This window comes from Neobacillus sp. SRL179 (assembly GCF_984799095.1).
This window is the reverse complement of record NZ_OZ481792.1, coordinates 149,687-207,357: the sequence shown is the minus strand read 5'-3', so window position 1 is coordinate 207,357 and position 57,671 is coordinate 149,687. Positions and strand designations below refer to the sequence as shown.

The following is a 57,671-nucleotide window of genomic DNA, read 5'->3' as shown; positions in this document are numbered from 1 at the left end:
CTGTAGTGGTTAAATCTTCATATGTATCAGTAAACGATGATAAATAACAATTTAAATAAAAGGAGGCCGCCATTGATTCAATTGAATTAAGCTGCTCCTTAGCATCCTCTAAACTTCCCAAAACACAATAGTTTTCGTTTCCAAGTATATTTAAATTTGTTTGAAGCTGTTGGATTAGGTGTTGAATTCCATCTGATAAATTTTGTTTCATTGGTGAAAAATCGCAATTTTGACTGTCCATAATGTTTCCCTCCAACTACTTTTTATCCTATTAACACAATTGAATTAATAATTCCACACTAATTCCATGACGATTGACAATTTCCGCTATGCTGTCTCTAGGGGAGGTTTACCGAAAGAAAAAAATAGGAATATAAATAATAAAATAATCTTGTTCATAAATTTCTTCCTTTAATATTGTTTATTACTAGTATTACTTAGTAATTGAATTTATATATAAAGGAAAATTAAGGGAAATTACCATTTTCAGAAAACAAAAAGGAACCTTCCTCAAGCAATTTGAGGAAGGTTTCTTTTTAGATATTATCAATCGATAGATTAAATACGTGTATCAATGAAGCCGCAGAAGGCATCAACAGGACTAACACCATTAAATTCAGAGCGTCCCATTAATTTTTCTACTAATAATTCTAATGTCTGCTTTTTGCTATCATAGGCATTAATGTACGTTTTCACTTGTGGTACATCTGCCAAGTGATATGGATATTGAACAGATACAAAAATAGTCGGCACCTCATGGATATAGAATGGAATATCTGGAGTACCTTTACTTGCCGGCCAAACAATTCTCTGTACTGTGCCAGGGTTAACATTGGCGATATTGATGATCAAATCATAGTGATCGGTTAATTCAGTAATAGGTCTCTTTTGGGCATATACATTGGCAATTGCTGCGAATCTTTCTTCCTCTGGAAGTTTCATAATTTTCTCTTCTGTTGATTCCCACACCGTTACTTCGAATCCTTGTGCTTCCAGCAATTCCTTCATCATATCCACAGCCTTTTCTTTACTGCCGATTAATGCACCAAATCCACCTTGGACACCCTTAACATCAACCAATAAAACACGTTTGTATTTTTCAGGTGTTACTGGCCAGATATCTTGTTTGTCTTTAACTAAGGTAATAGCTCTATCAGCAACTTCTTTGAATAATGCTTTGTTCTCTGGAAGGCCGATTTTTGCCATTGCTTCTTCTTTTGGTGGTAAAATTTCTGTTTTTACTTTTTTATGAAGACCTAATTTAGCTTTTAATCCTAAAATACGTTCTAAAGCTTCTTGGAGGCGTTCTTCCGTAATAATACCTTCTTTATAACCATCCATCATAAAGCCGAAGTCTTCATCTGGATCGTTAAAGAATAAGAATAAGTCACAACCAGCAGCAATGGCTGTAGGAAGTAGTTGACTTCTCTTCATGGCACCTGTTAAACCTAGCATGTGGCTGGCATCGGTTACTACAACGCCATTAAAACCTAGTTTGCCACGTAATAAATCTGTTGTGATTTCCTTTGAAAGAGTAGCGGGTAGAAGTTCTTCATCTTTTACATCAGGATTAAAGAATCTTTGGTAGGCAGGCAGATGAATATGACCAGCCATAATGGATGGTAATCCTGCATCAATTAATCCTTTGTATACTTTTCCATATGTTTTGTCCCACTCTTCAGTAGATAAGCTGTTCACACTGAAGGATAAATGTTGATCTCTCTCATCAACGCCGTCTCCAGGCCAGTGTTTTGCTGCAGGAGCAATACCGCTTTCTTGAATGCCTTTCATATAGGCAAGACTTAACTCAAGTACTAAATCTGGATTAGATCCGAAAGACCGGCTAGAAATAATAGGATTACGCCAATTGTAATTAATATCAACGATCGGAGCAAAACTCCAATTACAGCCAATGGCTGCAGCCTCTACACCAGAAACCCGGCCCATTTCATAGGCATATTTTGCATCATTGGTTGCCCCAATTTTTACTTCTACTCCTACTTCTGTTCCGTCCGTACATGCGCCGTTTCCACCCGCTTCTGTATTAGCCGCAATCAACAACGGTATTTTGCTGTTTTCTTGAAGAATTTTGTTTTGCTCATAAACTTCTTCCGCTTTACCGGGATTATAACGAACACCCGCGATATGATAATCATTTAAGACACCCGTTAAATACTCTTCAGTACGGCTGGAACCCATATTTATAAATAATTGCCCTATTTTTTCTTCAATGGTCATTGAGCAGATTGTCTCGTTCACCCATTTTATGTCTTCATCGTTTAAGTTGTAAGGTTTACCTTTCAAATCTACTTTTGTCACTGTTTGTACACTCCTTTGTTAATGTTTCATTCGAAACATACTATCTAAAATGTCAAATGTCTCAAAGTTAAGCCGCTCCTAGAAATAGCTTTCCCAAAACTAAAGCAAGTGGCCTATAAATGTAAGCCCTTTATTATCATAACTCAATTTAACCAAACTTGTATACTAGAATACCAATATTTTTTGAACAAATGTTACAAATAGTTGAATTTAGGAGAAGAAAAAGGCCGAACCGTCTTCAGGATCCGGCCAGTATTATATTTTTTTCAATATGAAAACCAAATACATTCGCAATAGTATTTATTTTACTTGGTTTCTAAAAAGTAAAATTGATATAATCACAAATGAAGCTTATTCTTTTAAAAAGTTAATTGGAATTTAGGGGCCAATAATCTGTTATATTTTCACGAAAAAAGGGGAACGGAAGATATGGAAATAATTAAAAGCAGCTCTATGATCCAATCCTTACAGATTGCGATTGGAATCTTAGAAGTCTTTTCTGCACAAAAGAGACCACTGAAGTTTCCTGAAATTCAAGAACTGACGGATATTTCAAAAAGTAACCTTTATAAATATTTAAATACGTTTGTTCAATCTGGAATGCTTTATCGGGATAAAGAGACGGGAACGTACATACTTGGGAGTAAACTGATTCAATTTGGCATGGTTGCCTTAGACCAGGAAAATATACTTGGGCGGATTACTCCGTTTTTAGACGCTATTAGCAAAAAGTCGGCCTGCTCGGTTACTTTTTCGATTTGGACCGAAAATGGACCGATGGTGATTAAATTGTTTAATAACAATTCTGGATTTAATATAGGGGTTCAGGTTGGTACGATCTTACCGGCCACTTCTTCAGCAGGAAAAATTTTTCTCTCTTTTAAAGAGGATTATTTACTAGAAGAATGGAGGGAAAGAGAACTAAAATTATTGAATCCAGAAAAAATCCAGGAATTAGAAAAAGAGTTGGATAGGATTCGTGAAAGAGAAATTACTTTTACCATTGAACCGATTGTTGCTTCTGTTTCCTCCATCTCTTTTCCGGTATTTAATTATCAAAAGCAGCTGGTGGGTGCAGTCGCAGTGATTGGATTTAATGAACAAATCCCGTTAAGTGAAGATGAGGAGCTCAGTCAATATATTCTATATATGAGCAGGGAGATTTCTAATAGTTTGGGGTATCAGCAAAACTAAATAGGAAATTTTATAATGGCGGCCGATAATCAATTGGCCTTTTTTGCATTGTCATTTATATTACATGGAAGATCATATAAAACAACTAGATCCATCACTTGGAAACTAGGGAGAGTTTTCAAAAAAATAAAATTCATTGAACTTCAAAAGGTTTGCTCGCTATTTCACGTATTTTTAATTTTCTAAAAATAATTGCATTTTTACTTTTTTAGAATTATAATCACATTATTCAAACTAATTACATAAATAGTGTAACAAACTCACTAATAGTGGAAAACAAGAAATTTATTTACACCATAGACACTGTGTATTTAGTAATGAAAATGCTTTTATTCTATTTTACAGGGTCAAAGAATTTATTTTTAAAAGGGAGATGAGACAAAATGAATAAGATTAATGTAACTAATTTCTTTGATAGTCAAAAATTTAACCGCTTTCATCTAGGTTTATTATTGTCATGTATCTTTATTATTGTTGTCGATGGTTACGATATGTTTATGCTTGGGGCAATTATGCCTTCATTGATGGAAGATTGGGGAATGGATCCCGTCACTGGAGGAAAGCTAGGTAGCTATGCTTTATTTGGAATGATGATTGGTGCCTTGGTATTTGGTCCTCTTGCCGATCGAATTGGTCGAAAAAAAGTCATTATCATTTGTACAGTCATGTTTTCTGTATTTACTTTTACATCAGGTTTTTCTAATGGACCAGATTCGTTTGGAATCCAACGTTTTATTGCCGGAATTGGTTTGGGCGGCGTTATGCCAAATCTAATTGCCTTAGTGACTGAATATGCACCCAAAAAATTAAAGAGCACGCTAGTGGCCGTTATGTTTAGTGGACATGCTTTCGGTGGGATTGTTGCTGCATTAGGTGCCCTAGCCTTACTTCCTAACTTTGGGTGGAAAGCAGTTGTTTTTCTAGCTGCTTTTCCCTTATTAATCCTTCCAATTCTTATCAGGGCAATGCCTGAATCCTATAGTTATTTAATTAAAGTAAACAAGAAAGAGGAATTAGTTAAAACGTTGAATAAAGTAAAAAATGATGGTAAATTCACCACGAATGACGAATATGTCATCCATGTGGCAGATGATAATGATACTTCATTGAGAAAGTTATTTACCGATAACCGTGGACGTAGTACTATCATGTTTTGGCTTGCTGCCTTTATGAGTTTAATTGTTATGTATGGTTTAAGTACATGGTTACCAAAAATCATGCAAAATGCTGGATATCCTATAGGTTCAAGTCTATTATTCTTAGTCACTCTTAATTTAGGCGGAGTTACAGGAGCTATTTTTGGCGGAAAACTTGCTGATAAGTTTGGGTCACGCAAAGTTCTTTTATTCTTCTTTCTGTTTGGATTTTTATCTTTATCAGCCTTAAGCTTAAGACCAAATATGATTCTATTATATGTATTGCTCTTTATTGCAGGAGCGACCACCACTGGAACTCAAATCAACACCAATGCCTATGTTTCACAATTTTATCCATCCGGAATTCGTTCCACAGGTGTTGGCTGGGAATTAGGAATTGGAAGAATTGGCGGTATACTTGGACCTACACTTGGAGGGATCCTATTAAGCTCACAACTTCCCTTCCATATTAACTTCCTATCTTTTGCAATTCCAAGTATTTTTGGAGCAATCGCTATTTTATTAGTACAAGAAAAATATGGCCAAATTAAAAAAGCTCAAATTAAGAGCAGTGAGCCTATTTTAAAAACACAAGAGGCATAAGAATTTTTGGACATCAATAAAAAAGCCGATACTACTTTTATAGTATCGGCTTTCCTTTTTCTATAACTTTATTGTAGGTGAACTAAATCTGTTGTGTGACAAAAAAGTCGGGAACTGGAATGGAACTATTCTGGGCTATATTGAAATTCCAAAATAAAAGACCACATTTTAGTGGTCTTTTGCACTTACAAAACTATTGCTGGGTAAATACAAAGGTCTCTTTCAGATCTCTTTTAATTCCGTTTTCTTTCCAAGTGACGACAATTTCCAATTCTTTTGCTTTTACCGCCAATGGAAAAACAGCAAAAACAAACTCTTGTCCCTTTTGTTCAATTCTAACCGATTGCTTATTTTCACTAAATAGTGCAAATTTCGTCTTGGAATTCGGTTCATCCCGAAATGCCTGGACGGTTACGGAGTCCACTTTTTTCCCAATGTTTTTGACTTTAAAGCTATAAGTATCATACACACCTTTTTTTGGTCTAAAAGAAGTTTTATCAAGTTGTTTTAGCATAGATATTGACATATAAAAAAGAAAAACTCGCCACATATGTTTGTGGCGAGTTCTCTCGTATTTTGCCCAGATCCTTATTCAACTAAAGCCCTCTTTAGTTTAAGTGTAAACCTTCACAAAGTTAAAGAAAGCAGAATTCCACGTATGAGAATCAGCTTTTTTCTATAAATGAATTTCAAATTATAATTTATTGTACCATTCATCATCAACAGGTTGTAACCATTCAGTTTCCCCTGGTGTCATTGCTAAGTGTACAAACCAACTGTCTTTTGTGGCACCGTGCCAATGTTTTACATTCGGCGGAATATTCACAACATCTCCCGTTTTAAGTAGTTGAGCAGGTTTTCCTTCTTCCTGATACCAACCCTCACCACCTGTAACTAACAAAACTTGCCCAACTTTGTGTGAGTGCCAGCTATTGCGGGCTCCTGGAGCAAAGGTTACATTCCCGATTGGAGCATTAAGTGGTGTAGGCTCCGTAAATACCATTTGTAAGTAAGCATCACCGATAAAATTCGCTTCAACTTTTTGTCCTAAAGGAAAGATTGTGCTATTTTTTAATTGTTCATTTTTCATTTTTTAATTTCTGCCTTTCTTTTAATGTAAAAAGGTTTTTAATCCTGTTTTGTAACATACTTCATCCACAGACCACCATCATCCAGTTTTTCTATGTCCTTTAAAAAGAAATTTACTGGTTGAGTTTTATTTAAATAAGAACTTGTTTCAAATAGTGTCATAGAGTTAGATGCAGCATCTGCAATTGGGACTAGAATCAGGCTCAATTCATCAATTAATCCTTCATTCAAAAAGGAACCATTTAAATTGCCCCCACCTTCTAACATCAACTTATCGATGGAAAATAGCTTTTTTAGCTTTTCCACTACTAGACTAAAGTTTAATCGTTCTTTTCCGCCGAAAATATAAGAAATGCCTATCTTTTTCAGATGAGCTAAGTATGCATCGGATACTTGTTCTGTAAGGACTTCTACTATGTGGTCCTCCGTTCTGTACTCATTCCATGGTTCTATTGAATTTTCAGTCCATCCTAATTTTCCAGACGGGTCTAATGCTATTACATAAGTTTTAGCATCTTTGTTTGCTACGTAATCAATTCTAGGGATCGTCTCAATGTTTTCTTGTGCTAAATCTAATTTATGTCCGAAAGTAAAGTGTTCCTCCATGGTAACCCTGCCACACATCCATGCTTTACAATCGTATTGTCCATGAATTTTTTCGTATTCGTCTGTAAAATATGCTGCTCGTTCCACTTTCAAATAATCTCCAAGGATTTTCCCATCCAATGAAGTTAGCATGTGACAGATTATATATGGTCTTTCCAATGTCATTACCCCTTCTTCAGCTTTCCAACTAGTGATGGTTAAAAGCTCACACCATATTAAAAGGTTGATTGAAATTTACCTCATTATTCTGGGGACTTAAATGCCTGATTTCTATTTGAGACAGCATTTTGAGATTCCTTTCATTATTCTGCTGGTTTTAGTGGTCCGTAAAAAAAGGAAGCCGTCGCTCCACCGTCAATAAGGAAATCAGACCCTGTGATGAAAGCTCCCTGCGGCATCATCAGCAGCTCAGCGACGTTTGCAACCTCATCAGCTGTTCCTGGTCGTCGGGCAGGGCACTTTGCAAACATATTCTTATAGAATTCTCCCCTTGGACCATTGAATTCGTCTATAGCCAATGGCGTTACGATAATCCCTGGAGAAATGGAATTGATACGAGCGTCTTTTTCTCCCCAGCGTATAGATTCAAACATAACACGCTTTACATTGCACCGTTTCGCCATTTGGTAAGCGTGCAACGTATCCCTGATATTTTCTGGCCGAAGGATTTCCAAACTAAGGAGTTCTTCACTTGGTGTCGTTGCTAGTTGTTCATCAATTTCAACTCCCAATTGAGGCATTCTATGTCCAGACTGACTGGATATTGTTACACCAACGCCTCCAGGAGCTATGACTTTTCCTACTTCCTCCAGCAATACTGCTGTTCCGTACAAATCCACCTTCAAAATAGTTTCAATAGGTGCCTGACTAGGTGACACGCCAGCTGCATTGATAAGAGCAGTAATTTCACCATACTTTTGACCTTCTGCAATCAAATTTAAAATAGATTCTCTGGAAGAAATGTCGGTTTCGACAGATACCACATCAAATCCTGCTTCATTCATAATTTTTGTAATAGCCTTGGCATTATCAAGGTTCTTATCACCAACAATAATTTTCTTACCAAAACCGATTCTTCTAGCTATCGCCATGCCAATCTGTCCAGCACCTGTCCAAAGTACAACCTCTTTCATTGTATTTCCTCCTTACCTTTATTCTTGGTTCCATATACTTTATAACAACAAGGGTAAAATTACCGTTCCTGTGATGTTGGGCGGATTATCATTTCGTTAATCGCTACATCAGCTGGCTGTTCAATAGCAAAAGCAATGGCACGGGCTATTGAATCAGCATCAATCGCACCTTCATAGATTTTATCGATACCTGGTTTCAGATCCATATCTGTAATTGAATTGGTTAATTCAGTTGCAACTGCTCCTGGTGAGATAATGGTGGAACGAATATTGTTTCCAGCCTCTTCTTTACGAAGACCTTCCGAAATAGCACGTACAGCGTGCTTCGTTCCAGCATAGACAGTACTACCAGCTCCTACAACGTGCCCTGCTACAGAAGAAACGTTAATAATATGACCTGATTTTTGTTCCCTCATCGTTGGAAGAACAGCAGCAATACCATAAAGTACGCCTTTGATATTTACATCTATCATCTTGTTCCAATCATCCACCTTTTTCTTATAAAGAAACGAATGTGGCATGACTCCTGCGTTGTTGACTAAAACATCTATTTTTCCAAACTCTTTAAGAGTTAACTCTGCCAGCTCTTCCATTTGTTCATGAGAAGTGACATCTGTTATCTTATAAATTGATTGACCACCACTATTTTGAATCTCTTCTTGCAATTTCTTTAAGCGGTCTTCACGGCGAGCTGCTAGAACCAACTTTGCACCTTTTGATGAAAGTTCTCTTGCGGCTGCTTCGCCAATACCACTTGAGGCACCTGTGATAACGACAACTTTACCTTGAATATTTGACATTCTTAGATACATCCTTTCTTTATTTCAATATGGATACCTTTATCATTCGGAAGGTAATTCAATTCGATTCTAGTAAGAAAATTAATATTGATTCATAATTGAACATCTGTCTATAATTATAAACAGATATAAAATGTATACAATTGTTAATTCACTTTAATCTGTTTAGTACTTAACAAATCAATAAAAATTGTTCATTATCTAAAAGGAAAGTTTGGTGAACCTTAAAATGCCTAAAGTAGATAGAAGAATAGCCAAAAGCCAAGAAGCCATAAAAAAAGCCTTGATTGAGCTAATGTCTGAAAAAAGTTTTGATGACATTACAATTCAGGACATTTCCGATTACGCAAATGTTAGCAGAGGAACCATCTATCTTCATTACGTGGATAAGTTTGATCTTCTGGATAAGCTCATAGAGGAACATATTAACGAAATGGGGGAAATCTGCGAAGCGACCTCCACAGCAGAATATACAGAAGCGAATCTGCCTTGGTTTGAATACCTTAAAAGTCATTATTTATTCTTTTCAACGATGTTAAAGAGTAAGGGAGCTCCTTCTTTCCGTAGTCAGTTCCATAAATTTTTAGTAGAGGAATTTAAGGACGAAGTCGATACATCACAAGGGAAAAACCATGGATTAAATGAAGATGTTCTTCTTCAATTTATTGTCACTTCATATGTTGGAATAGTGGAATGGTGGGTCAAGAATGGGATGCCTTATCCACCTCAAGTCATGGCAGAACAAGTGGGAATTTTGTTAGAAAGAAATCTATAATAATTTTTATATACAAAAAAAGGCTAGGAAATGTGAATATCTAGCCTTTTTCATTTACACCAGAGCAATTATCCTAATTCGTTTCTTCAGAAGTAGACACACTTTTACTGTTTTTAATTAGGAAGGCATTAAACAAGACAGCTAACAAGCTGGTTGTAAAAATAATTACCCCTAATGGTATGGCTGAGTATTCGCCCGCCATTCCTACTAGTGGAGAAGTGATGGAGCCTAATAAAAATGGCAGGATCCCTAACAGTGCCGAAGCACTCCCTGCAATATGCCCTTGCGACTCTATTGCTAACGTAAAGGAAATCGGCCCAATAATTCCTAATGATAAATTGAATAAGAAGAGTGAAATAACCAAAGCAAATAATGGTGCATGGAAAAATACGGCCATCAGCACTAGTACGCTGGCAATGAATGACAACGCCAACCCAATTAGAAAAATATTGCGGTCTGTTACCCGCCCCGCCAGTCGTTTTACTAACTGAGCTCCTAATATTAAACTAATTCCATTCAAAGCGAATAGAATAGAAAATATTTGAGGTGATACACCATAAATCTTTTGATAAATAAAAGGGCTGCCTGAAATATAAGCAAAACAGCCTGCGTATAAAATTCCAGATGCAAGAGCATACCCCATAAATTTTCCATTTTGAAGCAATGTTTTATAAATATTTAAAAGTGCCCTGCAATTACTTGAGACACGCTTCTCTACAGGCAAGGTTTCCTTCATTCTCCAAACTGTCATGATTGTTAAGTAAATTCCTATAATCCCTGTAAGGATAAAAACGCCGATCCAGGAGGTGAAAGAAATGACGGCACTTCCTGCTAGCGGTGAAAGTAATGGAGTAACACTAGTAATCGTGGTAAGAAGTGCAAAAAACTTAGTTAATTCAATTCCATTATATAAATCACTAACAATCGCACGAGTTATAACAAGCCCAGCTGAAGCCGAAAATCCTTGTATGAAACGTAAAGCAATAAAAACTTCCACATTGGGTGAAATGGCACAACCGACAGAGGAAACGAAAAAAAGAATCATAGAGATTAGTAACGGTTTACGTCTCCCATGGACATCACTTAAAGGACCTATTACAATCTGACCTAAACTTAATCCTAATAAAGCGGATGTTAAGCTCATTTGAACCATGGAGGCGTTAGTTCCAAAAAACTGCATAATTCGAGGAAATGCTGAAAGATACATATCAACAGTAAATGGCCCTAATGCACAAAAGACCGCAATCAAAAGGGCGAATCTAATAGGATTCCTATTAATCTTATTATCCATTAATCAACTACTCCTTTATCTATTTATTGTATAAATAATTTTTTATTTTAATAAGTAGCTCATGTAATAAGCTGCCATTTGAAAGGCAGCTTATTTTAATTTTTCTATTTAGAAAATGGTTTTTAGAATTAATTATTGATTTAATTCCCGTCTTTCATTCCACACAAAATTGGATGTTCTTTTAGCAATCAACCATTGCCCATTTTCATAAACGTATTGATCCTTATAAGAAACTGCCGAAGAATTATTTATTTTTTTTCCATTTTCGGAACTAATAAGGTCTACTCGACAATAGAGAGTTCCTTCCGCTTTATTCCCGTTAATCGACACCACATGTTGACCATTACTGTGATAAACTGTTTCAAAATTTGCAAGGAAACCTTCAAAAGCATTTCCTATTTCTTGGGTTCCCTTTAAACTTGAGGTTAACTCTCCGTTTACATAAGATTCTACAGTTGCATCTTTAGTAAAAAGTTCTGTTTGCTTCCAGACTTCTTTCACATCCGCCAATATTGAGAAATTATCAACAAGATCTCTTAGGGCTCTTACGTTCTCTAATTCATTAATTCTTTCTTCCAAGGTTTTTTGATTTTGTGTCATGTTTCTTCCTCCTTAATTATTAGGCATTTGCCTATCCTCATTAGTTTTGTTTTAAAGAATAATGTTTATTTACTTTTTGATTTTGAAGAGTTTACTGGATCCCAATTGTCTCGACGCTTCTGAAATTGCATTTCAACTCGCATGTTCCAAGTGTTTCTAAAACCATAAATTCTAGCATCAATTTTTAAATCACAAATAAGAATGGCTGTATTACCATCTATCGTGATTGTTGTTTCTTGAGGCATGGTTTTGAAGTACTTCATTTCTTCGCTTTCTATTTGTTCAAGCCATTCTTTCTTACTTTGTTGATAGCCATTCATGTGTACAAATTTATGGTTGTCATCAAAGATGTTATCTAAAGTTTCAGTATCTTTATTAACCATTGCATCATTTATCTGTTGATATACCGCAAGGATTTTTTGCTTATCTTTGCTCATCTTTGTAGTTGCAACCTCCTTTTCATCATTACAACAATTTCATTGCTGGCAGTACACTTCTGAGATCTATATAAAATCAACATTGATGTATTTATTCTCACCTGTGTATAATATAAAATGAAAATGGATAGCATTCAATTGCCAAATAATCATGTTTCGTGAATTAATGCACGAATTGGAGATAACTGTGTATTATTGGAGGACAAAAAGATGACAAAAGTGGATAGAAGAATCGCTAAATCTCAGGAAGCAATAAAAAATGCTCTTATTGAGCTGATGAATGAAAAACATTTCGACCAAATTACGCTACAAGAAATTTCCGACCGAGCCAATGTAAACAGAAGAACGATCTACCTTCATTACACGGATAAATTCGATCTGCTGGATAAACTTATCGAAGAACACATTAACAAATTGGAAGAACTGTTCGAAGAGTTATCTGAAGTAGACTTTATAACTAGTGGCCAAGCAATTTTTGAATACTTTCAAAAAAATTATTTATTTTTTTCAACAATGTTGGTCGGTGGGGGTTCCCATAATTTTCGAGCCCAATACATTGAGTTTTCTGTTGAACTGTTAAAGAGTGAAGTGAATACAGCAGAAGGCAAAAATAAAGGATTAAGTGATGAGATAATTGTTCGCTTTGTATCCGCTGCTTATGTAGAGGTAGTGGAATGGTGGCTCAAGAATGAAATGCCCTATCCTCCTCGTATCATGGCAGAACAAGTAGGGTTATTGATAAAGAGAATTATGTAATTTTCTCCTTCTGTCTTAGTAAAACCCCCGATTTTCTGTATATGGAAATCGGGGGTTGCTTGTTGTATAAGTACATTAATGTTCAAATTTAAAACTGCTAAGGTTTTTCACCATTTCAGGATTTCTATGTGAAAAGAACAAACTTTTTTTGGTATCTAACGTTTCAATCGTTTCCATATCCTCTTGGCTTAATTCAAAGTCGAAGATATTAAAGTTTTCAACGATTCTTTCCTTATGAACTGACTTCGGAATCACAACCACTTCTCTTTGGGTTAACCAACGTAAGACTACCTGAGCAACCGATTTATGATACTTTTCAGCAATTGATACCAAAACTTCATTCTGGAATAGGTTATTTCTTCCTTCAGCAAAAGGGCCCCAGGACTCTATCTGAACATTGTTCTCTTTCATAAATTGTGCACTTTCTACTTGTTGGCAGAAAGGATGTGTTTCAATTTGGTTCACTGCAGGAGTTACTTCATTATGAATACTTAAATCGATTAAACGGTCCATGTGGAAGTTACTAACTCCGATTGCCCTGATCTTCCCCTCACGATACAATTCCTCCATGGCACGCCATGAACCATAGACATCGCCATACGGCTGATGAATTAAATATAAATCCAAATAATCCAATTGCAGTTTTTCCAGTGATCTAGCGAATGCTTTCTTTGTGTTCTCATAACCAGCATCCTGAATCCACAGTTTTGTTGTAATAAACAATTCCTCTCTTGGCACGCCACTCCTTTTGATGGCTCTACCCACCGCTTCTTCATTTTGATAGGCCGAAGCAGTGTCGATTAGACGGTAACCCGCCATAAGGGCATCATAAACCGATTGTTCACATTCATTTGCATCATTAATCTGATAAACTCCAAAGCCAAGAATAGGCATCTCAACACCATTGTTTAATCTCACTTTTTGCATATGGAATCTCTCCTTTTTTATTTACTCACACTAATTAAGGTTTACTTACTCCCAGGCTTCGACGAACTTCTAATCCTGGCGTTACTGTCAATTTAACAATTAAGTCTGCAAGACTTTTACGAGAAACATCATGCCCTTTAAATGGTTCACCTTTTTGGGTTATTTCATAGTCAATTTCATCTTTATTGGTAAACCAGCCTGGTCTTAAAATGGTATAGTCAAGGTCTGAGGCTTCAACGGCCTCAGCTGATTTTCGATATGGGTCTAGTATAGTACTATACTTCTGTCCTGGGACTTCGTCATAAATTCCCATTGAACTAATCCAAATGAGACGTTTGATACCAGTCGCTTCCATTGCCTTCACAATGGTATTTGCCATTCGTTCAAGTTGTCCCTCTAGATTAGCATAGACCACATCCTGTCCAATCATGACTTCCTTTAACTTTTCAATGTCCAAAACATCGCCTTCGATTACTCGAACCCTATTTGAGTCTATATTCTTCAGTCTAGGTGAGTTACGGAGGTAAAGGGTTAACTGAACATCCGTCTCTCTAAGGAACACATCAATTGCCACACGAGCAACTGAGCCGTTTGCTCCAAGAATCAACACATTTGTCATTACCAAAAGCTCCTTTCATTCATTTCTACGGTTTCTATCAACCAACTGAATAAGCAGTGCCTTTCTAATAGATGGAATTCACTTCGGTTTAGTGATTTATCACCGTATAATAAATTCACATTAATGAATTAAATAACACCTGTATATTATTATAAACAGAAACAAAATGGCTACAATTGTTAAAATCCTTCGATTTGTATATTAGTGCTCAAATTGATTAAAATTGTGTAATACTTTAAAAAAGTTTTTACCCACATGGTGGGTAGTGTAGCCCCCTCATTACTATTACTTCTAACTGGACGATTAAAATAGAACTCTCTTACCATTAAAAAACCCCTACTTCCAGCATAAGGAATCAGGGTTTTTCCGTTTAAAAAAACATTTTTACTTTGAACTTAATGCACCAACTACAGGATGTGGAACATAAGGCTCTTCCAAATACGCAACTTCTTCAGTCGTTAATTTAACCGATAGAGCACCCATGGAATCTTCAAGGTGAGAAATTTTTGTAGCACCAATAATAGGGGCTGTGACTGGTTCTTTCTGCAATAACCAGGCAAGTGCGATTTGTGATCTTGGCACACCATGTTTTTCCGCCAATTCCGCAACTCGTTCCACGACTAAACGGTCATTATTTTCAGTTGCACCGTATTTAGATTTTTGAGTTGCATCCGTTTCAGAACGGAGAGTATCTTCTGACCAATCACGGGTTAATCTACCTGATGCAAGAGGGCTGTATGGAATTACGCCGATTTTTTCTTCCTTACATAACGGCAACATCTCCCGTTCCTCCTCACGGTATATGAGGTTAAGGTGATTTTGCATGGATACAAATCTTGTCCAACCATTTTTCTCAGCCACATGGTTCGCCTTCAAAAACTGCCATGCATACATGGCAGAAGCACCAATGTATCTTACCTTGCCAGCCTTCACTAGGTCATGGAGAGCTTCCATTGTTTCTTCGATTGGTGTGTTGTAATCCCAGCGATGAATCTGATACAGATCCACATAATCAGTCCCAAGACGTTTCAGACTCTTATCAATTTCTCTCATAATATTTTTTCGGGATAACCCTATACTGTTCGGGCCTTTACTGTTTAAATCTTTGCCCAATGGAAAATAAACCTTAGTTGCAATGACAATTTCATCCCGATTGGTAAAATATTTAAGGGCACGTCCGAGAAATTCTTCACTTGTTCCATCCGAGTATGTGTTCGCAGTATCAAAAAAATTGATACCTAACTCAAGAGCTTTTTTAATTACTGTACGACTGTTCTCTTCATCAATTACCCACGGATGCATCCAACGTTCCTTTTCTCCAAAACCCATACAGCCAAGGCAGAGTCTTGACACATCCAATCCCGTATTTCCGAGTTTTGTATATTCCATTTGCAAGTCCTCACTTTCCAAATGTTTTTAATCTTTCATTATTAGTATAAAAATATACCTGATACTTACAATTGTTAAATGATTAAAATTTGTTGAATAATGAACAATTCTATTAAAATTGTTCATTATTTTTATGAAGGTGACTTAGAAAATGGAGTGATGAACGAAAATTTAATTATAATGAAGTCTAAAAGTATAGGTATATTTATATTTCAATTAAAATCAATTTGTGAATGATTGTACTTAAATTAAACTGTACCGTTAGTTTAAGTGTATTGTTTCACAATCCTTCTCCAATATTTCAATATAAGTTTCATTACTTTTTAAAGTTCTTATCTCTTCTCTTTTTGAATTTTTTTCATGGAATCCCAATATAAAGACTCAACCCTGAAATTGGATTGAGTCTTAACTGACTTTTTTCAAAATTGTTAAAAGACATTCAAATCTAGTTCCCGACTTTGTTGTCATCCTACATTTAACCAACAACTATTCTCCAAATACATTCAAATATCAATAAATCAGAATGGGATTCTTATGTCCTTTATTATATCTTTTGTCCCAACCAAACTTAGCTTTAGCATAAATTATCCAAAATTTAATCACCTCTTAGAACTTTTTAATATTCCATAAACACCTGTTAACAAAAAAAGACCCAACCCTAGGATTGGATTGAGTCTTACTTGATCAATTATAAATGTTGAAAAATACTTTTCAAATCAGTTCCTGACTTTTTTGTCCAGTTCCCAACTTTTTTGTACGGTTCCCGACTTTTTTGTCTTTCAACAAAATCCATTAAAATTAATTGACTCCTATTCAACCGTAACCGACTTGGCAAGATTACGCGGTTTGTCGACGTCGCAATCGCGGTGTAAGGCTGCATAATATGACAGTAATTGTAATGGAATGACAGAGATAAGCGGTGTTAATAATTCATTTACTTCTGGAATGACGAAGCTGTCTTCGTCACGGTTTAAGCCTTCCATTGAAATGATACAAGGGTTTGCGCCACGAGCGACTACTTCCTTCACATTTCCACGGATACTTAAGTTAACACTTTCTTGCGTTGCGAGCGCGATGACAGGTGTACCTTCTTCGATTAAAGCGATTGTACCGTGCTTTAATTCCCCGCCGGCAAAACCTTCTGCTTGGATATAAGAGATCTCCTTTAGCTTCAAGGCACCCTCTAAGCCCACATAGAAGTCAATTCCACGGCCAATAAAGAAGGCATTGCGTGTGACGGAAAGAAATTCTCTCGCCATAATTTCAATGATCTCTTTGGAATCACAAAGAACCTCCATCGCATTAGCAACAATACCAAGATCTTTGACAAGATCAAAATCAACAGCTAGGTTGCGGCTCTTTGCGGCAACTTCCGCTAAAATAACAAGCACCGCCAATTGTGCTGTATATGCTTTTGTAGAAGCAACAGCAATTTCAGGTCCGGCATGTAAAAGAAGCGTAAAATCAGCTTCACGAGAAAGAGTAGAGCCTGGAACGTTTGTAATCGTTAAGGCTGGGTAACCCATTTCCTTTACATTCACAAGAACCGCACGGCTATCTGCGGTTTCACCACTTTGTGAAATAAAGATAAACATTGGTTTTTCAGAAAGAAGCGGCATATTGTAGCCAAATTCACTTGAGATATGAACCTCAACTGGGATTTTTGCCATTTTTTCAATAAACTGCTTTCCGACAAGACCAGCATGATAAGAAGTACCTGCAGCAATGATATACAAACGATCAGCTTCATTTAACGCAGCAATGATAGCAGGATCAATCGTTAATTCACCTTGCTCGTTCTGATAGGTTTGAATGATTCGGCGCATGACAAGCGGCTGCTCATCAATCTCTTTTAGCATATAATGTGGGTAGGTACCCTTTTCAATATCACTCAAGTCAAGTTCAGCCGTATATGGCGCACGGCTGATTACTTCACCACTTAAGTCTTGAATGGTGACTTCATTTTTCGTGACAAGCACAATTTCTTTGTCCATTAATTCCAAGTATTGATCAGTTACTTGCAGCATAGCCATCGCGTCGCTTGCGACTACATTAAAACCGTTTCCTATACCAACAAGTAATGGGCTTTTATTTTTTGCTACATAGATGGTGTCATTATCTTCTGCATCTAAAAGGGCAAGTGCATAAGAACCATGTAACAGCGTTAATGTTTTACGGAATGCTTCTAATACTTCTAATCCCTCGTTTACAAATAACTCAACCAATTGAACAATGACTTCCGTGTCTGTTTCACTTACGAACTGAACACCCGTTAAATATTCGTTCTTTAACAGATCATAGTTTTCAATTACACCGTTGTGTACAAGTGTAAAGCGGCCAGAAGCACTTTGGTGTGGATGGGAATTATGCTTACTTGGAACACCGTGTGTTGCCCAGCGAGTATGCCCAATTCCGATATTAGCCAAAACATTCCCATCTACGATATTGCGCAGATCCGCAATTCGGCCTTTTTCTTTAAAGACATGAATGCCATTCTCATTTTTAATCGCAATACCTGCTGAGTCATAGCCTCTATATTCAAGTTTTTCTAAACCTTTTAATAAAATTTCTTTCGAGTCACTATTTCCGATATATCCAACAATTCCACACATACTTTTGTTTCCTCCCTGATACAGGGGGCAAGAGTGCTTTTTGGGGCGTACTTGCCCCCTTATCTCTGTTTTTTTGAAGGTATCTGTCTATACCTGTTTAAACATTATTGTTAGTATGCGCATTTTCTCCTCTTTGTGCACAGAGTTACCCCAGTGTTTTAAAGGAGAAATTTTCGGTTGTGCGTCTCCAACCGGGAGGTATCCGCCGAACATTCGATAAACCTCCTCCTCGTCAACTAATCTAACCACAGAAGATTAGTTCAGGCGCTTTTAAAAAATATGCAGTTTTTACGATCCACCTTTCTCCTATTAATGGTAAAACATGCTTTGAAAAACAAAGCAAGTTAATACTACTATGACCTGACGATTTCGTCAACTATTATTAGGAATTAGTAGATTGTTTCCAATTGCAAGTACATCGTACATAATAAAATATGCATAAGGGACTTGTTCCGTTCCCTTATGCATATAAAGAAAAGCGCAAGCACCCTGGTCAGCGGCTTATGGCTTGAAGCTGGACATTTTTCAAAGTAGAATGCCCTATTCCTTTAATTCCATTTCTTCTTTTACTACAGTCACAATACGATCGACATAGGATGAACACAATTCCTCTGTTGCTGCCTCTGCCATAACACGGACAAGTGGTTCCGTTCCAGAAGGACGAACCAAGATTCTTCCGTTTCCTGCCATTTCCGTTTCTACTTCTTCGATCACTTCTTTTACCTTTTGATTATCCGTCACATGGTGTTTATCCGTTACGCGGACATTGACCAGTTTTTGCGGATATTTCTTCATTTCTCCTGCTAACTCGGATAATGGTTTTCCAGTCACCTTCATTATGTTGACTAATTGCAGCCCTGATAAAAGACCATCACCTGTTGTGTTATAGTCTAAGAAAATAATATGCCCAGATTGTTCGCCACCAAGATTAAAGCCATTCTTCTTCATCTCTTCCACTACGTAGCGATCCCCAACAGCCGTAGGTACACTATGGATTCCATGGCTTTCTAAGGCTTTATAAAAACCAAGGTTACTCATAACAGTCGAGACAATCGTACCATGCTTTAAGCGTCCCTGTTCCTTCATGTACTTCCCGCAGATATACATGATTTGGTCACCATCGACAATCGTTCCGTTTTCATCAATTGCAATCAGACGATCGCCATCTCCGTCAAAAGAAAGACCCACATCGGCCCCTTTTTCCTTTACAAGTGCAGCAAGAGCTTCTGGGTGAGTAGAGCCCACTCCGGCGTTAATATTTAATCCATTTGGTGATGCACCCATCATAGATAAATCTGCATCCAAATCAGCAAAAAGATGGTTTGCTAATGAAGAAGTAGCACCATGGGCACAGTCTAAAGCAATATGAATGCCTGAGAAGTCTTCATCCACTGTATTTTTTAAGTATTGGAGATACTTTTGACCACCTTCGAAATAATCCATGACAAGACCTAAGTCTTCACCTGTTGGCCGTGGCAATTGATCTTCTGGTAAATCAATTAACGATTCAATTTCTAGCTCTTGATCATCTGATAATTTAAAGCCATCAGGACCAAAGAATTTAATTCCGTTATCTGCTACTGGATTGTGAGAAGCGGAAATCATTACACCTGCTTGGGCGCCTAAGGCCTTCGTTAAATAAGCTACACCAGGAGTTGAAATGACACCCAAACGCATGACTTCTGCACCGATTGAAAGTAAGCCTGCCACGAGCGCTCCTTCAAGCATATGTCCCGATATACGTGTATCCCTTCCAATTATAACCTTGGGACGATCTTTATCCTTTGTTAGAACATACCCGCCAAATCGGCCCAATTTAAAGGCCATTTCCGGTGTTAATTCGCTATTTGCTACTCCACGTACCCCATCGGTACCGAAATATTTTCCCATTTTAAAAATCTCTCCTTCAACATGTATTGCTGGTTATTAGGCATTATTGGTTGTTATCGTCACTTTTGCAGTCGATTTATCAGGAGTCCATTTCACATTCTTTGGACCTTCTACCTGAATGTTGACATCATGGCTGCCCTCAGTTAAACCTGTCAAGTCTATAAACACAGAAAAGTCTTGAGGGGTTAATCCTGTCACTGCCTCACTTGGTCCATTCACCAATAAATTTAATGTGTGACTTGTGGGATCCGTAATTTCTGCCTTTAAGTTATCCGTTAATCCCTTTATATTCACAGGGACACCCGAGACTGTCTTCTCTTCTTGTTTGTTTACAACTATTGTTGCCTTGACTATTTGAGGGGTTACTTTCGTAATCCCATTCGAGATAATAACAGGCAGCGTAAGGGTTGTGTTTTCCGTGATTTTACTTAAATCTACTTCTACACGGACACTCTCTGTATTCTTAAGAATATCCTCATCCCCCGTAATCTTCGCTTCTTTTTCATCAATTTCTATTGATTCAATCGTCACTCCAGTGGGAGCTGTTCCTTTTCTCACAATATTAATTGGCACCGTCTTAGTGTTACTTTTCACTGGTATAGTTACTGTAACAATTTGCGGTTCAACCGCCACATTTAACTTATTTAAGTCTTTATCCAATACTTGTATGCGTGCTTCTCCTGAAGTGGTCTCTTTCAATTTATCCTTTTCTTCAAGCGTTGCCTTTACAAAGGCAATCTTGTCAATGTCACTCTTCGCACCTGTAATCTTAACTTTATTTGGTTTTACCACAGGTTGTCCCGCAGAATACCCGTCTTCAATCTGACTTGTATTAAATTCTGCTTCCACCTTAAACTCCTTGGTAATCTTTTCTTGGACCGTAACAGTTACAGTAGCAGGTTTCAAAGTGGCCTTTAATTTATCCGATAAATCCTTAACCTCTAATTTTACTTTCTGTTTTCCTACCCTGGCATCTGCCAAGTTTACAAATACTTCAAAGTTCCTTAATGCCTTAGCATTTTGAACATGTGTATTAGGCCCTTTTAACGTGATATCAACCGTTTCAGGAATTCCGGAAACGACAAGATTTTCCGTATCATAATAGGCTTTTACCGGAAAGTCCTTAATGGTCTCTGTTGTTTGCTTTCCAGGAACATTGACATCCGTTAGTTTTTGTGGAATGGAAGAATATAACAGCACGGCCAATAACAAGGCAAGAATTTTTATAAACCAGGGATTATCCATCAGTTTATCCATTATTTTTCCCCCTCCAGTTCCAACGAGCTGAAGATGCCTGTTTTGTGTTATGAACGATCAATTCACTCGTGAGTATCTCTTTTAATTCCTCTAATTTTAAATCGCGATGGAGTCCTCCATTTTTAGTTAGGGAGATTCCGCCTGTTTCTTCTGATACAACGACCGTTATACTATCTGTAACCTCACTAATTCCTAAGGCAGCTCGGTGCCTCGTACCAAGTTCCTTTGAAATAAACGGACTCTCAGATAAAGGAAGATAGCATGCTGCAGCTGCAACAATATTTTTTTGAATAATAACGGCACCATCATGAAGCGGGGTATTAGGAATAAAAATATTAATGAGCAATTCTGATGAAATAGTAGAATTTAACTGGATCCCAGTTTCTATATAATCGCCCATACCGGTTTCTCTTTCGATTGAGATTAATGCTCCAATTCGACGTTTTGCCATATAATCGGTGGCCTTAACAATCGCCTCAACAGTTTTTTCTTGATTGTCATCATCTTGACTGCTGCTTCTAGAAAAAAAGCGTCCTCTTCCTAATTGCTCAAGAGCCCTTCTAAGCTCTGGCTGAAAGATGATGATAACGGCAAGAAATCCCCAATTTATGGCCTGTTGCATCATCCAGCTTAATGTAGTTAAGCCGAGCCACCCACTGAGAACTCTGACAAGAAGAATTACGAGTATACCCTTCAATAACTGAACGGCTTTCGTACCTCTTATCAAATTAATCAGTTTGTAAATGACATACCATACGAGGGCAATATCAACAATACTAGCTAGGTACTTCCATAACGTGAAATCAACAAACTGCATTGTTTTTCCTCCGTAACTTTCATAAACAAAAATTGAATGAACCTATTTATTATACCATACATGCAACATAAACTTATTATATGTATCTTTTTAAAAAAACAAATCACTCACATTGGAGTGATTCGTCTTTTTATTCAGTTGCAGGTTGTTCAAAGAGACTGACTGCTTTTTGTGCCGCACTTTTCATTTGGAACCAGATCCAATCAAATACTTCATTTACTTCTTCAATTTGACCTGTAACGTGCCCCGCAGATGCCAGGTACTTTTCACCATGAATAACGGTAACATTGCCTTGAACTTCACCCTCTATTTGTAAATCCCCATTGCGGACAACAACATCGCCCTTAACGGTTTCTCCTTTTGGGACTATGACTGTATTATTTTCCACGACTAAGTTTTTCTGCTTTGATACAGAGAATTCTTGATCTTGACTCCAAGTAGAAATCAAACTTCCCATCATCAAAACGACAAAAACAGCTGCAGCCGTAAGCATTGGATGATTTTTAAACCAGCGCTGCATGGAAACCTTCTTTTTCTCCTTTGGTAAACGAGCCATGACATTAGCAGTGAAGTCGGCAGGTGCCTGCATATGCGACGTACTTTGTACGAAAGCTATTGTCTTTTTTAGTTCATTAAAAATTGTTTCACATTCTTTACAGCTTTGGAGGTGGTCTCGCAGTAATTGTTCTCTTTCAGAATCGATTTCGTCATCTAGGTATTCATGCATTAGTTCGATGATTTGTTCTGGACACATTTGTTTTGTTCACCTCTTTACACATATCGTAATTGCTGCCTTAAAGCTTCCCGCCCACGATGGATTCTCGTTTTTACAGTACCAAGCGGCAGGTCCAAAATTTCACTTATTTCATTTAAGGACAGTTCTTCAATGTATTTTAAAACAATAGCTGATCGATATTTTTCAGGCAGCTTAAGAATTTCTTTTTGAACGGTTTCATGGAGTTCTAGACTTTCAACCTCTGATTCCGGCAAAGGCGTATCAGAAGGAATTTGTGAATACATGGTTAGCCCTTCTGTCCCTTTTACTTCTGCATCCAGATAATGATCGGGTTTCTTTTTTCGCATCCGATCAATGCATAAATTGGTGGCAATCCGAAAAAGCCATGTCGAAAACTTTAAATCCTGATTAAAGGACTTAATGTTCACATAAGCGCGGATAAATGCTTCCTGTGCCATATCCTCTGCCTCATGACGATTTCCCAGCATTCTGTAGCAAAGCTGATAAACACTGTTTTTATATAGTTCAACAATTTCACCAAAGGCATCTTGGTCGCCTTTGATCACCTGTTTTATTCGTTTTTTTACAATCGTTTCCATGAAATTACCTCAGCTCCAATGCTGCTATACGCTAATACGAATCGAATTGCGAAAAAGTTTCATTTTAAATAAAAAACTTCTCAATACCTATAATATTAACAAAAATTTACTAAAGTTGGACACCAATAAGTTTAAAGTTTTCAATACAGGAGAAAAAGGTAGTAGGTCTTTGGGAAGTAGGTGAAAGGATGTCTACTCATTTTAGACGTTTGATAGCAGAAATTGAATGCTGTCGGAATGAAATGGTCCGTTTAGCCGCCGAAACATCATTCGGTCATCAAACGGTGATTGAGACTAGCAAGAAGCTTGATGGTTTATTGAATGAATATGATCTTTTAAAAAAATAAATCAGCTGCAATTACTAAATGCAGCTGATTTATTTTTATAGTAATTTTTCTCCGAACAATGACCCCATTAATTCAACCGCTACCGATGCCGTTTTATTTTTTTCATCTAAGATTGGATTAACTTCCACAAATTCCGCCGATGTAATGATGCCAGCTTCTTCTAGCATTTCCATGGCAAGATGACTTTCCCGGTAGCTGATTCCGCCTAGTACGGGAGTTCCTACTCCTGGACATTCACTTGGATCTAATCCATCCAAATCTAGTGAAAGGTGAACACCATCCGTTCGATTCTTTAGGAATTCTATCGTTTCTTCCATAACCTTTGCCATTCCCAACCGATCTATTTCGTGCATTGTGTACACTTTCATACCCTTTTCCTTAATGAGTATCCTCTCACCCTCATCAAGAGACCGGGCACCAATAATCACGACATTCTCTGGTTTGACCTTTGGAAAGTAACCACCGAGTTCCACTAATTTACTGTGCCCTAATCCTATGCTTACTGCTAAAGGCATGCCGTGGATATTTCCTGAAGGGCTAGTCTCAGCTGTATTTAAATCACCATGAGCATCATACCAAATCACACCCAGATTCTGATAGTGTTTGGAAATTCCCGCTAACGTACCAATAGCAATGCTGTGGTCCCCACCGAGTACAAGCGGAAATGAACCGGATTGGACTGCGGCATCTACCTTTTCTGCAAGCAAGGCGCTTTTTTCAGCAACTAAATCTAAATTTCGCAGGTTAGACTCTTTATCAATCACTACTTCAGGTCTGCCGACTGGAATATCACCCAAATCATGAATTTCATCAAATAAGGGTTTTAATCGTTCATTGATTCCCGCATAACGAATGGCACTTGGCCCCATATCTACTCCACGCCTCATTTGACCTAAATCCATTGGCATACCAATAATAGACAACTTTTTAGTCATTATTTGTTTCCCCCCTGCCTTATTATAGCTTTATTGTAACTGCTTACATATAAATGACTCAACTCGACAAAATCATGTATAAATATACGGTATTTTAAAAAGGTTCTGATAATTTATGAGCGAGGGGACAAGACATTGGATGAAGATCGTTCTGGTGGTTGAGCGATGTTCTCTCGTTACTACCCACTTTGAACGTTTTATTTTCCGCTTTTGGAAATTTACTTTCCGCTTTTCTTCATTTACTTTCCGATTTGGAACATTTACTTTCCACTTTCATTATTTTACTTTCCACTTCTAAAAATCCACCCCCAGAATCTGCAAAAGAGCCAGGCAAGGCAGCCTGGCTCAGATACTTTTCCTCTCTGTTATCTAATTCTTCGTCTTTTTATATAGCTGATTGCTTAATAGAGACTAAGTTAAATTACCTTTTTAACTGAACTTTTCTCGTTACTGTCCACTTTGAACGTCTTACTTTCCGCTTTTGGAAATTTACTTTCCTCTTTTCTTCTTTTACTTTCCACTTATGGACATTTACTTTCCGCTTTTATCATTTTACTTTCCACTTCAAATTGTATAGGAATTTTTTAGTGGGCTTGACCCCAAAATTACCTTTAGGAAATTTTACGTTTAGACCCCAAGAAACTCTTTGAAAAATAAAAAAGCCTTAAATCAGTAAGCTGATTTAAGGCAAAATATGTAGTGTGATGGTGGAGTCTAGGGGGATCGAACCCCTGACCTCCTGCGTGCAAAGCAGGCGCTCTCCCAGCTGAGCTAAGACCCCAAATAAAGTTGGAGCGGAAGACGGGATTCGAACCCGCGACCCCCACCTTGGCAAGGTGATGTTCTACCACTGAACTACTTCCGCATATTCAAAAGTAAAAACCCATCATATAAGATCATCAGGGTTTTTACTAAAATTTTATGATGAGCCATGAAGGACTCGAACCTTCGACCCTCTGATTAAAAGTCAGATGCTCTACCAACTGAGCTAATGGCTCTCTGGCTGGGCTAGCTGGATTTGAACCAACGCATGTCGCAGTCAAAGTGCGATGCCTTACCGCTTGGCTATAGCCCAACAATGATGTGATAATGATAGTATGTCCAACTTTTTTTAAAAATATGAATGGTGGAGGGGGACGGATTCGAACCGCCGAACCCGGAGGGAGCGGATTTACAGTCCGCCGCGTTTAGCCACTTCGCTACCCCTCCATATTCAATTAAAAAAGAATGGTGCCGGCGAGAGGACTTGAACCCCCAACCTACTGATTACAAGTCAGTTGCTCTACCAATTGAGCTACCCCGGCAAATAATAGTTTAGAAAAATTATGGTGGAGGATGACGGGATCGAACCGCCGACCCTCTGCTTGTAAGGCAGATGCTCTCCCAGCTGAGCTAATCCTCCAAATATGGTGACCCCTACGGGACTCGAACCCGTGTTACCTCCGTGAAAGGGAGGTGTCTTAACCGCTTGACCAAGGGGCCTATTTTATTAGGTAAGCTCCCAAGCGGGCTCGAACCGCTGACCTCTTCCTTACCATGGAAGTGCTCTACCTACTGAGCTATGGAAGCATAGCTGATTTAAAGGTTTACATAAAAATGGCTCCGCAGGTAGGACTCGAACCTACGACCGATCGGTTAACAGCCGATAGCTCTACCACTGAGCTACTGCGGAACAATAAGATTACAGCCTGGCAACGTCCTACTCTCACAGGGACGCGTGTCCCAACTACCATCGGCGCTGAGAAGCTTAACTTCCGTGTTCGGTATGGGAACGGGTGTGACCTTCTCGCCATAATTGCCAGACTATATTATTCAATTGACACTATTTAATTATAATGCCTTTTTAAAATTTTTCAAGAGAAATTTTAAACTTTTTTCATTCTCTCAAAACTAGATAATGCAGAAGAAGTTTTAAAAAAACTCGAGTCCACCTAATATTAAATGGTTAAGTCCTCGAACGATTAGTATCAGTCAGCTCCACATGTCGCCATGCTTCCACCTCTGACCTATCAACCTGATCATCTTTCAGGGTTCTTACTAGCTTGACGCTATGGGAAATCTCATCTTGAGGGGGGCTTCATGCTTAGATGCTTTCAGCACTTATCCCGTCCGCACATAGCTACCCAGCGATGCCTTTGGCAAGACAACTGGTACACCAGCGGTGCGTCCATCCCGGTCCTCTCGTACTAAGGACAGCTCCTCTCAAATTTCCTGCGCCCACGACGGATAGGGACCGAACTGTCTCACGACGTTCTGAACCCAGCTCGCGTACCGCTTTAATGGGCGAACAGCCCAACCCTTGGGACCGACTACAGCCCCAGGATGCGATGAGCCGACATCGAGGTGCCAAACCTCCCCGTCGATGTGGACTCTTGGGGGAGATAAGCCTGTTATCCCCGGGGTAGCTTTTATCCGTTGAGCGATGGCCCTTCCATGCGGAACCACCGGATCACTAAGCCCGACTTTCGTCCCTGCTCGACTTGTAGGTCTCGCAGTCAAGCTCCCTTGTGCCTTTACACTCTACGAATGATTTCCAACCATTCTGAGGGAACCTTTGGGCGCCTCCGTTACTCTTTAGGAGGCGACCGCCCCAGTCAAACTGCCCACCTGACACTGTCTCCCACCCCGATAAGGGGTGCGGGTTAGAATTTCAATACAGCCAGGGTAGTATCCCACCGACGCCTCCACCGAAGCTAGCGCTCCGGCTTCTCAGGCTCCTACCTATCCTGTACAAGCTGTACCAAAATTCAATATCAGGCTACAGTAAAGCTCCACGGGGTCTTTCCGTCCTGTCGCGGGTAACCTGCATCTTCACAGGTACTATAATTTCACCGAGTCTCTCGTTGAGACAGTGCCCAGATCGTTACGCCTTTCGTGCGGGTCGGAACTTACCCGACAAGGAATTTCGCTACCTTAGGACCGTTATAGTTACGGCCGCCGTTTACTGGGGCTTCGATTCAGAGCTTCGCTTGCGCTAACCCCTCCTCTTAACCTTCCAGCACCGGGCAGGCGTCAGCCCCTATACTTCGCCTTGCGGCTTCGCAGAGACCTGTGTTTTTGCTAAACAGTCGCCTGGGCCTATTCACTGCGGCTCTTCGAGGCTATGAACCTCAAAGAGCACCCCTTCTCCCGAAGTTACGGGGTCATTTTGCCGAGTTCCTTAACGAGAGTTCTCTCGCTCACCTTAGGATTCTCTCCTCGCCTACCTGTGTCGGTTTGCGGTACGGGCACCTTTTATCTCGCTAGAGGCTTTTCTTGGCAGTGTGGAATCAGGAACTTCGGTACTAAATTTCCCTCGCTGTCACAGCTCAGCCTTCACGGTGAACGGATTTTCCTATTCACCAGCCTAACTGCTTAGACGCGCATATCCAACAGCGCGCTTACCCTATCCTCCTGCGTCCCCCCATCACTCAAACGATAAAGAGGTGGTACAGGAATATCAACCTGTTGTCCATCGCCTACGCCTTTCGGCCTCGGCTTAGGTCCCGACTAACCCTGAGCGGACGAGCCTTCCTCAGGAAACCTTAGGCATTCGGTGGATGAGATTCTCACTCATCTTTCGCTACTCATACCGGCATTCTCACTTCTAAGCGCTCCACCAGTCCTTACGGTCTAGCTTCAACGCCCTTAGAACGCTCTCCTACCACTGACACCTGATGGTGTCAATCCACAGCTTCGGTGATACGTTTAGCCCCGGTACATTTTCGGCGCAGAGTCACTCGACCAGTGAGCTATTACGCACTCTTTAAATGGTGGCTGCTTCTAAGCCAACATCCTGGTTGTCTAAGCAACTCCACATCCTTTTCCACTTAACGTATACTTTGGGACCTTAGCTGGTGGTCTGGGCTGTTTCCCTTTTGACTACGGATCTTATCACTCGCAGTCTGACTCCCACGGATAAGTCTTTGGCATTCGGAGTTTGTCTGAATTCGGTAACCCGATGAGGGCCCCTAGTCCAAACAGTGCTCTACCTCCAAGACTCTTACTACGTGAGGCTAGCCCTAAAGCTATTTCGGAGAGAACCAGCTATCTCCAAGTTCGATTGGAATTTCTCCGCTACCCACACCTCATCCCCGCACTTTTCAACGTGCGTGGGTTCGGGCCTCCATCCAGTGTTACCTGGACTTCACCCTGGACATGGGTAGATCACCTGGTTTCGGGTCTACGACCACATACTCATTCGCCCTATTCAGACTCGCTTTCGCTGCGGCTCCGTCTCTTCAACTTAACCTTGCATGGGATCGTAACTCGCCGGTTCATTCTACAAAAGGCACGCCATCACCCATGAACGGGCTCTGACTACTTGTAGGCACACGGTTTCAGGAACTATTTCACTCCCCTTCCGGGGTGCTTTTCACCTTTCCCTCACGGTACTGGTTCACTATCGGTCACTAGGGAGTATTTAGCCTTGGGAGATGGTCCTCCCTGCTTCCGACCGGATTTCTCGTGTCCGGCCGTACTCAGGATCCACTCAGGAGGGAACGAAGTTTCAACTACAGGGTTTTTACCTTCTATGACGGACCTTTCCAGATCGCTTCATTTACCCCGTTCCTTTGTAACTCCATGTTGAGTGTCCTACAACCCCAAGAGGCAAGCCTCTTGGTTTGGGCTATGTCCCGTTTCGCTCGCCGCTACTCAGGGAATCGCGTTTGCTTTCTCTTCCTCCGGGTACTTAGATGTTTCAGTTCCCCGGGTATGCCATCAATACCCTATGTATTCAGGTAAAGATACTGCTCCATTACGAGCAGTGGGTTCCCCCATTCGGAAATCTCCGGATCAAAGCTTACTTACAGCTCCCCGAAGCATATCGGTGTTAGTCCCGTCCTTCATCGGCTCCTAGTGCCAAGGCATTCACCGTGCGCCCTTTCTAACTTAACCTAAAAGGTTATTTCTCTTAATTACTCAAGAGAGAAAACTAAAATGGCGATTACTCGATGTTTTCTTGCTTCTTCTTACGATTATCTAGTTTTCAAAGAACGAATGTTGTGCATTGAGAGAATTGCTCCCTCAAAACTAAACAAACAAAAAGCGGTCAACTTTATCAGTCCACAAGGACTGCATATTCCTTAGAAAGGAGGTGATCCAGCCGCACCTTCCGATACGGCTACCTTGTTACGACTTCACCCCAATCATCTGTCCCACCTTAGGCGGCTGGCTCCTTACGGTTACCCCACCGACTTCGGGTGTTACAAACTCTCGTGGTGTGACGGGCGGTGTGTACAAGGCCCGGGAACGTATTCACCGCGGCATGCTGATCCGCGATTACTAGCGATTCCGGCTTCATGTAGGCGAGTTGCAGCCTACAATCCGAACTGAGAATGGTTTTATGGGATTGGCTAGGCCTCGCGGCTTTGCTGCCCTTTGTACCATCCATTGTAGCACGTGTGTAGCCCAGGTCATAAGGGGCATGATGATTTGACGTCATCCCCACCTTCCTCCGGTTTGTCACCGGCAGTCTCCTTAGAGTGCCCAACTGAATGCTGGCAACTAAGAACAAGGGTTGCGCTCGTTGCGGGACTTAACCCAACATCTCACGACACGAGCTGACGACAACCATGCACCACCTGTCACTCTGTCCCCCGAAGGGGAACGTCCTATCTCTAGGAGTGTCAGAGGATGTCAAGACCTGGTAAGGTTCTTCGCGTTGCTTCGAATTAAACCACATGCTCCACCGCTTGTGCGGGCCCCCGTCAATTCCTTTGAGTTTCAGCCTTGCGGCCGTACTCCCCAGGCGGAGTGCTTAATGCGTTAGCTGCAGCACTAAGGGGCGGAAACCCCCTAACACTTAGCACTCATCGTTTACGGCGTGGACTACCAGGGTATCTAATCCTGTTTGCTCCCCACGCTTTCGCGCCTCAGCGTCAGTTACAGACCAGAAAGCCGCCTTCGCCACTGGTGTTCCTCCACATCTCTACGCATTTCACCGCTACACGTGGAATTCCGCTTTCCTCTTCTGCACTCAAGTCCCCCAGTTTCCAATGACCCTCCACGGTTGAGCCGTGGGCTTTCACATCAGACTTAAAGGACCGCCTGCGCGCGCTTTACGCCCAATAATTCCGGACAACGCTTGCCACCTACGTATTACCGCGGCTGCTGGCACGTAGTTAGCCGTGGCTTTCTGGTTAGGTACCGTCAAGGTACCGGCAGTTACTCCGGTACTTGTTCTTCCCTAACAACAGAGCTTTACGACCCGAAGGCCTTCATCGCTCACGCGGCGTTGCTCCATCAGACTTTCGTCCATTGTGGAAGATTCCCTACTGCTGCCTCCCGTAGGAGTCTGGGCCGTGTCTCAGTCCCAGTGTGGCCGATCACCCTCTCAGGTCGGCTACGCATCGTCGCCTTGGTGAGCCGTTACCTCACCAACTAGCTAATGCGCCGCGGGCCCATCTGTAAGTGTCAGCGTAAACCGACTTTCAGCTTTTCCTCATGAGAGGAAAAGGATTATCCGGTATTAGCATCGGTTTCCCGATGTTATCCCAGTCTTACAGGCAGGTTGCCCACGTGTTACTCACCCGTCCGCCGCTAATCTTCAGGAGCAAGCTCCTGAAGATTCGCTCGACTTGCATGTATTAGGCACGCCGCCAGCGTTCGTCCTGAGCCAGGATCAAACTCTCCGAGAAAGTTGATTTAGCTCATTTTGTTACGTTGGCTTAGTTTCAAATGAAACTAATATTATTGTTTGTTGACGTTTTTGTTTGTTTAGTTTTCAAGGAACATTTACTCAATCGCCCAAAAGCGACTTTATTAATATATCATCTGTTGTTTGTAATGTCAACAACTTTTTTAAGTTGTTTTTGTTACTGTTATCAGCGACGTTTATTACTATAACAAGATAATAAATATATGTCAAATGATTTTCTAAAAAAATTTTAAAATCTTATCAACACATTAGCCTTTTTTTCTGTCCCTTTTACCTTTACGCATATATTTAAAGCATTCATTAGGGGAAGCAACCCTTTTAAATAACGTAAATAGTATTTTATATCTTTCTTCCATAGCTCTTTTAACGATATGGTCAATTCGATCATCTCGCAAGTCATATAATATTTCATCCATCTCTCTTTTAATCAAGTACTCCATTTCCTTTACTTCTTTTTCGTTAATGAGAAATCCAAACATTCAATAACCTCCACAGAAATATAGTTATAGTAGTCTTTTCCAATTATAGAAATTTTATAATTAAATTTAATTAATCATATTACGAAAAGTTTCAGCATAGGTTGAGACAAGGAATGTATTGGACGAGGTGGGAAGGATGAAATTCTTTTTTGTATTAAATGGCAAATCTTTAAAAAGTGTATCCCTTGTACTGATTGCAGCTTTTTTTACCGCTTGGTTTCTTTATTTGGAAAACTTAGTGCAAATCCCTGTTTTTTCTGCAAAGGACAGTTCAAAGGCCATTTATCGTGGTGAAAAGGACCTTGCTCTCACTTTTAATATTGGATGGGGGGATGAAAAGGCAGAGCCCATTTTAGACACGTTAAAAAAAGAGAATGTCAGATCTGCTACATTCTTCTTAGCAGGTTCCTGGGCTGAACGCCATCCAGATTTAGTCAATCGGATTGTAAAAGATGGGTATGAAATTGGGATACTCGGTTATGAGTATGTCGATTACAAGGATTTAGAGGATGGCAAAATTGCTAAGGATATTTCAAAGGCCCAAGAGGTTTTTACTAAGTTAAATGTTAAGAATATTAAGCTCCTTCGAGCACCAACAGGACATTTTGATGAGCGCACCTTAAAAATTGCCAAAAGGTACGAATATACGGTTGTTCATTGGAAAGTGGATTCTAGAGACTGGCAAAATCCTGGAGTCGATAAAATCGTTGAGAATGTTAAAGGCGCTGACAAGGGTGACATCATACTCCTCCACGCCTCTGATTCTGCCAAACAAACAGCAAAGGCCTTGCCGCTAATCTTAGCCGATATTCGTCAAAAAGGGCTGAAACTCGTATCCGTTTCCGAAATGATCGCCAACGGGGATGTCCAATCCAAAGAAATTAGATAAATCCCCTTATTCCAGGCTAAACAAAAACCGCCCTTACAAGGACGGTTTTTTTGTGATTTTCTTATTAGTCTTATTACTATTTGCATTAGGCTTTGCAGTGTTCGCCCGTTTTTGTTTTTCCAGCTCAGACCGTTCGTTTAATTTATGAAGAATTAATATTTGATAGGCATTACAAGCCAGTAAAGTAAACAGCATTAGATAAAACCAGCTTTTTTCATTTTCGCGAAGCACAGGAACCCACTCCACTAAGGTGGCGACAATCATAAAGAAAAGTGCAGGGATAAACGCCCCACGATTTGTCTGTTTCATTTTAAACCAAGCAACAATAAGTGCAACAGCGAGCAGCAGCAGTGCCGGTCCAAAATAAGGGAGAACGGAATCACCTGACTTGGCAAAATTCACATAACGTAAATAAACTAAATCAAATAAGCCAAATAGGAGAAGGACCATTTGGACCGCATTCCAAAGCGAGGTGGATTTAAAAATACCTAACCCAAATCGGTGAATGGTTAAATAAGAGAAAAAGCCCATTTGACTGATTAAACTAAATAGAAAACCCATCGCAATTAACCAAATTAATGTCGATAATATATCAATTAGTTTAAATTCAGTAAAGTAAGGCTGAAATTCATTCCAGCGTATGATAAATCCCATTATAGCTGTCGTGACCCCGCCAACTAATAACGTAGTCATAAAAAGTTTTACCAAATTACGGCTTGTCACAAGATAACCTCCAAAATACTACGAAATAAATACCATTCTGATTGTACCAATCCCCTTTCAAAAAATCTATAAGTTTGACTAACTCGCGTATAATCTCCTTGATTTTTCTCATCCTAACTTTAAGGATGTTTATGTGAAAGGAGCCTCTATATGAAAGGGAAAAGCACATTGCTCCTCCTACCCGTCATGTTTATGTTAACGAGCTGTTCTTCCAGTGATTCAGGCAGTGGAGGAGGGCAAATTGATTACGACCAAACAAAAAAAATGGTTGTGGATATTTTAAAGACAGATGATGGTAAGAAGGCAATACAAGATGTCATGACCGATGATGCCATGAAGGAAAAGCTGGTTATGGATCAAAAGGTTGTTTCTGACACCATACAACAAACACTAACAACTGATAAAGCAATCGAATTTTGGAAGAAAACATTCAGCGATCCAAAGTTTGCTCAAGGCGTTGCTAAAAATATGAAAACAGAGAATCAAGCACTGTTAAAAGGATTAATGAATGACCCAGAATATAGAGCGATGATGATTGAGGTTTTTAAAGAGCCTGAAATTCAAAAGGAAATGGCGGATGCCCTTAAAAGCAAGGATTACCGTGAACAACTGCAAAAGGTCATTACCGAAACCCTTGACAGCCCTCTTTATAAAGCCAAGATTGAGGAATTACTCTTAAAGGCTGCCGAGGAAACAAAAACTCCTGCCAAAAAGTAGCTTCAATAACTAATCTTCAAATTCACCTAACAGAAATGGACAGTCAAAAATAAGCCCCTTCCATCATGGAAGAGGCTTATTTTCTACTTTTTCAACAAGCTTGCTACTTTTTCTGCAATTTCCAAATAAATTTTTCCGATTTGATGATCTTCTTGGTAGACAGAAGGAGCAAAATCTTCATCGTTCCAATCTGGTTGGTTAAGCGGCAGGCGCCCGAGTACCTCAGTATTTAGTTCTTCTGCCAGCTTATCCCCGCCGCCGCGGCCAAATACATATTCCTTTTCGCCAGTCTGCTGGCTTTCAAAATAGGCCATGTTTTCAATAACACCAAGAACTTCATGTTCAGTTTTTAAAGCCATCGCCCCCGCACGTGCGGCCACAAACGCGGCTGTTGGATGCGGAGTAGTGACGATAATTTCCTTACATGCAGGAAGCATCGTATGCACGTCTAGTGCGACATCCCCTGTACCTGGTGGTAAGTCTAATAGTAAAAAGTCAATGTCTCCCCATTCCACTTCACTGAAGAAACTCGTTAACATTTTTCCTAGCATTGGGCCCCGCCAAATTATAGGGGCATTATCTTCAACAAAGAAGCCCATTGAAATCACTTTTACACCAAAGCGATCAACCGGGATAATTTTTTCCCCGCGTACAACAGGACGATTGGTTATTCCCATCATATCAGGGACACTGAAACCATATATATCGGCGTCAATCAGGCCGACCTTTTTTCCTAGTCGCGCTAAGGCTACAGCAAGGTTCACCGAAACGGTTGATTTACCTACGCCGCCTTTTCCACTGGCAATGGCAATAAAAGTTGTTTGATTAGAATTAAGGAGATTCTTGTCCGCATCTGGTTCAGCTTGGCGATGCTCTGCAAGGACAGATTCCGGAAGTTCACTGAAACGAATGCCGACTGTTGCAGCACCTTCTTCTTTTAACAAGTTAACGATTTGAGTTTGCAGCTGCAGCTGTTCACTAGTACCTGTTTTTGCAATAGCCACCTTCACGCTAACGTGATTTTTTTCTTCTTTTATCTTTATTTCTTCAATTGCATGTAATTCAGCTAAAGTTTTATGTAAAAATGGCTCCTTGAGTTCACCTAGGACTTCACGGATTCTCACATCAGTTAACATAAAAAAACACCTCACCTATTGAATTCGTTTCCATTCTCAGTATACCATAATCCTTCATGTAAACAGTTAAATGAATCACACGTTTGTAATGATAAAAAGGCAAATTCCATACATCACAAAGAAAACTCGCCGTTTGGCGAGCCGTTAAGCCGATCAAGGCATAGTCACTCTGTTTCCTTTAATTCCTTTTCATTTGTAAAATAACGAAGAATGCCCATATTAATGGATGCAGCTACTTTTTCCTGATAACTTTCCTTTTTTAACAAGGCTTTTTCAGTAGGATTGGAGAGAAAGCCAACCTCTACCAGCACACCAGGTTTTTTCGCATTTTTTAATATATAGACTTGATTAATCGGTTTTGCCTTTCTGTTGGTGTTCTCTAAATTTCTGCGGAGCTCCTCTTGGATGAACTTTGCCGCCCGTGCATTTTCCTTATGATGGGGGGCATAGAAGGTTTGGGCCCCGCTCCACCTTGCGGATGGAATGGCATTTAAGTGGATACTAACAAATAAGTCATTATCGGAGGTATTAATTATCTTTAATCTCTTCTTAAGATCCTCAACTTTTCTACGGCTATAGCCTTTTGTGCCAGGATCAGCTAAATCTTCGTCCTTTTCTCGGGTCATAATGACGAGAGCACCTTGTTCTTGAAGATAATCCCGGACCTTATGAGTAATTTCTAAAGCAATATCTTTTTCAAGTGTTTTGCCTGTTCCCGCCCCGCCATCCGGGCCGCCATGACCTGCATCTAATAAAATAATTTTCCCTGACAATGGTAGATTCCAGGTTTTCCACGAGCTATTTTCGTTAAAGTCATGTTGTAAAATGAAAAATAATGCTAATAGTCCAGCAATAAAGCCCATAATTTTTAATCTTCGCATTGACACCCAAATCATTCCTTCCCGCTCGTCCATGTTCAGTAAACTATATGGGACAAGGAACAGATTTAGAACGAGAAGAAATGTTCGATATTAATGCAGTCTCAACTTATGGCGCCTCTGGCCTTTTTCAAAACCTTCTCTCCACCAGACAGTGATGTATTGTTCACATAAATAATAAAGCGACTCACTCATGGCTCCTTCTTGACCATTTCCCCAATATAATAAAAAGTTATATAACGTATCAATGAGATGTTTTTCTTCTCTAAAGCAGCGCATCCGTACCTGTTCAAGATCTTCACCATGATAACCAAACTTACTGAACTTGGCCCCTAGCAGGAAGGCTTCTAGTGCAACATCATAACAAGCTTCCTCGATTCCTGTATTCATGACAAAGCTTGAAGCAAGACTAGTGGAGCCAAAATATTGCTTTACTCGCTCTTTTAATGTATTAATCGATAAGTCCCGCAGAACGGAACGCTCGTATTTAATTTGTTTTTCCCGTTTTTTTTCCTTAAAGGTTGTAATCACAGTCACTTCATTTCACCTCTTACAACTATTCTTTATCCCGAAGTCACAAGAAATGCAATAACCTAACTAATTTCCTTTTCCAAATTTTCTTAAGCATATAAAAAGAGGCCTTCAGGTAATGAACGGCCTCTTGCGCGTTTAAATTTATTTTTTTATTTTGGTTAATTCTCTATTTAGGATATACATGACTTTATCCGTAAACATTTCCTCTGCCATGGAAGCCAATACATCAATCGACATTCCCTCTGCCATTGCAAACATCGGATGGTCCTCTGAAAAACCGACTAAATACTTCTCAATTATTTTTCTAGTTTCTGCATTCTTCAACAGTTCACCAAGGGTAGAGCGCGTGGAATAAACATCATCTAAAATTTCAAGTGTCTCTATTTCCACATCCTCCATTTCCGGCATGGTGAACCAGTTGGCTACTAAACCGCCTGTTTCTGCTTCAGGTGCCTCATAACTTGGGTTAGCTTCCTCTACCTTATTAAAGAAAGCAATATCCTCATAGGTAACTCCATCTTGGTTACTCTGTACCTTAATTTCATTCAAACCTGAATTCAATGGTACATTTTCAAAAATAAACACATGGTTATCGCTGGTTTTAGCTCCCACCTCGACACCATTTGCTGCCAACGTTACTTGATCACAGTTGGAATAAACCTTAACTGAAATGGAATGATCGGCACGATCTACAAATCGCTTGCTGGTAATGTGGACAAACTTTTCTTGGGACCAATTGGCCTTGTACATATAAAAAGCATCTTTTTTAATCTTGCGGTCGTACGTCATCAAGCCTTTATTATTTCTTCCTTTTACGCCGCCTTCATCGCGAATATTTGCACCGAAGTCAAACATATTCCAAACGTATGTTGACCAAAGGTATGGCCGCTTCGAGAAAATCCCCCAAACGGTTTCATGGAATAAGGCATGATATTCTTCGGTATAGTCTTTTACCTTTGGATCATTGCTGTGGTATTGTAATATGCCCTCTGCTCCGTACTCAGAAATCCCTAATTTCACTTGCGGATTGACTTTATGGAATCCATCTAACCACTCAGCAAAGTCTTCTGTCTTTCCTTGATACCAGCCATAATATTTATTATAGCCAACAATATCGGTGATAAAATTGTATTCGTCTTTCTCCTGTACAAACATAACATTAGCCATCGTTGATAAACGAGTTGGATCTTCTTTTTTTGTCAGCTCATTTAGCTCTTTTACTAGTCGCCGAACCTCAGGTCGATCGCCGCCAATTTGGATTTCATTTTGAATTCCCCAGAACATGATCGATGGGTGGTTAAAATTCTGTCTGATAAGTTCAACCATCTGCTGTTTTGGATTAATGCCTTCCAGGTCTGTTTTTGACATGACGGAAATAAACGGGATTTCCGCCCAGACCACCATGCCCTCTTGGTCACAAAGATCATAAAAATATTGATCATGCTGATAGTGGGCCAAACGAATGGAAGTAGCTCCTACCTCTTTGATAAATTCCATATCTTCTTTATGTTCTTTTTTCGTAATCGCCCAGCCCATATCTTTACGGTCTTGGTGGCGGGAAACACCGTATAATGGGGTATGCTCGCCATTTAAGAAGAAGCCTTGTTCAGAATCAACCTTAAAATAACGCACTCCAAATGGGATTGCCAATTCATCCACTGTATCATTAAAACTCTGGAGTGTAAGATTGGCCGTGTACATATAAGCATTTTTTAAACCGTTCCATAGTATGGGGTTATGAATAGTGGCTGGAACCTCAACGGTCTTGGTTTCACCCGCCGCCAAGAACACTTCTTTTGCAGCATAGGCAGCACTTTTACCAACAGCGTCAAGAAGATCAACCCAAAGTCTCACTTTCTTTTCTTCCGCATGGTCATTGACTATTTTTGCTTTAATTGTTAACTTCGCTTGTTCATTTGAAACTTGTTCTTGAACGATATAGACCCCTTGTGATCCATAATCCATTAAATCAAAATGGACATGGTTGGCAATCACTATATTCACATCACGGTAAATACCACCGTAGAAAGTGAAGTCAGCCATTTGCGGATAAACATCCTCGACAACCGTATTGTCTACCTTAACCGCCAATATATTAGTTTTACCAAACTCAACCACGTCAGTAATATCGAAACGGAAAATGGAATAACCGCCGCGATGTTGTCCCAGATGGCGGCCATTCACAAATACATCCGTGACACTGTTAGCACCATTAAATTCTATGTACACTTTATTTCCTGCCGATGGAGCGGCTAAAGAAAATTCTTTACGATACCAGCATGCACCCTTATAGTAGTCAAACCCATTTGCACCATCTATGGCATTCCATGTGTGCGGGACATTAACGCTTTCCCAGGTATCATCGTTAAAACTTTTTTCTTTAGCTTCTTCGTCATTTTGTTTAGTAAATTTCCAAGATTGGTTAATGTTTATAACTTTTCTCATGTTTCCGCCTCCATTACTCTCCCTATTATTTTTAAAAAGGCAACTATCTAGTTGATAGCTGCCTATTGACTTTTATAAAAATTATCGTCTAGTATCCCATTTTCCACACCAAACATTTTCATTTGGTGTTCCTTTAAACTCAGATTCACCCATGATTTTATCAATTGTTTTGCTGATGGTAATTTCATCATCATTGTAAGCATTGATATAAGCCTTAACCATAGGAACATCTGTTAAGTGCGTTGTGAAGTTTAATGATACGAAAACAGTCGGTACTTCATACACATACCAAGGTACTTCATTACTCATAGCTGTTTTCCATTGAATGCGGTAGTTGTTTTGGGCACCATAGCCGATTACATCGGCAAAGACTAAAGCTGCATCCACTTCTTCCCGATATTTTAATGTAGAACCTTTAATCCGGGTTGTCCCATCGTTCACCGTCACTTCGAAGCCGCGTCTTTCTAACTCAGCAACAATGAAATCAAGAGTCTTGGAGCTAGCTTCATAGATACCGCCTTTTTCACCTTCTAGGAAGTAAAGGCGAATACGCTTGTGAGTTTCTGGACGAATTGGAAGCTGATCTAACGTGTTCTTAACTAATGTAATCCCTTTATCGGCTGCTGCTTTTGCACGTGCCACGTGGTCTTCACTGCCAATAACTTTTAGATCCTCTCTAGTGCGCAATAGTGTGCCTGCTTTTTGGGATTTGTGCAAACCGATTGCAGCTTTTAATCCTAAGATTCTTTCCAATGCATCCTGAAGACGCTCTTCTGTGATGACACCATTTTTGTAGCCATTTAACATGAAGTTGAAATCTTCCTCAATATCGTTAAAGAATAAGAACATGTCACATCCAGCTGCAATTGCCTGTGGAACATATTCTTCACGGCGCATTGCCGCAGTCATCCCTAACATGTGGGTAGCATCTGTTAACACTAAACCATTGAAACCTAATTTATCTTTTAATAGCCCATTAATTAATTCTGGTGCTAATGTTGCTGGTAATACATCTTTGTCTTCTAAACCAGGGACTAATGCTTTTTGATATTCTGGTAAGGCAATATGGCCAGCCATAATAGAATGAACACCATTTTCAATGTGGTTGCGGTATACTTTACCGAATGATTCTTCCCATTCATCCACAGATAATTCATTTACACCCAATACTAAGTGCTGATCGCGTTCCTCCGTACCATCACCTGGCCAGTGTTTAATACATACACCAATATTGCTTTCTCTTAACCCTTTAATATAGGCGTTTGTATGCTTAATAACCGTTTCGGCATTTGTTCCGTATGCACGGGTGTTTACAATCGTATTTCTCCAGTTTTTAAGGATATCCACGCATGGGTCAAAGTTCCAGTTTACACCAATCGCTTCTTCTTCACGACCGCTGACATATCCTGCATCGAATGATACTTGTTCATCACCAGAAGCTTCACACATTGCAGCTTTTGCCACATAAGTACCATCATTCATAGCGCCATTCCCGCCGGAGTCACAGTTTGCTGCAACTAATAAGGGTAGCTTTGAATGGGATTGTAGTTCATTAATTAAATCTTGAACTTGTTCCGAAGTGCCGCCTTGGTAACGAGCACCTCCAATGTGATATTTATTCATAATTTCTGCATTTGTTAATTTATTGCCGCTGAATTGATCGCCGCCGAAGAAAAATAGGTTAATGAATAATTGACCAATTTTCTCTTCAACCGACATGCCCGAAATCGTTTCTTTTACCCATTTAATATCCTCATCAGATAAAAGATATGGCTTTGCTTTTAAATCCACTTTAGGCATTTTAATCTCAACTTTTGCTGCCATTAAAACCACTCCTGCTCCTATTTTAAATTAGAATGGAACTCGTCAATTAATTTGGTTTGATATTCCCCGTCAAAGGTGCCATTTAATAGTTTCCCTAACGCTTCATTTGCAAGGCGTTCCCATGAAAAGCCTTCTTTTCCGACCAAGATTGGATAATATAACACACCATTTTTTTCTGCTGCATCTAAATCTCCAGGGGCATCGCCCACCATGAGGATTTTTTTCGTATCATAACCGAACTTTTTCAGTTCACCTATACAATGTGCCTTTGTACCTGCTTCTTGACCAAGCATTACTTGGACATGAGGTGTTAAATCATGTCTTGTCCACTCGTCGCGAACAGCACCGCCATTGGCAGAAGAAACAATCGCCACATCTGCTTCTTTATTGATTTTCGCTAATCCTTCTTTAACGCCTGGAAACGGTTCATCGTCACCAGATAATGCGGAAATAGCTTTATTTACTTCATTGCTCCAAACAAGAGCCTTTTTTAATTGTTCATCATTGCTTTTTTCAATTTCTCTTTCTAATGAAGGATTAGATAATTCCTTGGTCGTTTCTGTCCACTCTTTTACAGCAGCGATACTAGGAATTTCTAGTCCTTCCTCCGCTGCTAATTCAAACGTTCGAACTAAGCCTTTAAAACGGTTAATTCCTCGCGTCATAGAGTATAAGTTAACGTCATTCCAGATTTCCATGAATCTACCCTCGATTGGCTGCAATCCCCACACTTCAATCGCTTTTGGCCCAAAACACTTTTTATGTTTAACATCCATCGTATCCATGGCACATCCGTCAGAGTCAACACAAACAAGGAAATCTCTCGTTTTTTCAAATTCCGTAATATTTTCTTTCATGGCTACCTCCACAAGATGAACAAGTCACCCGATATTCGTTCTTTGTTAAAGTTTTTATCTCCAATTTATGTAAACGCTTCATTCTATAAACTATTTAGGGGCTGCCAATCCAGTAGTAAACTGGATTGACAACCCTCAGGAACATCCTTTTATACTCCAGTGTAAGAAGAGAAGCCGCCATCAATTGGAAGGACAACACCTGTTACAAAGCTTGCTGCTTGTTCACTTGCTAAGAAAAGAACTCCGCCAATTAATTCTTCTGGCTCACCAAAACGTTCCATTGGTGTGCTGTTAAGGATTTTTCCAGTCCTTGCAGTTGGAGTACCATCTTCATTGAACAATAATTTTTCATTTTGTTTTGTTACTAAGAATCCTGGTGCAATTGCATTTACACGAATGCCTGCTTTTGCAAAGTAAGTTGCACACCATTGTGTGAAGTTACTAATAGCTGCTTTTGCTCCGCTGTAGGCAGGGATTTTTGTTAATGGTGTGTATGCGTTCATAGACGATACATTGATAATGCAGCTTCCTTTTTTCTCTGTCATTGCTTTTGCAAATACTTGAGAAGGGAGTAATGTGCCTAGGAAGTTTAGGTCAAACACGAAACCTACTCCTTTAGGATCTAGTTCAAAGAAAGTTTTCATATCTGGGTTCTTTTTAACTTCTTCAGCATTAAAGAACTCGTCATCAGTCGTTCCGCGTGGATTGTTTCCACCTGCACCGTTTAGAAGAATGTCACATGTTCCAAGCTCTTTTTCAACGATTTCTCTAGCTTTTTCAAGTGCATCTCTATCTAACACGTTAGCTGCGACACCAATTGCTTGTCCGCCCGCTTCATTGATTTCATTTGCCACTTTATCTGCTGGTTCTTGGTTAAGATCAAGAATTGCTACTTTTGCTCCGCATTCTGCTAACGCCTTTGCAAAGTAAGATCCTAATACACCGCCGCCGCCAGTTACTACGGCAACCTTTCCTGCTAAATCCACTTTAAATGGAACTGTCATGATATTACCCTCCTAAGGTTTTTATTTATTTTCTATTTTTTCCTTCTGCTTCCCATAATCCGGTTAGGTAAGTAGCACCCAATGCACGGTCAAATAATCCATAGCCAGGTTTACCTGTTTCTCCCCAAATCATTCTTCCATGGTCTGGGCGAATTGGACCTGTGTAATCAAAGTCCTTCATTGCACGGATGATTTCGTACATATCTAGTGAACCGTATTCTGATACATGGGCAGATTCTTCAAAAGACATTCCACCTGTATGTTTTACGTTACGAGCATGAACAAAGTTTACGCGGCCTTTTTTTCCAAAATAACGAAGCATTTCAGGGAAATCATTTTCTGGATTACAGCCAAGCGAACCGCTGCACATCGTTAAGCCATTATATGGGCTGTCGTATAAGTTAACAAATCTTTCAAGGTTTTCTTTGTTGGTGATAATCCGTGGTAATCCAAAGATATCGAATGGTGGATCATCCGGATGAATTGCCATTTTAACGCCGGCTTCTTCTGCAACTGGGATGATTTCTTTAATGAAATACTCTAAGTTAGCCCAAAGTGTTTCATGATCTACATTTTTGTAGTGATCAAATAGAATTTGTAAGTCTTCTTTTTTATAGCTGCTGTCCCATCCTGGAAGAGATAATTCCCCAGTCAGCGGATCCATTTTCTTCGCCACTTCTTCTTCAAAAATAAGGGCTGTTGAACCATCTGGAAGACGGTAATCTAAATCCGTACGTGTCCAGTCAAAGATCGGCATGAAGTTGTAACATACAACAGGAATGCCAGCTTTACCTAAATTACGGATCGTTTCTTTGTAGTTTTCAATGTATTTATCACGAGTTGGTAAACCGATTTTAATGTCCTCATGTACAGGAACACTTTCAATAACGGAGATGTGTAAACCAGCTTCTTCCACCGTGCTTTTTAATTCTTGAATTTTTTCTAAAGGCCAAGCCTCTCCAACCGGGATATCATAGATTGCTGTTACAATACCTTTCATGCTGGGAATTTGACGGATATACTCCAATGGAATCGTATCTGTTTTGCCATACCAACGGAAACCCATTTCCATAATAAAACGCCTCCTATTAATTAACCTCTATGCTAAAATAGTTTTTTGCATTGTTATAACAAATATTCTCAATTAGCTTTTGCAACAATGCTTGATCATTCGGTAATTCTCCATCTTCCACCCATGAACCCACAAGATTACATAAAATCCGGCGGAAGTATTCATGACGACTATAAGAGATAAAGCTTCGTGAATCTGTCAGCATCCCGACAAAATGCATCAATAATCCTTGGTCTGCTAGTGCATTCAATTGGCGAAGCATTCCCTGCTTGGTGTCATTAAACCACCAGCCTGAACCAAGTTGTATTTTCCCTGCAATCCCTGGCTCCGTTTGGAAGTTAGCTAATGTGCTGCCAACTAGATCGTTATAAACTGGATTTAGATTATATAGGATGGTCCTTGGTAATGACCCATCTTGATCTAAGGCATCTAATAAGGCATTTAAAGGTGTAGCAACTTCGCCTTGATCATTAATGGAATCAAAGCCAATATCAGGTCCCAGCTTGTTAAACATCCTCGTATTATTATTTCGGATCGCACCGAAATGAATTTGCATCGCCCAATCTCTCTTTTTGTAGGATTTTCCTAAGAAAAGAAGGACAGCTGTTTTGAATTTCTTTTCATCGTCTATGCTGACACCATTACCAGTGCGTCCCGCAAGAAAAATAGCATTCAATTCACTTGGTTCCGCAGTGGAAAATGGGATTTCTCCCAAACCATGGTCAGATACACGTCCGCCTTTTTGATGAAAATATTCCACTCTTTCTTCAAGCACCTGTAAATATTCTTCAAAGGACGATATCTTCTTATTTGTTATCATTTCTAGTTGTTCAACGAACCCTGCAAAAGTATCTTTATTGATTTCTAATCCTTTGTCAGGACGGAAAGTCGGAACAACGACAACAGGGAAATCACTTTGTTTGATTTGGTCATGGTAATACAAATCATCGGTTGGATCATCCGTTGTACAAATCACCTTTACATCAGATCGTTTAATTAAACCCTGAACGGAGTAATCATCTTGCTGCAATAAGGCGTTGCATTGTTCCCAGATACGTTCCCAGTTATCTTCACTTAGTAATTCTTCAATTCCAAAGTATTTCTTTAATTCTAAGTGAGTCCAATGATAAAGAGGATTACCTACCGTATTAGGCACCGTTTTAGCCCAAGCCGCAAACTTTTCTTTGTCGCTCGCATCACCGGTAATATAACGTTCGTCGATTCCATTTGCTCTCATGCCGCGCCATTTATAGTGATCACCTGCCAGCCAGAGCTCCGTAATATTATTAAACTTCCGGTTTTCAGCAATCTCCTGTGGAGATAAGTGGCAGTGAAAATCATAAATTGGCATTTTTTCAGCATAATTGTGGTATAAATCAACGGCTGTTTTATTTTTCAACATAAAATCATCATGAATAAATGATCCCATTTTCTACTACCTCCCTCTTTTTGTTCTTTCGTTACCCTCATTATCGATTAATAGAAAATGAGCGCTCCATATATTTTTCAACATCGGAAATGGGAATTAAGTTTGCATCTCCCTCGATGGTGTGTTTGAGGGCAAAGCAACCGGTTGCAAATTCAACGGCTTGCCCTGGCTCAAAGCCGCTAATTAAGGAATAAATCATTCCTGCAGAAAAGGCATCGCCTGTACCTACTCGGTCAATAATATCTACTTCCACTTCGGTTGACTGATAAAACTTTGAGCCATCAAACAGATAAGCCTGTAATTTATTACAATTAACGGATACATGCTCTCTTTTGGTCATGGCCACATATTTTAATCCATATTGTTTATGAAGCTCTTCCATAACTCTGGCATAATCATCGATGCTAGGATGTTCAGGAAGCCTATCTTTCATCTCTTCTCCGGCTGCATCCAATAATTTTAATGGTTCAATCCCAATACATACATCGACAAACTCAATTAACTCGGTCATCTTTTCACGCGCTTTTTCAAAGGACCATAACGCACTTCTGTAATTGAGATCACAACTTGTAGTGAGGCCCTTTTCCTTCGCAGCGATTAATGACTTTTTGGTTAAGTCAAACAAATCTTCATTTAGTGCCGGTGTTATTCCGCTGATATGAAACCAATCGGCATCGGCAAAAATACTGTCGAAATCATATTCATCAGCCTTCGACATGGCAAAAGCGGAATATTTCCTGTCATAATAAACCTTTGTAGGTCTGATAGAATATCCTTTTTCTAAAAAGTAAATCCCCAGCCGATCTCCCCCATGCAGAACATGGTTGGTCAGGACACCAAACCGATTTAACTGCTGTTCTGCACTCGTTCCGACTGCATTTTGTGGCAGCTTTGTCACGAAAGAACTGGATAGTCCAAATTTTGCTAAGGAAACAGCGACATTCGCTTCCCCGCCGCCGTACACCGCATCAAAAGAATTTGCTTGAACAATCTTTTGATAATTAGGTGCTGATAACCGAAGCATAATTTCCCCAAGAGTGACTACCTTTTTCATGATTATTCCGCCTTAATGGAAGCCAACTTATCCATGAACTCGCGGGCAACCTTTTCGACTGAGCTATAATCACCATTTGCTACACCCTTTGTTAAGGCACTGCCAATCCCAACTGCAAAGGCACCATTCTTCATCCATTTATCGATATTATCCAGGCTTACTCCGCCAGATGGCATTAATTCAACATGTGGAATCGGTCCTTTTACATCTTTAATAAATCCTGGTCCCATTAAACTTCCAGGGAACAATTTCACGACATCGACTCCGTATGAAAGTGCCTCCATAATTTCAGTAACGGATCCACAGCCTGGCAAATATGGAGTCGCATAGCGGTTACACATGGTCGCGATGGCACCATCAAAATGCGGACTAACCACATAGCGTGCACCCTTCATAATCGCAATTCTAGCTGTTTCAGCATCTAAAACGGTTCCTGCGCCAACAATCATTCCAGGCTCCCCTAAACGAGAAAGTTCAGCAATGGCATCTTCTGCACCCGGTGTTGAAAATGTAACCTCAAGAGAACGAATACCACCCTTAAAGGCCTGTTTAGAAATTTCAACCGCATCTTCTTTGTTTTTACCGCGAATAACAGCAACTAAGTATCCTTTATGCATTTCATTCAGAGTTTCAAATTTTTGCAACATATAATCACCCGTCATTTTTAGTAGTATCAATCTTTAAATACATTTACTATTTCATTTTGATAGCAGAGCTCTTTCAAGCATTTCAATCATTATTTAGGGTTAAACAAACTAGTAAAAATATACTAATATTCATGTTAAACACTTCGTTGGAAAATTGATGAAATTATCAAAATTACTTTGTTTATTTTATACTTGTATACTAGCATACTTATCAGATTTTTTCTATTAAAGTTAACCAATTTTTAAAAAAATAATTATTTAGACACACTTTTATTACTATAACGAATAGGTTGTTCTTACTTTTGCCCAACGTCAGCAGTTTTTCTTCTTGCTGTTAAATCAGCCGCCAGTTGATTGGTTCGTTTTTTCGTTAATGGATATAAGAACACCAAGATAAGAAAAATTACAACATAAACTGCTGCTGGAATTAACGTTGCTAAGGTGTGAATTCCATTTAATACGTGTTGCGGCTGAACTGATCGGTTCGCGTTATAGCCAACAGCACCGATAACAATTCCGCCAAGCCCTCCAGCGATTGCTTGACCAACTTTCCGGGCAAAAGAATAGATTGAGTACACTGTTCCATCTTCCCTTAAACCTGTTAAGAATTCATGATAATCAATAACGTCTGTAACAAAGGCCCAAACAACGATATTAAAGAAAGCAAATCCAAACATTCCGATTGCTGTGATGGCTACAAATACCGTTGCACTTATGTTTGGAAGGAAAAATAACAAGATATAAACAATAGCAGCAAGAGCCATTCCTACAGAGGCAATTTCCTTCTTTCCATATTTACGAACCAACGGGTTGGCAAATGGAATCGCAATAAAGGCTGAAACGGATTGAACAATCCCAACAAAGCTTAATACTTTTGCGTTTCCGAAATAATCTTTAAACAAGTACACATTCACGGTTCCAATCAACATCATGTTGATCATAAATAGCAATGAGGCAATTAGAATCCAAATTAATGGCTTGTTTTTCAATAGACCCTTAATAGTGGTACCAAAATTAGCCCTTTTTCCTTGAGTTTCCGCTACAACGATTCGTTCAGTTGATAACTTTACACACGCCATGTAGCAAGCAAGTGAAAGAATAGCAAAAAGTACGCCTGCCATTAAAAAGCGGTTAGCATCTGCCTTATTGTCAACAAATACAATTAGTGGTCCCACGGCACCAACTATTAATTGTGCTGCCATTGATCCCATCGTTCTGAAGGTGGATAAGGTTGTCCGCTGAACAGGATCATTTGTAATAACTGAAGCCATCGAACCGTAAGGAATATTAACGGTACTATATAATGTTCCCCAGAGAATATAGGTGACGAATGCATATGCCTCATAAAATCCAGTCGACATTCCTGGAATATGCAGGAACATTAACACCCCTGAGATCACAAGTGGAAACGACATCCGAAAAATCCATGGTTTAAACTTTCCGTTTTTACCCGTTTTTCTTGTATCAATAAAACGGCCCCATGTGACATCTGCAAAGGCATCCCATAAACGGGCAATTAAAAAGAGTGTACCCACAAACACAGGACTAATGCCAAAAACGTCAGTATAGTAAACCATTAGAAAAGAACTAACGAGGAAGAAAAAGAAATCGTTTCCAAAATCACCAAATAAATAGCCAAGTTTATCTTTCATACCAAAAGGACGCATTGTGTCAACCTCCAAAGATGATGATGTAATAACGCTTTAAAGAGCTTAAAGCGGTTTCATTTTGTTCATTAAATAAGAACTGAATTATTATTTATAAAAACCTAGAGACAATTAGAAAAAATAGAGACGCTTACAATTCATAGGATACTGACTAAGTTTCGCAGTAACACTTATTGATTGTCTAAATTACTCACTTCCTTTACATACTTGTATACTAGCATACTTTTTAATCATTTTCTAGTAGTGGAAACCTTTGTTCATAATTTGTTTACAATTTAAGCTGATGTAAGTAGTAGAAAAGGGATAGGACAAACACTGGAAAAACAATAGAAAAAAGCCAGATCCTCTACTTTATAGGATCTGGCCTCTTTTATTAACTATTTTCTATTTCAAGCTGATTAAGCAGCTTTTCTTTTTGTTGCTAAATCACTAGCTAGTTGAGTTGTACGCTTTTTGTTTAATGGATATAAGAAGACAATCAATAAGAATACAACAGCTAGAATGACAGCAGGGACTAAGGTTCCAAGTGTATGAATCCCTTTTAATGTGCTTGCTGTTTGGTGTGGAAGATTTGGATTATAACCAACTGCTCCAATTGCTGCAGCACCAACACCACCAGCGACAGCTTGTCCTACTTTACGAGCAAAGGAATAGATGGAATAAACTGTACCGTCTTCACGTAAACCTGTTAAATATTCATGGTAATCAATTACGTCTGTAACGAAAGCCCAAATAACTAGGTTAAACAATCCATAACCGAACATTGCTACAAATAAGATCGAGATAAACTGAGTTGCATTTAGATTTGGTAACAGATATAAGACACCGTAAACAACTGCTGCAATTAAGAGACCTGCTGAAGCTAATTCCTTTTTACCGAATTTTGCTACTAACGGCTTAACCATTGGCATACCAATAAATACAGCAATTGATTGAAGAAGACCAACCATACTTAATGCTTTTGCATTACCGAAATAATCTTTAAACAGATAAACGTTTACTGCGCCAATTAACATGAAGCAAACCATGAAAGTTAAAGATGCGATAAGGAACACTATTAATGGTTTATTTTTTCCTAATCCTTTAATCGTTTGGCCTAAATTAATTTTTGGTTTATTTGTTTCATCCATTGTAATACGTTCAACTGATAGTTTGTAGCATGCCATATAACAAGCGATTGCTAGTACACCGAAAATGATTGCACCTAGTAAAAAGTGGTTGGCATCTGCTTTATTATTTACAAACAAAATCATTGGTCCTACAACGTTAATCACTAAACCTGCCAATTGAGCTCCCAGCGTTCTCCAGCTTGATAAAGTTGTACGATCGACAGGATCTCCTGAGATAACTGAAGCCATTGAGCCATAAGGGATATTAACTGTACTATACAATGTTCCCCATAAGATATAAGTTACATAGGCATATGCTAGGTAGAATCCATTAGACATACCTGGAATATGAACAAACATTAACACACCGGAAACAACGAGCGGAACCGACATTCTTAAAATCCATGGTCTAAACTTACCATTTTTACCTGCTTTTCTTGTATCAATAAAACGCCCCCAAGTGACGTCTGCAATCGCATCCCATAACCTTGCTAATAGAAAGAGACCACCAACCGCAGCTGGATTAAGGTGATAGACATCTGTGTAAAATACCATTAAAAATGACATTACTAGAATAAAGAAGAAATCGTTTCCAAAATCACCGAATAAATAACCAAGTTTGTCTTTAAAACCAAAAGGACGCATGTTTATTCCTCCTACTATAATAATTATTTGTCAGTCAATAAAACGGTTACATTTGATTCAATATTGCAAAAACTAAGAAGAAAAACTTTTACCAATTAAATAACTCATCACCAAGATCTAAAGATTGCTTGTTCATTTTTAGATATAAAAAGCATTTAAAATTGCTAATACGGTTTATTAATTGAACGTAAGCATCTTAGTCATTTGGTTTAAAGTGTTTGGTTTCCCTCCTTCTTTTATTTATACTAGTATACTAGCATGCGAATTTTATTTGTGCAATAGTAAAATTGTAAACGGTAACAATATGTTCATATTTCTAAAAAAAATGAGAGCAGGATGAATAAAAAGTCTTGCATTTCAACTCTCTTTTACTCCTAGCTTTTGGGCAAAAAAAAACAGTATTCCTAAACATTATAGGAATACTGGTATCTTTTCAGGGAGTTCAAAATAGTTTATATAAGGACTGTCCTCCTTAAATAAATCCCCCCAAAGTTTCATTGGTTCGATTATATGGCCCCTTACGATATCTTTTACTTTATCACAATCTTGTTCTTCTAGTATTTGAACGATCCTCATATGTTGGGCAATGGCTTCATCGAAGCTATGCTGCATCTCCGATAGCAGCCTAATTCGATTATAATGAGTGCTTATCCTAGTGATAGCTTCCCATACATGTTCCTTTTTATTCCCTTGAAAAATGGTATAGTGAAATTCTTTGTCAAGCTTGTGGAATTCGCGTTCCATCCCTTTTTTTCCAATCAATTCCTCTTGAAGAGCCATATTTCTTTTTAAGTCATATAAATTTGCTTTTGGAAACGACTCACACGATAGCTTTAATACCTCTTTTTCCAATGTGTACCGCATAAAAGAAGCTTCTTTAATTAATTGAGGGTTAATTTTAGATATATATGTTCCTACTTGAGGGATTACTTCTACTAAATGTTCTTCCCGCAATTTTGCCAAAACCTCTCTAATTGGCGTACGAGATAGCTGTAATGCTTCCGCTAGTTCTATTTCACTGATTGCCTTACCTGGTTCTAGTTCTAAAGACATAATGGAGTCTTTTATGACTCTATATGCATATTCTTTATTATTTTCACGAGGCAGCCTTGCTGATATTGTAACCATACATGGTACACTCCCTAATTTACCGTTCACTTGAACTCAAAATTCTATCCCAATCATAGCATTGTATACATCATCATACAATACTATGGAAAAAAGAAGCCAATTTTGTACCTCCTTTTTCTTAAAGATACTTGTATACTAGCATTCAAAAATTAATTTTACAACAATAATATGTAAGCGGTAACAAAACAGGCAAAATGTAATGAAGAGACCTGTTGCAAAGAACTTTCTTTTAGCATAAAAAAAGACCCCCAAGCAAGTAGCTTGGAAGTCTTTGAAACGCCAAAAATTAACGTTTTGAGAACTGAGGTGCACGACGAGCGCCTTTAAGACCGTATTTCTTACGTTCTTTCATACGAGCGTCACGAGTTAATAAACCAGCGCGTTTTAATGTTGGACGATATTCTGGATCTGCTTGAAGTAATGCGCGAGCAATACCGTGGCGGATTGCGCCAGCTTGACCAGTGTATCCACCGCCGCTTACGTTTACAAGAACATCATAGCTGCCAACAGTTTCAGTAGCTACTAATGGTTGTCTTACAACAACACGTAATGCTTCAAATGGGATATATTCTTCGATTTCACGACCATTAATTACAATTTTACCTGTACCTGGAACTAAGCGCACACGTGCGACAGAGCTCTTACGACGGCCAGTACCAATATATTGAACTTGTGCCATAGTTTTTGTCCCTCCCTCTTAATTAACCGCGAAGTTCGTAAACTTCAGGTTGTTGTGCTTGGTGCGGATGTTCGCTGCCAGCATAGACATGTAATTTTTTAAATGTTTGACGGCCAAGAGAATTCTTTGGAAGCATACCTTTAACAGCAAGCTCGATCATTTTCTCAGCATAGTTTGTACGCATTTCTAGAGCTGTTCTAGTTTTTAAACCACCTGGGTGCATTGTGTGACGGTAGTAAATCTTGTCAGTTAATTTTTTACCAGTTAGTTCTACTTTAGATGCGTTAAGAATAATCACATGATCACCAGTGTCAACATGTGGTGTAAAAGTTGGTTTGTTTTTACCACGTAAGATTGCTGCTACTTCAGAAGCAAGACGACCAAGAGTTTGGCCTTCAGCATCAATCACGTACCATTTACGCTCGATATTGTTGGCATTTGCCATAAACGTTGTACGCATTAATTTCCCTCCTAATTAAATCCATTAAAGATTATGGTTTTCGCACTCTTATAAGCGATTAATGATCATTCTGTTCCGGGAATGAACAACTAATGCCTTTGTGCGGTTAATTTCAATTCATATATTTCCAATCACGATGAAGACTTTCCGGGGCTTTATCGTGGTATTAAAAACACACACATATAATATAATAAATTCTACTACCCAAATTGTCAAGAAAATGTTACACCAGGTTAGGTTGTTTATAAAAAAGCGGCAGCGCCCGTTAGCGAAGTACACTAGTCGCTGGGCGGCTTGTGCTAGACAATAAAAATATTATTCATAAAACACCTGCATTAAATACAATCCTTGAGCCGGGGCCGTCTTACCGGCAATGCGCCTGTCCTTATTTCCTAAAATAGCAGGGATATCCTCTGGTTTACGGTCTCCTGCCCCTACCTCTAACAGTGTTCCAACCAGAATACGGACCATATTATACAAAAAGCCATTTCCAATAAACCGTAGTGTCAACAAATTACCATCTGGGATAAAGTCAATGGACTCAATGGTTCGAACTTTGTCTTCCACTTCCGTCTTTGCTGAACAAAAACTAGTAAAGTCATGGGTTCCGAGGAAAAAATTACTTGCCTCCTGCATGGCTTCAATATTTAGATTATAAGGATAATGATAGGCAAAATGACGCCGAAAAGGGTTCCTTTTCGACGAAAGCTGCAGAACATAGTGGTATTCCTTTCCCACAGCGTCAAAACGGGCGTGAAAGGTCGCACTAGCCCTTTTGACAGACAGTACAGAGATATCCTCGGGTAACATGGAATTCAAGGCCATTTCCCACTTTTTCTCTTCAATAGGAAGAGATGAATCAAAGTGAATGACCTGTCCCTTAGCATGGACCCCAGCGTCCGTTCGCCCCGAGGCAGATACTTTGATCTGTTCACCCTTATGCATTTTTGCTAAAACAGCTTCCAGTTCGGATTGTACTGTTCGTTTATTCGGCTGTACCTGATACCCAGAGAATCCTGAGCCATCATAGGAAATAATACACTTATACCTTTGCATGATTTCGCTCCATTATGAACGTAATAAAATTAAAAGAATCGTTAGAATGGCTAAAATAACGATCTGCAGAGTGTCGGCTGTTTTCCAGCTTAACTGACGGTATTTCGTCCGTCCCTCTCCGCCGCGGTAGCCACGGGCCTCCATTGCAATCGCCAGCTCCTCCGCACGTTTAAAGGCACTGACAAATAAGGGAATTAAGAGCGGAATAACCGCTTTAATGCGTTCTTTAATCGGGCCGCTGGCAAATTCTACTCCACGGGCAATTTGAGCCTTCATGATCTTGTCAGTTTCTTGCATTAACGTTGGGATAAAGCGTAATGATATGGACATCATTAAGGCCATTTCATGAACTGGAAAACGAACTCTTTTTAATGGATGCAAAAGTGCCTCCATTCCATCGGTAATTTCAATCGGGCTCGTTGTTAACGTCAATAAAGACGTCATTAAGATTAAGAGGAAGAACCGCAGTGAGATAAAAACCCCCTGTCTCAATCCTTCTTCATATATTTTCACTGGACCCATTTCAAATATAATGTTTCCTTGCTTTGTGAAGAATAACTGTAATAGTAATGTAAATAAAACCAACCATAAGACTGGTTTTAACCCTCCATATAAAAAACGTACAGGGATTCGGGACATACCAAGCATGTAAAAGGTATAAATTCCAATGAGTGCATAGGTCATCACATTATTTGCTAGAAAAATAATACATACAAAAAGAAATATAATCAGTATTTTGGAGCGAGGATCCATTTTATGAATGGTCGAGTCAGCAGGTACATAACGGCCAAAAATCATTTTTTCCATCATGTCCGTACACCTCTTCTTAAAAGCTCTGTAACTGCGTCGGACAACTCTTCGATAGAGAGATAGATTTTATCTAGTTTTATGCCCATTTTTTCTTCAAACTTTAGTTGAAAACGTACCACTTCAGGAACATCGAGACCCATTTCTACTAATTCAACCGGGGCTGAAAAGATTTCCTCTGGTGTCCCCTTTTTTACTACCTTGCCTTGCTGCATAATGACAATCTGGTCGGCATATTTAGCCGCATCCTCCATACTGTGAGTGACCAAAATGGTGGATAGCTGTCTTTCTTTATGAAGAGCATAAAACATGTCCATAACTTCTCTTCGTCCTCTTGGGTCTAAACCAGCTGTCGGCTCGTCCAAGACAATGACATCGGGCTCCATAGCTAAAACACCTGCGATTGCGACACGGCGCATCTGTCCACCGGATAAATCAAATGGTGACTTTTCAAGTATTTCCTCTGAAAGACCAACCTGCTTCAATGCCAGACGGGCGCGTTCCTTTGCTACTGTTTCAGATACGCCAAAGTTTAACGGTCCAAAAATAATATCTTTTTCAACCGTTTCTTCAAATAGCTGATGTTCAGGAAATTGAAACACAATCCCCACTCTTTGCCGGACTGACTTTAAATTCTTATTTTTTTGCTGTGCTTTTATATCATGTTCGCCAATTTTAACTGTCCCTTTAGAAGGCTGCAGCAAAGCATTTAAATGCTGCAGTACTGTCGACTTCCCCGAACCAGTATGGCCTATGATCGCCATATAGGTGCCTGAAGGAATATCAATCGATACATCCTCAATAGCGAGCCTTTCAAACGGTGTATTGGCCTGATACCGATAGTCTACATGCTGAAGCGAGATGTCCATAGCTCTGTCACCAACTCTTCTTCTGATAAATAATGCTTCGATAGATTGATTCCTTTTTGGCGGAATGCCTTACTCATTTTCACTGAGAATGGAATATCTAAGCCTAATTGAATCAATTGTTCATCCATTGAGAAGATTTCTTCTGGTGTCCCTTCGCGAAATACTTCTCCCCTATTCATCACAATGATTCGATCCGCTTTTGCTGCCTCATCAAGGTCATGTGTAATGGAAATGACGGTTAAGGCCTTCTCCTCTTTAAGAAGTCTAACTGTTTCCAATACCTCTTCCCGTCCTCTTGGGTCTAGCATGGAAGTTGCCTCATCAAGAATAATAATAGCTGGTCTTAAGGCTAATACTCCCGCGATCGCCACCCGTTGCTTCTGTCCACCAGATAGATGGTGGGGCTCTTGATCTAGAAATTGATCCATTTTTACTCTCTTTAATGAATCTTGAACACGTTGGACCATATCTTCTCTAGGTATCCCATTATTTTCTAAACCAAAAGCCACGTCATCCTGTACGGTTGTACCAACAAATTGGTTATCTGGGTTCTGAAAGACCATGCCTATTTTTCTTCTAACATCCCAAATTGTTTCCTCATTCAGCTGCAGATGATCAATAGTGATTTCACCTTCTTGAGGAAACTGAAGACCGTTTAATAATTTTGCCATGGTTGATTTTCCAGACCCATTATGTCCGACAATCGCCAGCCATTCCCCTTCATAAATATCAAAGGTTACATTTTTTAAGGCATATCGTTCCTGTGAGTCATATTGAAAAGATACTCCTTTAAGAGATACAATTGACTTTTTCATTGCGCCATTCTCCCTAGCTAGACTGTACTCTGCTCTTATTACAAGAATTATTATCCATTATAACAAAAAAAGCCCGCACCTCGTCCCTATGCAGCACGTATTCACTGCGAAAAAAAGGATTTCTTAAAAAAGAAATGGGAGGAGGTGCATGAGCTAGACGAGACGCGAAGAATGTACCGGTATGAACCGTTTACATCCTTTGAAGAAAAAACAATGCACCGGCTAACCGGAGTCGCGCTCATCATGACACTCGTTTTGGCTTGTGACTAGCGTATATAAAAGTTGTCCTTACAGAAAAAGGGCAAAGAACAAGTTTGTTTTGTAAACTGTCCAGCGCCCTTGTTGTCTGTTAAGTGTATTAAACTAACTCGATAATAACCATTGGCGCACCGTCACCGCGGCGAGGTCCAAGTTTCATAATACGAGTGTATCCACCTTGACGCTCAGTATAACGTGGAGCGATATCAGCGAAAAGTTTTTGTACAGCATCTTGACCATTTTCAGCATTTGCAACTTCATTACGAACGTAAGAAGCAGCTTGACGACGAGCATGAATATCCCCGCGTTTACCTAAAGTGATCATTTTTTCAACAGTTGAGCGAAGTTCTTTCGCACGAGTTTCTGTTGTTTCGATGCGCTCGTTAATAATTAAATCTGTAGTTAAATCACGTAGCATAGCTTTACGCTGTGCACTTGTGCGTCCTAACTTTCTGTATGCCATGAAGGGTTCCCTCCTTTGTTGAAGTCGTAAAACGGATTATAAGCATTTACAAAAGACTAGTCGTCCTTACGTAAGCCTAATCCAAGCTCTTCTAGTTTTGCCTTCACTTCTTCGAGTGATTTGCGGCCTAAGTTACGAACTTTCATCATATCTTCTTCAGTCTTATTAGCTAATTCCTGAACAGTGTTGATGCCAGCGCGTTTTAAGCAGTTATAAGAACGAACAGAAAGATCCAGTTCTTCAATAGTCATTTCTAAAACTTTTTCTTTTTGATCTTCTTCTTTTTCAATCATAATCTCAGCATTTTGAGCTTCATCCGTTAACCCGACGAAAATGTTCAAATGCTCGGTCAAAATTTTCGAACCAAGAGCAATCGCTTCTTTAGGCCCAGTGCTGCCATCTGTCCAAACATCTAGCGTTAGCTTGTCGTAATTTGCCATTTGACCAACACGAGTATTTTCTACTTGATAGGACACACGAGAAATCGGCGTATAAATCGCATCAATCGGAATCACAC

At 39.4% G+C, this 57,671-nt stretch carries 51 protein-coding genes, 10 tRNA genes and 3 rRNA genes (2 of these 64 running past the window's edge); 7 read left to right on the top strand and 57 right to left on the bottom strand.

The genetic code is table 11. The features are described from left to right. Window positions 1-241, bottom strand: partial view of a sporulation-specific diadenylate cyclase CdaS gene (cdaS, locus tag AC4E8C_RS01140; RefSeq protein WP_490209597.1) — the start only. Its footprint begins 383 nt before the window's first position; 241 of the gene's 624 nt are visible here — the first part of the coding sequence; its start codon is at window positions 239-241; its stop codon lies off the left edge, out of view. A gap of 317 nt (window positions 242-558) precedes the next feature. Next, entirely contained in the window at window positions 559-2,319 is a 1,761-nt protein-coding gene (locus tag AC4E8C_RS01135; protein ID WP_490209595.1) for a glycoside hydrolase family 3 protein, read from the bottom strand. A 429-nt stretch (window positions 2,320-2,748) separates the two neighbouring features. On the opposite strand from AC4E8C_RS01135, the gene AC4E8C_RS01130 reads away from it, so the two are divergent. Beyond that, window positions 2,749-3,513, top strand: coding sequence for an IclR family transcriptional regulator (locus tag AC4E8C_RS01130; protein WP_490209593.1), 765 nt, complete (start codon window positions 2,749-2,751; stop codon window positions 3,511-3,513). A 383-nt stretch (window positions 3,514-3,896) separates the two neighbouring features. Next, window positions 3,897-5,252 carry an MFS transporter gene (locus tag AC4E8C_RS01125; RefSeq protein ID WP_490209591.1) on the top strand — a complete coding sequence of 452 codons (1,356 nt, stop codon included), beginning with the start codon at window positions 3,897-3,899 and terminating at the stop codon, window positions 5,250-5,252. Window positions 5,253-5,445: 193 nt separating this feature from the next. On the opposite strand, the gene AC4E8C_RS01120 is transcribed toward AC4E8C_RS01125, so the two are convergent. The 5 genes from AC4E8C_RS01120 to AC4E8C_RS01100 all read right to left on the bottom strand — a co-directional run bounded on the left by AC4E8C_RS01120 (window position 5,446) and on the right by AC4E8C_RS01100 (window position 8,880). Beyond that, window positions 5,446-5,766 carry a hypothetical protein gene (locus AC4E8C_RS01120; protein ID WP_490209590.1) on the bottom strand — a complete coding sequence of 107 codons (321 nt, stop codon included), beginning with the start codon at window positions 5,764-5,766 and terminating at the stop codon, window positions 5,446-5,448. Window positions 5,767-5,946: 180 nt separating this feature from the next. Continuing rightward, a complete protein-coding gene (locus AC4E8C_RS01115; RefSeq protein ID WP_490209588.1) occupies window positions 5,947-6,342 on the bottom strand; it encodes a cupin domain-containing protein in 396 nt (131 codons plus the stop codon). Between the two features lie 38 nt (window positions 6,343-6,380). Continuing rightward, window positions 6,381-7,106, bottom strand: coding sequence for a dihydrofolate reductase family protein (locus tag AC4E8C_RS01110; protein WP_490209586.1), 726 nt, complete (start codon window positions 7,104-7,106; stop codon window positions 6,381-6,383). A 143-nt stretch (window positions 7,107-7,249) separates the two neighbouring features. Continuing rightward, the gene (locus AC4E8C_RS01105) at window positions 7,250-8,080 is read right to left on the bottom strand and encodes an SDR family oxidoreductase (RefSeq protein WP_490209585.1); all 831 of its coding nucleotides are present in this window, start codon (window positions 8,078-8,080) and stop codon (window positions 7,250-7,252) included. Between the two features lie 59 nt (window positions 8,081-8,139). Then, window positions 8,140-8,880 carry an SDR family oxidoreductase gene (locus tag AC4E8C_RS01100; RefSeq protein ID WP_490209583.1) on the bottom strand — a complete coding sequence of 247 codons (741 nt, stop codon included), beginning with the start codon at window positions 8,878-8,880 and terminating at the stop codon, window positions 8,140-8,142. A gap of 229 nt (window positions 8,881-9,109) precedes the next feature. On the opposite strand from AC4E8C_RS01100, the gene AC4E8C_RS01095 reads away from it, so the two are divergent. Next, window positions 9,110-9,655, top strand: a complete 546-nt coding sequence (locus AC4E8C_RS01095) for a TetR/AcrR family transcriptional regulator (RefSeq protein ID WP_490209581.1) — start codon at window positions 9,110-9,112, stop codon at window positions 9,653-9,655. A gap of 73 nt (window positions 9,656-9,728) precedes the next feature. Here AC4E8C_RS01095 and AC4E8C_RS01090 read toward each other — a convergent pair whose 3' ends face one another. The 3 genes from AC4E8C_RS01090 to AC4E8C_RS01080 form a co-directional block, all read right to left on the bottom strand. Next, window positions 9,729-10,946 (bottom strand): multidrug effflux MFS transporter, encoded by a 1,218-nt coding sequence (locus tag AC4E8C_RS01090; RefSeq protein WP_490209579.1) that lies wholly within the window; start codon window positions 10,944-10,946, stop codon window positions 9,729-9,731. A gap of 132 nt (window positions 10,947-11,078) precedes the next feature. Then, window positions 11,079-11,546: a nuclear transport factor 2 family protein gene (locus AC4E8C_RS01085; RefSeq protein ID WP_490209577.1), complete on the bottom strand. Its 468-nt coding sequence runs from the start codon at window positions 11,544-11,546 to the stop codon at window positions 11,079-11,081. Window positions 11,547-11,611: 65 nt separating this feature from the next. Continuing rightward, complete coding sequence (locus AC4E8C_RS01080; RefSeq protein WP_490209575.1) at window positions 11,612-11,983, bottom strand: nuclear transport factor 2 family protein; 372 nt, start codon at window positions 11,981-11,983, stop codon at window positions 11,612-11,614. A 210-nt stretch (window positions 11,984-12,193) separates the two neighbouring features. Here AC4E8C_RS01080 and AC4E8C_RS01075 point away from each other — a divergent pair, with 210 nt between their 5' ends. After that, on the top strand, window positions 12,194-12,739 hold the full coding sequence (locus AC4E8C_RS01075) for a TetR/AcrR family transcriptional regulator (RefSeq protein WP_490209573.1): 546 nt from the start codon (window positions 12,194-12,196) through the stop codon (window positions 12,737-12,739). A 75-nt stretch (window positions 12,740-12,814) separates the two neighbouring features. Here the strand turns inward: AC4E8C_RS01075 and AC4E8C_RS01070 are convergent, their stop codons facing one another. From AC4E8C_RS01070 to sigW, 9 genes are all read right to left on the bottom strand, one after another. Then, the gene (locus AC4E8C_RS01070) at window positions 12,815-13,666 is read right to left on the bottom strand and encodes an aldo/keto reductase (protein WP_490209571.1); all 852 of its coding nucleotides are present in this window, start codon (window positions 13,664-13,666) and stop codon (window positions 12,815-12,817) included. 34 nt (window positions 13,667-13,700) lie between these two features. Further along, the gene (locus tag AC4E8C_RS01065; RefSeq protein ID WP_490209569.1) at window positions 13,701-14,285 is read right to left on the bottom strand and encodes an NAD(P)H-binding protein; all 585 of its coding nucleotides are present in this window, start codon (window positions 14,283-14,285) and stop codon (window positions 13,701-13,703) included. Between the two features lie 384 nt (window positions 14,286-14,669). Next, window positions 14,670-15,674: an aldo/keto reductase gene (locus tag AC4E8C_RS01060; protein WP_490209567.1), complete on the bottom strand. Its 1,005-nt coding sequence runs from the start codon at window positions 15,672-15,674 to the stop codon at window positions 14,670-14,672. An 809-nt stretch (window positions 15,675-16,483) separates the two neighbouring features. Beyond that, complete coding sequence (gene glmS, locus AC4E8C_RS01055) at window positions 16,484-18,286, bottom strand: glutamine--fructose-6-phosphate transaminase (isomerizing) (protein ID WP_490209565.1); 1,803 nt, start codon at window positions 18,284-18,286, stop codon at window positions 16,484-16,486. A 540-nt stretch (window positions 18,287-18,826) separates the two neighbouring features. Further along, window positions 18,827-20,176 carry a phosphoglucosamine mutase gene (gene glmM, locus AC4E8C_RS01050; protein WP_490209563.1) on the bottom strand — a complete coding sequence of 450 codons (1,350 nt, stop codon included), beginning with the start codon at window positions 20,174-20,176 and terminating at the stop codon, window positions 18,827-18,829. A gap of 36 nt (window positions 20,177-20,212) precedes the next feature. Beyond that, a complete protein-coding gene (locus AC4E8C_RS01045; RefSeq protein ID WP_490209561.1) occupies window positions 20,213-21,433 on the bottom strand; it encodes a CdaR family protein in 1,221 nt (406 codons plus the stop codon). Continuing rightward, window positions 21,426-22,250: a diadenylate cyclase CdaA gene (cdaA, locus tag AC4E8C_RS01040; RefSeq protein WP_490209559.1), complete on the bottom strand. Its 825-nt coding sequence runs from the start codon at window positions 22,248-22,250 to the stop codon at window positions 21,426-21,428. The genes AC4E8C_RS01045 and cdaA overlap by 8 nt, the downstream gene beginning before the upstream one ends. Window positions 22,251-22,380: 130 nt before the next feature. Next, window positions 22,381-23,004 (bottom strand): zf-HC2 domain-containing protein, encoded by a 624-nt coding sequence (locus AC4E8C_RS01035; protein WP_490209557.1) that lies wholly within the window; start codon window positions 23,002-23,004, stop codon window positions 22,381-22,383. A 17-nt stretch (window positions 23,005-23,021) separates the two neighbouring features. Continuing rightward, window positions 23,022-23,585, bottom strand: coding sequence for an RNA polymerase sigma factor SigW (gene sigW / locus AC4E8C_RS01030; RefSeq protein WP_490209556.1), 564 nt, complete (start codon window positions 23,583-23,585; stop codon window positions 23,022-23,024). Window positions 23,586-23,773: 188 nt separating this feature from the next. Between sigW and AC4E8C_RS01025 the strand changes: the two genes are divergently transcribed. After that, window positions 23,774-23,932, top strand: coding sequence for a Spo0E family sporulation regulatory protein-aspartic acid phosphatase (locus tag AC4E8C_RS01025; protein WP_490209554.1), 159 nt, complete (start codon window positions 23,774-23,776; stop codon window positions 23,930-23,932). A 35-nt stretch (window positions 23,933-23,967) separates the two neighbouring features. Here the strand turns inward: AC4E8C_RS01025 and rocF are convergent, their stop codons facing one another. From rocF to AC4E8C_RS00950, 15 genes are all read right to left on the bottom strand, one after another. Then, window positions 23,968-24,867: an arginase gene (gene rocF / locus AC4E8C_RS01020; protein WP_490209552.1), complete on the bottom strand. Its 900-nt coding sequence runs from the start codon at window positions 24,865-24,867 to the stop codon at window positions 23,968-23,970. 705 nt (window positions 24,868-25,572) lie between these two features. Continuing rightward, window positions 25,573-25,648 (bottom strand) — tRNA-Ala (locus tag AC4E8C_RS01015). Between the two features lie 9 nt (window positions 25,649-25,657). After that, window positions 25,658-25,732: transfer RNA gene (locus AC4E8C_RS01010), tRNA-Gly, on the bottom strand. 60 nt (window positions 25,733-25,792) lie between these two features. After that, window positions 25,793-25,865, bottom strand: a tRNA-Lys gene (locus AC4E8C_RS01005). 2 nt (window positions 25,866-25,867) lie between these two features. Further along, a tRNA-Gln gene (locus AC4E8C_RS01000) sits at window positions 25,868-25,942 on the bottom strand. A gap of 49 nt (window positions 25,943-25,991) precedes the next feature. Continuing rightward, window positions 25,992-26,076 (bottom strand) — tRNA-Tyr (locus AC4E8C_RS00995). Window positions 26,077-26,095: 19 nt separating this feature from the next. Beyond that, window positions 26,096-26,171 (bottom strand) — tRNA-Thr (locus AC4E8C_RS00990). 22 nt (window positions 26,172-26,193) lie between these two features. Next, a tRNA-Val gene (locus tag AC4E8C_RS00985) sits at window positions 26,194-26,269 on the bottom strand. A gap of 5 nt (window positions 26,270-26,274) precedes the next feature. Then, window positions 26,275-26,349 (bottom strand) — tRNA-Glu (locus tag AC4E8C_RS00980). A 14-nt stretch (window positions 26,350-26,363) separates the two neighbouring features. Next, window positions 26,364-26,436, bottom strand: a tRNA-Thr gene (locus AC4E8C_RS00975). A gap of 28 nt (window positions 26,437-26,464) precedes the next feature. After that, a tRNA-Asn gene (locus AC4E8C_RS00970) sits at window positions 26,465-26,539 on the bottom strand. Window positions 26,540-26,553: 14 nt separating this feature from the next. Continuing rightward, window positions 26,554-26,670, bottom strand: a 5S ribosomal RNA gene (rrf, locus tag AC4E8C_RS00965). A gap of 138 nt (window positions 26,671-26,808) precedes the next feature. After that, window positions 26,809-29,745, bottom strand: a 23S ribosomal RNA gene (locus tag AC4E8C_RS00960). A gap of 192 nt (window positions 29,746-29,937) precedes the next feature. Continuing rightward, a 16S ribosomal RNA gene (locus AC4E8C_RS00955) occupies window positions 29,938-31,487 on the bottom strand. The 16S, 23S and 5S rRNA genes sit together here with 10 tRNA genes alongside, the layout of an rRNA operon. A gap of 268 nt (window positions 31,488-31,755) precedes the next feature. Further along, on the bottom strand, window positions 31,756-31,986 hold the full coding sequence (locus AC4E8C_RS00950) for a hypothetical protein (RefSeq protein WP_490209550.1): 231 nt from the start codon (window positions 31,984-31,986) through the stop codon (window positions 31,756-31,758). Between the two features lie 136 nt (window positions 31,987-32,122). On the opposite strand from AC4E8C_RS00950, the gene pdaB reads away from it, so the two are divergent. After that, complete coding sequence (pdaB, locus tag AC4E8C_RS00945; protein WP_490209548.1) at window positions 32,123-32,875, top strand: polysaccharide deacetylase family sporulation protein PdaB; 753 nt, start codon at window positions 32,123-32,125, stop codon at window positions 32,873-32,875. A gap of 33 nt (window positions 32,876-32,908) precedes the next feature. On the opposite strand, the gene AC4E8C_RS00940 is transcribed toward pdaB, so the two are convergent. Further along, window positions 32,909-33,598, bottom strand: a complete 690-nt coding sequence (locus AC4E8C_RS00940; RefSeq protein ID WP_490209546.1) for a KinB-signaling pathway activation protein — start codon at window positions 33,596-33,598, stop codon at window positions 32,909-32,911. 150 nt (window positions 33,599-33,748) lie between these two features. Here AC4E8C_RS00940 and gerD point away from each other — a divergent pair, with 150 nt between their 5' ends. Beyond that, window positions 33,749-34,315, top strand: a complete 567-nt coding sequence (gene gerD, locus AC4E8C_RS00935) for a spore germination lipoprotein GerD (protein WP_490209545.1) — start codon at window positions 33,749-33,751, stop codon at window positions 34,313-34,315. Between the two features lie 83 nt (window positions 34,316-34,398). Here the strand turns inward: gerD and AC4E8C_RS00930 are convergent, their stop codons facing one another. From AC4E8C_RS00930 to AC4E8C_RS00825, 22 genes are all read right to left on the bottom strand, one after another. Next, window positions 34,399-35,451, bottom strand: coding sequence for an Mrp/NBP35 family ATP-binding protein (locus tag AC4E8C_RS00930; RefSeq protein WP_490209543.1), 1,053 nt, complete (start codon window positions 35,449-35,451; stop codon window positions 34,399-34,401). Between the two features lie 164 nt (window positions 35,452-35,615). Beyond that, the gene (gene cwlD, locus AC4E8C_RS00925) at window positions 35,616-36,332 is read right to left on the bottom strand and encodes an N-acetylmuramoyl-L-alanine amidase CwlD (RefSeq protein WP_490212428.1); all 717 of its coding nucleotides are present in this window, start codon (window positions 36,330-36,332) and stop codon (window positions 35,616-35,618) included. 90 nt (window positions 36,333-36,422) lie between these two features. Further along, entirely contained in the window at window positions 36,423-36,866 is a 444-nt protein-coding gene (locus tag AC4E8C_RS00920; RefSeq protein ID WP_490209541.1) for a YbaK family protein, read from the bottom strand. Between the two features lie 138 nt (window positions 36,867-37,004). Continuing rightward, complete coding sequence (locus AC4E8C_RS00915) at window positions 37,005-39,308, bottom strand: glycoside hydrolase family 2 protein (protein ID WP_490209539.1); 2,304 nt, start codon at window positions 39,306-39,308, stop codon at window positions 37,005-37,007. Between the two features lie 81 nt (window positions 39,309-39,389). Continuing rightward, a complete protein-coding gene (locus tag AC4E8C_RS00910; RefSeq protein ID WP_490209537.1) occupies window positions 39,390-41,132 on the bottom strand; it encodes a glycoside hydrolase family 3 protein in 1,743 nt (580 codons plus the stop codon). Between the two features lie 17 nt (window positions 41,133-41,149). Continuing rightward, window positions 41,150-41,989, bottom strand: a complete 840-nt coding sequence (locus AC4E8C_RS00905; RefSeq protein ID WP_490209535.1) for an HAD family hydrolase — start codon at window positions 41,987-41,989, stop codon at window positions 41,150-41,152. 149 nt (window positions 41,990-42,138) lie between these two features. Further along, on the bottom strand, window positions 42,139-42,993 hold the full coding sequence (locus AC4E8C_RS00900; RefSeq protein ID WP_490209533.1) for an SDR family oxidoreductase: 855 nt from the start codon (window positions 42,991-42,993) through the stop codon (window positions 42,139-42,141). A gap of 25 nt (window positions 42,994-43,018) precedes the next feature. Then, window positions 43,019-44,065 carry a mannonate dehydratase gene (gene uxuA, locus AC4E8C_RS00895; RefSeq protein WP_490209532.1) on the bottom strand — a complete coding sequence of 349 codons (1,047 nt, stop codon included), beginning with the start codon at window positions 44,063-44,065 and terminating at the stop codon, window positions 43,019-43,021. Between the two features lie 16 nt (window positions 44,066-44,081). Beyond that, window positions 44,082-45,494, bottom strand: coding sequence for a glucuronate isomerase (gene uxaC, locus AC4E8C_RS00890; RefSeq protein WP_490209530.1), 1,413 nt, complete (start codon window positions 45,492-45,494; stop codon window positions 44,082-44,084). A gap of 40 nt (window positions 45,495-45,534) precedes the next feature. Further along, window positions 45,535-46,548: a PfkB family carbohydrate kinase gene (locus AC4E8C_RS00885; protein WP_490209528.1), complete on the bottom strand. Its 1,014-nt coding sequence runs from the start codon at window positions 46,546-46,548 to the stop codon at window positions 45,535-45,537. 2 nt (window positions 46,549-46,550) lie between these two features. After that, window positions 46,551-47,192, bottom strand: a complete 642-nt coding sequence (locus AC4E8C_RS00880; RefSeq protein WP_490212427.1) for a bifunctional 2-keto-4-hydroxyglutarate aldolase/2-keto-3-deoxy-6-phosphogluconate aldolase — start codon at window positions 47,190-47,192, stop codon at window positions 46,551-46,553. Between the two features lie 299 nt (window positions 47,193-47,491). After that, the gene (locus AC4E8C_RS00875; protein ID WP_490209526.1) at window positions 47,492-48,862 is read right to left on the bottom strand and encodes an MFS transporter; all 1,371 of its coding nucleotides are present in this window, start codon (window positions 48,860-48,862) and stop codon (window positions 47,492-47,494) included. A gap of 398 nt (window positions 48,863-49,260) precedes the next feature. Further along, window positions 49,261-50,616, bottom strand: coding sequence for an MFS transporter (locus AC4E8C_RS00870; protein ID WP_490209524.1), 1,356 nt, complete (start codon window positions 50,614-50,616; stop codon window positions 49,261-49,263). Window positions 50,617-51,027: 411 nt separating this feature from the next. Then, complete coding sequence (locus AC4E8C_RS00865) at window positions 51,028-51,744, bottom strand: GntR family transcriptional regulator (RefSeq protein ID WP_490209522.1); 717 nt, start codon at window positions 51,742-51,744, stop codon at window positions 51,028-51,030. A gap of 289 nt (window positions 51,745-52,033) precedes the next feature. Next, window positions 52,034-52,426, bottom strand: a complete 393-nt coding sequence (rpsI, locus tag AC4E8C_RS00860) for a 30S ribosomal protein S9 (protein WP_490209520.1) — start codon at window positions 52,424-52,426, stop codon at window positions 52,034-52,036. Window positions 52,427-52,448: 22 nt separating this feature from the next. Then, the gene (gene rplM / locus AC4E8C_RS00855) at window positions 52,449-52,886 is read right to left on the bottom strand and encodes a 50S ribosomal protein L13 (protein WP_490209518.1); all 438 of its coding nucleotides are present in this window, start codon (window positions 52,884-52,886) and stop codon (window positions 52,449-52,451) included. Between the two features lie 315 nt (window positions 52,887-53,201). After that, a complete protein-coding gene (gene truA, locus AC4E8C_RS00850) occupies window positions 53,202-53,942 on the bottom strand; it encodes a tRNA pseudouridine(38-40) synthase TruA (RefSeq protein ID WP_490209516.1) in 741 nt (246 codons plus the stop codon). A 12-nt stretch (window positions 53,943-53,954) separates the two neighbouring features. Then, the gene (locus AC4E8C_RS00845; RefSeq protein ID WP_490209514.1) at window positions 53,955-54,752 is read right to left on the bottom strand and encodes an energy-coupling factor transporter transmembrane component T family protein; all 798 of its coding nucleotides are present in this window, start codon (window positions 54,750-54,752) and stop codon (window positions 53,955-53,957) included. Next, window positions 54,749-55,618 carry an energy-coupling factor ABC transporter ATP-binding protein gene (locus tag AC4E8C_RS00840; RefSeq protein WP_490209513.1) on the bottom strand — a complete coding sequence of 290 codons (870 nt, stop codon included), beginning with the start codon at window positions 55,616-55,618 and terminating at the stop codon, window positions 54,749-54,751. Before AC4E8C_RS00840 ends, AC4E8C_RS00845 begins: the two co-directional genes overlap by 4 nt. Next, on the bottom strand, window positions 55,594-56,433 hold the full coding sequence (locus AC4E8C_RS00835; protein WP_490209511.1) for an energy-coupling factor ABC transporter ATP-binding protein: 840 nt from the start codon (window positions 56,431-56,433) through the stop codon (window positions 55,594-55,596). Before AC4E8C_RS00835 ends, AC4E8C_RS00840 begins: the two co-directional genes overlap by 25 nt. 358 nt (window positions 56,434-56,791) lie before the next feature. Continuing rightward, entirely contained in the window at window positions 56,792-57,154 is a 363-nt protein-coding gene (gene rplQ, locus AC4E8C_RS00830; RefSeq protein WP_490209509.1) for a 50S ribosomal protein L17, read from the bottom strand. A gap of 56 nt (window positions 57,155-57,210) precedes the next feature. Then, on the bottom strand, window positions 57,211-57,671 hold the 3' portion of the coding sequence (locus tag AC4E8C_RS00825; RefSeq protein ID WP_490209507.1) for a DNA-directed RNA polymerase subunit alpha. It continues 484 nt past the right edge of the window; the window shows 461 of its 945 coding nt (coding positions 485-945); the start codon falls outside the window, past its right edge — the gene reads right to left on this strand; its stop codon occupies window positions 57,211-57,213.

Excerpts from the sequence above, each read along its gene's own strand:
- uxaC (WP_490209530.1), bottom strand. The coding sequence starts at position 45,494 with ATGGGATCATTTATTCATGATGATTTTATGTTGAAAAATAAAACAGCC.
- AC4E8C_RS00840 (WP_490209513.1), bottom strand. The coding sequence starts at position 55,618 with ATGGACATCTCGCTTCAGCATGTAGACTATCGGTATCAGGCCAATACA.
- AC4E8C_RS00835 (WP_490209511.1), bottom strand. The coding sequence starts at position 56,433 with ATGAAAAAGTCAATTGTATCTCTTAAAGGAGTATCTTTTCAATATGAC.
- AC4E8C_RS00930 (WP_490209543.1), bottom strand. The coding sequence starts at position 35,451 with ATGTTAACTGATGTGAGAATCCGTGAAGTCCTAGGTGAACTCAAGGAG.
- glmM (WP_490209563.1), bottom strand. The coding sequence starts at position 20,176 with ATGGGAAAATATTTCGGTACCGATGGGGTACGTGGAGTAGCAAATAGC.
- glmS (WP_490209565.1), bottom strand. The coding sequence starts at position 18,286 with ATGTGTGGAATTGTTGGATATATCGGAAATAGTGACTCGAAAGAAATT.
- gerD (WP_490209545.1), top strand. The coding sequence starts at position 33,749 with ATGAAAGGGAAAAGCACATTGCTCCTCCTACCCGTCATGTTTATGTTA.
- AC4E8C_RS00870 (WP_490209524.1), bottom strand. The coding sequence starts at position 50,616 with ATGCGTCCTTTTGGTTTTAAAGACAAACTTGGTTATTTATTCGGTGAT.
- AC4E8C_RS01100 (WP_490209583.1), bottom strand. The coding sequence starts at position 8,880 with ATGTCAAATATTCAAGGTAAAGTTGTCGTTATCACAGGTGCCTCAAGT.
- rplQ (WP_490209509.1), bottom strand. The coding sequence starts at position 57,154 with ATGGCATACAGAAAGTTAGGACGCACAAGTGCACAGCGTAAAGCTATG.
- AC4E8C_RS01095 (WP_490209581.1), top strand. The coding sequence starts at position 9,110 with ATGCCTAAAGTAGATAGAAGAATAGCCAAAAGCCAAGAAGCCATAAAA.
- AC4E8C_RS01105 (WP_490209585.1), bottom strand. The coding sequence starts at position 8,080 with ATGAAAGAGGTTGTACTTTGGACAGGTGCTGGACAGATTGGCATGGCG.
- AC4E8C_RS00875 (WP_490209526.1), bottom strand. The coding sequence starts at position 48,862 with ATGCGTCCTTTTGGTATGAAAGATAAACTTGGCTATTTATTTGGTGAT.
- AC4E8C_RS00900 (WP_490209533.1), bottom strand. The coding sequence starts at position 42,993 with ATGACAGTTCCATTTAAAGTGGATTTAGCAGGAAAGGTTGCCGTAGTA.
- AC4E8C_RS01065 (WP_490209569.1), bottom strand. The coding sequence starts at position 14,285 with ATGACAAATGTGTTGATTCTTGGAGCAAACGGCTCAGTTGCTCGTGTG.
- AC4E8C_RS01130 (WP_490209593.1), top strand. The coding sequence starts at position 2,749 with ATGGAAATAATTAAAAGCAGCTCTATGATCCAATCCTTACAGATTGCG.
- AC4E8C_RS01125 (WP_490209591.1), top strand. The coding sequence starts at position 3,897 with ATGAATAAGATTAATGTAACTAATTTCTTTGATAGTCAAAAATTTAAC.
- AC4E8C_RS00845 (WP_490209514.1), bottom strand. The coding sequence starts at position 54,752 with ATGATGGAAAAAATGATTTTTGGCCGTTATGTACCTGCTGACTCGACC.
- AC4E8C_RS01070 (WP_490209571.1), bottom strand. The coding sequence starts at position 13,666 with ATGCAAAAAGTGAGATTAAACAATGGTGTTGAGATGCCTATTCTTGGC.
- AC4E8C_RS01025 (WP_490209554.1), top strand. The coding sequence starts at position 23,774 with ATGTCTACTCATTTTAGACGTTTGATAGCAGAAATTGAATGCTGTCGG.
- AC4E8C_RS00915 (WP_490209539.1), bottom strand. The coding sequence starts at position 39,308 with ATGAGAAAAGTTATAAACATTAACCAATCTTGGAAATTTACTAAACAA.
- truA (WP_490209516.1), bottom strand. The coding sequence starts at position 53,942 with ATGCAAAGGTATAAGTGTATTATTTCCTATGATGGCTCAGGATTCTCT.
- rpsI (WP_490209520.1), bottom strand. The coding sequence starts at position 52,426 with ATGGCACAAGTTCAATATATTGGTACTGGCCGTCGTAAGAGCTCTGTC.
- AC4E8C_RS01060 (WP_490209567.1), bottom strand. The coding sequence starts at position 15,674 with ATGGAATATACAAAACTCGGAAATACGGGATTGGATGTGTCAAGACTC.
- AC4E8C_RS00950 (WP_490209550.1), bottom strand. The coding sequence starts at position 31,986 with ATGTTTGGATTTCTCATTAACGAAAAAGAAGTAAAGGAAATGGAGTAC.
- cdaA (WP_490209559.1), bottom strand. The coding sequence starts at position 22,250 with ATGCAGTTTGTTGATTTCACGTTATGGAAGTACCTAGCTAGTATTGTT.
- AC4E8C_RS01080 (WP_490209575.1), bottom strand. The coding sequence starts at position 11,983 with ATGAGCAAAGATAAGCAAAAAATCCTTGCGGTATATCAACAGATAAAT.
- AC4E8C_RS01090 (WP_490209579.1), bottom strand. The coding sequence starts at position 10,946 with ATGGATAATAAGATTAATAGGAATCCTATTAGATTCGCCCTTTTGATT.
- AC4E8C_RS01045 (WP_490209561.1), bottom strand. The coding sequence starts at position 21,433 with ATGGATAAACTGATGGATAATCCCTGGTTTATAAAAATTCTTGCCTTG.
- sigW (WP_490209556.1), bottom strand. The coding sequence starts at position 23,585 with ATGGAAACGATTGTAAAAAAACGAATAAAACAGGTGATCAAAGGCGAC.
- AC4E8C_RS00905 (WP_490209535.1), bottom strand. The coding sequence starts at position 41,989 with ATGAAAGAAAATATTACGGAATTTGAAAAAACGAGAGATTTCCTTGTT.
- pdaB (WP_490209548.1), top strand. The coding sequence starts at position 32,123 with ATGAAATTCTTTTTTGTATTAAATGGCAAATCTTTAAAAAGTGTATCC.
- uxuA (WP_490209532.1), bottom strand. The coding sequence starts at position 44,065 with ATGGAAATGGGTTTCCGTTGGTATGGCAAAACAGATACGATTCCATTG.
- AC4E8C_RS01085 (WP_490209577.1), bottom strand. The coding sequence starts at position 11,546 with ATGACACAAAATCAAAAAACCTTGGAAGAAAGAATTAATGAATTAGAG.
- AC4E8C_RS00885 (WP_490209528.1), bottom strand. The coding sequence starts at position 46,548 with ATGAAAAAGGTAGTCACTCTTGGGGAAATTATGCTTCGGTTATCAGCA.
- cwlD (WP_490212428.1), bottom strand. The coding sequence starts at position 36,332 with ATGCGAAGATTAAAAATTATGGGCTTTATTGCTGGACTATTAGCATTA.
- AC4E8C_RS01120 (WP_490209590.1), bottom strand. The coding sequence starts at position 5,766 with ATGCTAAAACAACTTGATAAAACTTCTTTTAGACCAAAAAAAGGTGTG.
- AC4E8C_RS01075 (WP_490209573.1), top strand. The coding sequence starts at position 12,194 with ATGACAAAAGTGGATAGAAGAATCGCTAAATCTCAGGAAGCAATAAAA.
- AC4E8C_RS01035 (WP_490209557.1), bottom strand. The coding sequence starts at position 23,004 with ATGTGTCCAGAACAAATCATCGAACTAATGCATGAATACCTAGATGAC.
- AC4E8C_RS01115 (WP_490209588.1), bottom strand. The coding sequence starts at position 6,342 with ATGAAAAATGAACAATTAAAAAATAGCACAATCTTTCCTTTAGGACAA.
- AC4E8C_RS00865 (WP_490209522.1), bottom strand. The coding sequence starts at position 51,744 with ATGGTTACAATATCAGCAAGGCTGCCTCGTGAAAATAATAAAGAATAT.
- AC4E8C_RS00910 (WP_490209537.1), bottom strand. The coding sequence starts at position 41,132 with ATGGCAGCAAAAGTTGAGATTAAAATGCCTAAAGTGGATTTAAAAGCA.
- rocF (WP_490209552.1), bottom strand. The coding sequence starts at position 24,867 with ATGACTAAAAAGTTGTCTATTATTGGTATGCCAATGGATTTAGGTCAA.
- rplM (WP_490209518.1), bottom strand. The coding sequence starts at position 52,886 with ATGCGTACAACGTTTATGGCAAATGCCAACAATATCGAGCGTAAATGG.